The 56435-nt window shown below is 67.0% G+C and carries 51 protein-coding genes and 1 pseudogene (2 of these 52 cut by a window edge); 29 read left to right on the plus strand and 23 right to left on the minus strand.

The annotated features are described in order from the left end of the window. A protein-coding gene (locus tag GFK26_RS29670; RefSeq protein ID WP_153285110.1) for a histone deacetylase crosses the window boundary here: on the minus strand, positions 1–134 show its beginning. 793 nt of this gene lie to the left of the window's left edge; the window shows 134 of its 927 coding nt (coding positions 1–134); its start codon is at positions 132–134; the stop codon falls past the left edge of the window. 184 nt (positions 135–318) lie between these two features. On the opposite strand from GFK26_RS29670, the gene GFK26_RS29675 reads away from it, so the two are divergent. After that, positions 319–870, plus strand: a complete 552-nt coding sequence (locus GFK26_RS29675; RefSeq protein ID WP_095950673.1) for a phasin family protein — start codon at positions 319–321, stop codon at positions 868–870. Positions 871–999: 129 nt separating this feature from the next. Further along, the gene (locus GFK26_RS29680) at positions 1000–1758 is read left to right on the plus strand and encodes a 3-hydroxyacyl-CoA dehydrogenase (protein WP_153285111.1); all 759 of its coding nucleotides are present in this window, start codon (positions 1000–1002) and stop codon (positions 1756–1758) included. Here the strand turns inward: GFK26_RS29680 and GFK26_RS29685 are convergent. Beyond that, positions 1706–2653, minus strand: coding sequence for a YihY/virulence factor BrkB family protein (locus GFK26_RS29685; RefSeq protein WP_153285112.1), 948 nt, complete (start codon positions 2651–2653; stop codon positions 1706–1708). The two genes, GFK26_RS29680 and GFK26_RS29685, sit on opposite strands and share 53 nt — an antisense overlap. Before the next feature lie 74 nt (positions 2654–2727). Between GFK26_RS29685 and dnaG the strand changes: the two genes are divergently transcribed. The 4 genes from dnaG (at position 2728) to GFK26_RS29705 (ending at position 9901) form a co-directional block, all read left to right on the plus strand. After that, positions 2728–4755, plus strand: a complete 2028-nt coding sequence (dnaG, locus tag GFK26_RS29690) for a DNA primase (RefSeq protein ID WP_153285113.1) — start codon at positions 2728–2730, stop codon at positions 4753–4755. Between the two features lie 295 nt (positions 4756–5050). Then, on the plus strand, positions 5051–7414 hold the full coding sequence (gene rpoD / locus GFK26_RS29695) for an RNA polymerase sigma factor RpoD (protein WP_153285114.1): 2364 nt from the start codon (positions 5051–5053) through the stop codon (positions 7412–7414). Positions 7415–7521: 107 nt separating this feature from the next. After that, complete coding sequence (locus GFK26_RS29700) at positions 7522–8760, plus strand: multidrug effflux MFS transporter (RefSeq protein ID WP_153285115.1); 1239 nt, start codon at positions 7522–7524, stop codon at positions 8758–8760. A 13-nt stretch (positions 8761–8773) separates the two neighbouring features. Then, positions 8774–9901, plus strand: a complete 1128-nt coding sequence (locus GFK26_RS29705; protein ID WP_153285116.1) for an HPP family protein — start codon at positions 8774–8776, stop codon at positions 9899–9901. A gap of 277 nt (positions 9902–10178) precedes the next feature. Here the strand turns inward: GFK26_RS29705 and GFK26_RS29710 are convergent, their stop codons facing one another. The 3 genes from GFK26_RS29710 to GFK26_RS29720 are packed head-to-tail and all read right to left on the minus strand — an operon-like array spanning position 10179 to position 13342. Further along, on the minus strand, positions 10179–11165 hold the full coding sequence (locus GFK26_RS29710; RefSeq protein ID WP_153285117.1) for a tripartite tricarboxylate transporter substrate binding protein: 987 nt from the start codon (positions 11163–11165) through the stop codon (positions 10179–10181). Positions 11166–11198: 33 nt separating this feature from the next. Beyond that, positions 11199–12398 carry a CaiB/BaiF CoA transferase family protein gene (locus GFK26_RS29715; protein ID WP_153285118.1) on the minus strand — a complete coding sequence of 400 codons (1200 nt, stop codon included), beginning with the start codon at positions 12396–12398 and terminating at the stop codon, positions 11199–11201. After that, positions 12395–13342, minus strand: coding sequence for a hydroxymethylglutaryl-CoA lyase (locus GFK26_RS29720; RefSeq protein ID WP_153285119.1), 948 nt, complete (start codon positions 13340–13342; stop codon positions 12395–12397). The genes GFK26_RS29715 and GFK26_RS29720 overlap by 4 nt, the downstream gene beginning before the upstream one ends. A 99-nt stretch (positions 13343–13441) precedes the next feature. On the opposite strand from GFK26_RS29720, the gene GFK26_RS29725 reads away from it, so the two are divergent. From GFK26_RS29725 to GFK26_RS29735, 3 genes and pseudogenes are all read left to right on the plus strand, one after another. Then, positions 13442–14359, plus strand: a complete 918-nt coding sequence (locus GFK26_RS29725; RefSeq protein WP_153285120.1) for a LysR family transcriptional regulator — start codon at positions 13442–13444, stop codon at positions 14357–14359. 121 nt (positions 14360–14480) lie between these two features. Continuing rightward, positions 14481–15374: pseudogene (locus GFK26_RS29730) on the plus strand (MBL fold metallo-hydrolase); the annotation flags it as partial. After that, the gene (locus tag GFK26_RS29735) at positions 15368–16096 is read left to right on the plus strand and encodes a DsbA family protein (protein ID WP_153285122.1); all 729 of its coding nucleotides are present in this window, start codon (positions 15368–15370) and stop codon (positions 16094–16096) included. The pseudogene GFK26_RS29730 and the gene GFK26_RS29735, both read left to right, overlap by 7 nt. Here GFK26_RS29735 and GFK26_RS29740 read toward each other — a convergent pair. The 9 genes from GFK26_RS29740 to GFK26_RS29780 form a co-directional block, all read right to left on the minus strand. Beyond that, positions 16093–16392 carry a putative quinol monooxygenase gene (locus GFK26_RS29740; protein ID WP_153285123.1) on the minus strand — a complete coding sequence of 100 codons (300 nt, stop codon included), beginning with the start codon at positions 16390–16392 and terminating at the stop codon, positions 16093–16095. The genes GFK26_RS29735 and GFK26_RS29740 overlap by 4 nt on opposite strands. A 151-nt stretch (positions 16393–16543) precedes the next feature. Continuing rightward, on the minus strand, positions 16544–17251 hold the full coding sequence (locus GFK26_RS29745; RefSeq protein WP_153285124.1) for an ABC transporter ATP-binding protein: 708 nt from the start codon (positions 17249–17251) through the stop codon (positions 16544–16546). Next, positions 17244–18008, minus strand: a complete 765-nt coding sequence (locus GFK26_RS29750; RefSeq protein WP_153285125.1) for an ABC transporter ATP-binding protein — start codon at positions 18006–18008, stop codon at positions 17244–17246. The genes GFK26_RS29745 and GFK26_RS29750 overlap by 8 nt, the downstream gene beginning before the upstream one ends. Continuing rightward, positions 18005–18991 (minus strand): branched-chain amino acid ABC transporter permease, encoded by a 987-nt coding sequence (locus GFK26_RS29755; protein WP_153285126.1) that lies wholly within the window; start codon positions 18989–18991, stop codon positions 18005–18007. Before GFK26_RS29755 ends, GFK26_RS29750 begins: the two co-directional genes overlap by 4 nt. A gap of 1 nt (position 18992) precedes the next feature. After that, positions 18993–19865 carry a branched-chain amino acid ABC transporter permease gene (locus GFK26_RS29760; RefSeq protein ID WP_153285127.1) on the minus strand — a complete coding sequence of 291 codons (873 nt, stop codon included), beginning with the start codon at positions 19863–19865 and terminating at the stop codon, positions 18993–18995. A 337-nt stretch (positions 19866–20202) separates the two neighbouring features. Next, positions 20203–21387 (minus strand): ABC transporter substrate-binding protein, encoded by a 1185-nt coding sequence (locus GFK26_RS29765; protein ID WP_153285128.1) that lies wholly within the window; start codon positions 21385–21387, stop codon positions 20203–20205. A gap of 155 nt (positions 21388–21542) precedes the next feature. Next, positions 21543–22532 (minus strand): PDR/VanB family oxidoreductase, encoded by a 990-nt coding sequence (locus GFK26_RS29770; RefSeq protein WP_153285129.1) that lies wholly within the window; start codon positions 22530–22532, stop codon positions 21543–21545. A gap of 45 nt (positions 22533–22577) precedes the next feature. Further along, a complete protein-coding gene (locus tag GFK26_RS29775; RefSeq protein ID WP_153285130.1) occupies positions 22578–23351 on the minus strand; it encodes a GntR family transcriptional regulator in 774 nt (257 codons plus the stop codon). Further along, on the minus strand, positions 23351–24460 hold the full coding sequence (locus GFK26_RS29780; RefSeq protein ID WP_153285131.1) for an aromatic ring-hydroxylating dioxygenase subunit alpha: 1110 nt from the start codon (positions 24458–24460) through the stop codon (positions 23351–23353). Before GFK26_RS29780 ends, GFK26_RS29775 begins: the two co-directional genes overlap by 1 nt. A gap of 145 nt (positions 24461–24605) precedes the next feature. Between GFK26_RS29780 and GFK26_RS29785 the strand changes: the two genes are divergently transcribed. Genes GFK26_RS29785 through GFK26_RS29795 form a run of 3 tightly spaced genes read left to right on the plus strand, consistent with a single transcriptional unit; the run spans position 24606 to position 27829 of the window. Further along, positions 24606–25727 (plus strand): 5-methyltetrahydropteroyltriglutamate--homocysteine S-methyltransferase, encoded by a 1122-nt coding sequence (locus GFK26_RS29785; RefSeq protein ID WP_153285132.1) that lies wholly within the window; start codon positions 24606–24608, stop codon positions 25725–25727. Positions 25728–25754: 27 nt separating this feature from the next. After that, entirely contained in the window at positions 25755–26423 is a 669-nt protein-coding gene (locus GFK26_RS29790) for a glutathione S-transferase family protein (RefSeq protein ID WP_153285133.1), read from the plus strand. Between the two features lie 26 nt (positions 26424–26449). Then, on the plus strand, positions 26450–27829 hold the full coding sequence (locus GFK26_RS29795; RefSeq protein ID WP_153285134.1) for a phospholipase D-like domain-containing protein: 1380 nt from the start codon (positions 26450–26452) through the stop codon (positions 27827–27829). A gap of 35 nt (positions 27830–27864) precedes the next feature. Here the strand turns inward: GFK26_RS29795 and GFK26_RS29800 are convergent, their stop codons facing one another. Beyond that, positions 27865–28923, minus strand: coding sequence for an ROK family protein (locus GFK26_RS29800; protein ID WP_153285135.1), 1059 nt, complete (start codon positions 28921–28923; stop codon positions 27865–27867). Between the two features lie 110 nt (positions 28924–29033). On the opposite strand from GFK26_RS29800, the gene GFK26_RS29805 reads away from it, so the two are divergent. After that, positions 29034–30572, plus strand: coding sequence for a glycine betaine ABC transporter substrate-binding protein (locus GFK26_RS29805; RefSeq protein WP_153285136.1), 1539 nt, complete (start codon positions 29034–29036; stop codon positions 30570–30572). A gap of 315 nt (positions 30573–30887) precedes the next feature. Here the strand turns inward: GFK26_RS29805 and GFK26_RS29810 are convergent, their stop codons facing one another. From GFK26_RS29810 to GFK26_RS29845, 8 genes are all read right to left on the minus strand, one after another. Then, positions 30888–32324, minus strand: a complete 1437-nt coding sequence (locus GFK26_RS29810) for an aldehyde dehydrogenase family protein (protein WP_153285137.1) — start codon at positions 32322–32324, stop codon at positions 30888–30890. Between the two features lie 53 nt (positions 32325–32377). Continuing rightward, positions 32378–33475, minus strand: coding sequence for an SMP-30/gluconolactonase/LRE family protein (locus GFK26_RS29815; RefSeq protein WP_153285138.1), 1098 nt, complete (start codon positions 33473–33475; stop codon positions 32378–32380). A 51-nt stretch (positions 33476–33526) separates the two neighbouring features. After that, the gene (gene gudD, locus GFK26_RS29820) at positions 33527–34855 is read right to left on the minus strand and encodes a glucarate dehydratase (protein WP_416222523.1); all 1329 of its coding nucleotides are present in this window, start codon (positions 34853–34855) and stop codon (positions 33527–33529) included. Positions 34856–35017: 162 nt separating this feature from the next. After that, complete coding sequence (locus tag GFK26_RS29825; RefSeq protein WP_153285140.1) at positions 35018–36007, minus strand: Bug family tripartite tricarboxylate transporter substrate binding protein; 990 nt, start codon at positions 36005–36007, stop codon at positions 35018–35020. A 14-nt stretch (positions 36008–36021) separates the two neighbouring features. After that, the gene (locus GFK26_RS29830; RefSeq protein WP_153285141.1) at positions 36022–36483 is read right to left on the minus strand and encodes a nuclear transport factor 2 family protein; all 462 of its coding nucleotides are present in this window, start codon (positions 36481–36483) and stop codon (positions 36022–36024) included. Between the two features lie 54 nt (positions 36484–36537). Further along, positions 36538–37449, minus strand: a complete 912-nt coding sequence (gene kdgD / locus GFK26_RS29835; RefSeq protein ID WP_153285142.1) for a 5-dehydro-4-deoxyglucarate dehydratase — start codon at positions 37447–37449, stop codon at positions 36538–36540. A gap of 57 nt (positions 37450–37506) precedes the next feature. Beyond that, on the minus strand, positions 37507–38496 hold the full coding sequence (locus GFK26_RS29840; protein ID WP_153285143.1) for a Bug family tripartite tricarboxylate transporter substrate binding protein: 990 nt from the start codon (positions 38494–38496) through the stop codon (positions 37507–37509). 145 nt (positions 38497–38641) lie between these two features. Next, positions 38642–39502 (minus strand): FadR/GntR family transcriptional regulator, encoded by an 861-nt coding sequence (locus tag GFK26_RS29845; protein ID WP_153285144.1) that lies wholly within the window; start codon positions 39500–39502, stop codon positions 38642–38644. A gap of 110 nt (positions 39503–39612) precedes the next feature. Between GFK26_RS29845 and GFK26_RS29850 the strand changes: the two genes are divergently transcribed. The 16 genes from GFK26_RS29850 to GFK26_RS29925 form a co-directional block, all read left to right on the plus strand. Continuing rightward, the gene (locus tag GFK26_RS29850; protein ID WP_153285145.1) at positions 39613–40437 is read left to right on the plus strand and encodes an NAD-dependent epimerase/dehydratase family protein; all 825 of its coding nucleotides are present in this window, start codon (positions 39613–39615) and stop codon (positions 40435–40437) included. A gap of 14 nt (positions 40438–40451) precedes the next feature. Further along, a complete protein-coding gene (locus GFK26_RS29855) occupies positions 40452–41339 on the plus strand; it encodes an SMP-30/gluconolactonase/LRE family protein (protein ID WP_153285146.1) in 888 nt (295 codons plus the stop codon). Between the two features lie 44 nt (positions 41340–41383). Beyond that, positions 41384–42361: a TRAP transporter substrate-binding protein gene (locus GFK26_RS29860; protein WP_101492117.1), complete on the plus strand. Its 978-nt coding sequence runs from the start codon at positions 41384–41386 to the stop codon at positions 42359–42361. Positions 42362–42490: 129 nt separating this feature from the next. Next, a complete protein-coding gene (locus GFK26_RS29865) occupies positions 42491–42979 on the plus strand; it encodes a TRAP transporter small permease (protein ID WP_056582957.1) in 489 nt (162 codons plus the stop codon). A gap of 8 nt (positions 42980–42987) precedes the next feature. Further along, positions 42988–44283, plus strand: a complete 1296-nt coding sequence (locus GFK26_RS29870; protein WP_153285147.1) for a TRAP transporter large permease — start codon at positions 42988–42990, stop codon at positions 44281–44283. A gap of 22 nt (positions 44284–44305) precedes the next feature. Continuing rightward, positions 44306–45877, plus strand: a complete 1572-nt coding sequence (gene garD / locus GFK26_RS29875) for a galactarate dehydratase (protein WP_153285148.1) — start codon at positions 44306–44308, stop codon at positions 45875–45877. Between the two features lie 18 nt (positions 45878–45895). Further along, entirely contained in the window at positions 45896–46657 is a 762-nt protein-coding gene (locus tag GFK26_RS29880; protein WP_153285149.1) for an SDR family NAD(P)-dependent oxidoreductase, read from the plus strand. Positions 46658–46712: 55 nt separating this feature from the next. Beyond that, positions 46713–47693, plus strand: coding sequence for a tripartite tricarboxylate transporter substrate binding protein (locus GFK26_RS29885; protein WP_153285150.1), 981 nt, complete (start codon positions 46713–46715; stop codon positions 47691–47693). 26 nt (positions 47694–47719) lie between these two features. After that, positions 47720–48712, plus strand: a complete 993-nt coding sequence (locus GFK26_RS29890) for a Bug family tripartite tricarboxylate transporter substrate binding protein (protein ID WP_153285151.1) — start codon at positions 47720–47722, stop codon at positions 48710–48712. Positions 48713–49068: 356 nt separating this feature from the next. Beyond that, positions 49069–49914, plus strand: coding sequence for an archaetidylserine decarboxylase (gene asd / locus GFK26_RS29895; RefSeq protein ID WP_153285152.1), 846 nt, complete (start codon positions 49069–49071; stop codon positions 49912–49914). Positions 49915–50103: 189 nt separating this feature from the next. After that, complete coding sequence (locus GFK26_RS29900; RefSeq protein WP_153285153.1) at positions 50104–50532, plus strand: winged helix-turn-helix transcriptional regulator; 429 nt, start codon at positions 50104–50106, stop codon at positions 50530–50532. Between the two features lie 78 nt (positions 50533–50610). Then, positions 50611–50961, plus strand: a complete 351-nt coding sequence (locus tag GFK26_RS29905; RefSeq protein WP_056582943.1) for an FKBP-type peptidyl-prolyl cis-trans isomerase — start codon at positions 50611–50613, stop codon at positions 50959–50961. Positions 50962–51222: 261 nt separating this feature from the next. Further along, a complete protein-coding gene (grpE, locus tag GFK26_RS29910) occupies positions 51223–51759 on the plus strand; it encodes a nucleotide exchange factor GrpE (RefSeq protein ID WP_319360339.1) in 537 nt (178 codons plus the stop codon). 121 nt (positions 51760–51880) lie between these two features. Continuing rightward, positions 51881–53821 (plus strand): molecular chaperone DnaK, encoded by a 1941-nt coding sequence (gene dnaK / locus GFK26_RS29915; RefSeq protein ID WP_153285154.1) that lies wholly within the window; start codon positions 51881–51883, stop codon positions 53819–53821. A gap of 100 nt (positions 53822–53921) precedes the next feature. Continuing rightward, positions 53922–55061, plus strand: a complete 1140-nt coding sequence (gene dnaJ, locus GFK26_RS29920; protein ID WP_095744576.1) for a molecular chaperone DnaJ — start codon at positions 53922–53924, stop codon at positions 55059–55061. 654 nt (positions 55062–55715) lie between these two features. Further along, positions 55716–56435, plus strand: partial view of a PrkA family serine protein kinase gene (locus GFK26_RS29925; protein ID WP_153285155.1) — the start only. 1203 nt of this gene lie beyond the right edge of the window; the window shows 720 of its 1923 coding nt (coding positions 1–720); it begins with the start codon at positions 55716–55718; the stop codon falls past the right edge of the window.

Raw genomic sequence — 56435 nt, forward strand, 5'->3', positions numbered from 1 at the left:
CGCGGGGCCGGGTCCATCTCGACAGCCGGCAGCTGCTCCTGCAGGCGGTCGCGCAGCATCGCGTAGCGCGACATGGGAAAGCGGTGGCCCGGCGGCAAAGGCAGCACGAACTGCCCGGAATAGAAAGCACGCATGACCGCATTCTGGCCGTGCAGGCCGGATTTAGAAGGCCGCTTCTAAATTGCTGCACAGCAGCAAAAAGCACTTGATCGCTGCGTTCAGCTGCCTATACTTCAGGTCATGCTGCACCGCAACATGAACGACGAGGCGCAGCGCAACGTGAATCGACCACCCCATCATCCTTTCTGGAGATCTCAAATGGCCCTGACCGCTGACCAAATCCTCGCCGCTCAAAAAGCAAACCTCGAAACCCTGTTCGGCCTGACCACCAAGGCTTTCGAAGGCGTTGAAAAGCTGGTCGAACTGAACGTGACCGCCTCCAAGGCCGCCCTGACCGAAGCCCAGAGCACCGCTCAAGCTGCCCTGAACGTCAAGGACGCCCAAGAGCTGCTGACGCTGCAAGCCAGCCTGTTCCAGCCCCTGGCCGAAAAGACCGCTGCCTACAGCCGTCACCTGTACGACATCGCCCAAGGCACCAGCACCGAATTCTCGAAGGCTTTCGAAGCCAAGGCCGCTGAAGCCCAGCAAGCCTTCGTCGGCCTCGTCGACAGCGCTTCCAAGAACGCCCCCGCCGGTTCGGAAACCGCCGTCGCCGTGCTGAAGAGCGCCGTGGCTGCCGCCAACAACGCTTTCGAATCGGTCCAGAAGGCCGTCAAGCAAGCGTCGGACGTCGCCGAAGCCAACTTCAACGCCGTGTCGACCCAAGCCGTCGCCGCTGCCAAGACGGCCACCGCTTCGCGCAAGCGCTAAGCACCGACCACCACCAGTTGTCTCCTTGGGTCCTCACGGATCCAATTCAGGGCCTCGTCTCACGACGAGGCCTTTTTTTTCGTCCGGCGGCGTCTTCGATAATGCAGGTCTCATTTCTGGAGACTCTCAATGCAAATCGACGGCAAGGTTTTTATCGTGACCGGTGGCGCTTCGGGCCTCGGCGAAGGCACGGCGCGCATGCTGGCCGCCAACGGCGCCAAGGTGGTCATCGCCGACATGCAGGCTGACAAGGGCGAAGCCGTTGCGAAGGAAATCGGCGGCGTGTTCGTCAAGTGCGACGTGAGCCAGGAAGCCGACGGCCAGGCCGTGGTGGCTGCTGCCGTCAAGCTCGGCAAGCTGATGGGCCTCGTCAACTGCGCCGGCATCGCACCGGCCGAAAAGACCGTGGGCAAGAACGGCCCGCACGCGCTGGCCGTGTTCAGCAAGACCGTCACGGTCAACCTGATCGGCAGCTTCAACATGATCCGCCTGGCGGCCGACGCCATGGGCAAGAACGAGCCCGAGGCCACCGGCGAACGCGGCGTGCTGATTTCGACCGCCTCGGTCGCGGCCTACGACGGCCAGATCGGCCAGGCCGCCTACAGCGCCTCGAAGGGCGGCGTGGTCGGCATGACCCTGCCCATCGCCCGCGACCTCGCGCGCAGCGGCATCCGCAACATGACCATCGCCCCCGGCATCTTCGGCACGCCCATGCTGTTCGGCATGCCGCAAGAGGTGCAGGACGCGCTGGCCGCCAGCGTGCCCTTCCCGTCGCGCCTGGGCACGCCCGACGATTACGCCAAGCTGGCCAAGCACATCATCGAGAACGACATGCTCAACGGCGAGGTGATTCGTCTGGACGGAGCGATTCGATTGGCCCCTCGCTGACCTCGGACGCCGGCAGCTTCGTGCTGCCGGTGCGGTCCAGGCGCTCGTAGTTCGCGATCACCTGGGCCCCGAGCAGCACCAGCATGGCGGCGATTTCCAGGCTCAGCAGCACCACGATCGCCGTGGTGAGCGAGCCGTAAACGATGTTCACCTGCGACAGCGTCGAGAAATACCAGATCAGCACGCGCCGCGTGGCCTCCCACAAGAGCGCAGCGGTCACGCCGCCCAGCAGCGCATGCCGCAACGACATGCGCCCGGCCGGCATCACGAGGTACAGCGAGGTCAGCATGAAGATCTCGCCGCCCAGCCCCAGCAGGTACAGCAACACCCCCGAAATGCCCGACAGCGACCAGCTGCGCCCCAGCAGGTCGACGCTTTCCTGCCCCACGAGTTGCAGCGCGCCCGACACCAGCGTGACCAGCAACAGCCCCGCGCACAGGCTCAGGATGTAGAGGTACGGCATCGCCACCGACACGAGAAAGTGGCGCTTGTGATCGTCCTTGCGGTGATGAAAGATCACCGCCATCGCGCTTTCGAGCACGCTGAATGCCAGTGAGCTGAAGAAAATCATCGTCACCAGCAGCACGGGCCCAAGCACCGAGCGGTGGTCCAGGAAGCTCGACAGCTCGGCCACGATGGCTTTCGACTGGCCCGGCAGCAGCCATTCGAGGTAGCGCCCGATGGTGCGCAGCAGCTCGGCCTGGTCGATCACGTGCGACAGCGCCATCACGCTCACGATCAGCAGCGGCACGATGGACAGCAGCGCGTAGTAGGCGACCGCTCCCGCCAGCAGCAACCCCTGGTTGGCACGGAAGTCCTTGAGCGCGCCCCAGACGAAGCGCAGCGGATGGCGCAGCAGCGGCGCGGCGTGTTGCAAAGGCAGGGGCGTCTTCATGCGTGATGTGGATTTGCGGCGGGGTTCAGTATGCCGCCCGTCGGCTTGCGTATGATTTGCCGCTCCCCGCAGCCATGACCATCCCCGCTTCATTCATCCAGGAACTCATCGCGCGCGCCGATGTGGTCGAAATTGTCGGCCGCTACGTCCAGCTCAAGAAGGCCGGCGCCAATTTCATGGGGCTGTGCCCCTTCCACGGCGAGAAGTCGCCCTCGTTCTCGGTCAGCCCGACCAAGCAGTTCTATCACTGCTTCGGTTGCGGCGTGCACGGCAACGCCATCGGCTTCCTCATGGAACACGCGGGCATGGGCTTCGTCGAAGCCGTGCACGACCTGGCCGGCCAGTACGGCCTGGTCGTGCCCGAGGACGACGTCTCGCCCGCCGAGCGCGCCCGCGCCGCCACCCAGCGCCAGAAACAGGCCACGCTGACCGACGTGCTCGAAAAAGCCGGTGACGCCTATCGCAAGGCGTTGCGCCAGGCGCCCGGCGCCATCGACTACCTCAAGGGCCGCGGCGTCTCGGGCGAGGTCGCCAAGCAGTTCGGCATCGGCTATGCGCCGGCCGGCTGGCGCGCGCTGGCCAGCGTGTTCCCCGATTACGACGACCCGCTGCTCGCCGAGAGCGGGCTGGTGATCGTGAACAACGAGGAAGGCAAGCTCAGCGACGAGGAAGCCAAGCGCTACGACCGCTTCCGTGACCGCGTGATGTTCCCGATCCGCAACGTCAAGGGCGAGTGCATCGGCTTCGGCGGGCGCGTGCTCGGCGACGAAAAGCCCAAGTACCTGAACTCGCCCGAGACGCCCGTCTTCAGCAAGGGCCGCGAACTCTACGGCCTGTACGAGGCGCGCGCCGCCTTCCGCGACCGCGGCTACGCGCTCGTCACCGAGGGCTACATGGACGTGGTCGCGCTGGCCCAGCTCGGTTTTCCGAACGCGGTGGCCACGCTCGGCACGGCCTGCACCACCGAGCATGTGCAGAAGCTCTTCCGCTTCACCGAGTCGGTGGTGTTCAGCTTCGACGGCGACGCCGCTGGACGCCGCGCCGCACGCAAGGCGCTCGACGGCGCCCTGCCCTACGCGACCGACACGCGCAGCATCAAGTTCCTGTTCCTGCCGGCCGAGCACGACCCCGACAGCTACATCCGCGCCCATGGCGCCGAGGCCTTCGCCGGCTTCGTGGCCGAGGCCACGCCGCTGTCGCGCTTCATGCTCGAGGCCGCCCGCGAAGGCTGCGACCTGAGCTCCGCCGAAGGCCGCGCCCACATGACGAGCAACGTGCGCCCGCTTTGGAGCGCCATGCCCGACGGCGCGCTCAAGCGGCAGTTGCTCAGCGAGATCGCCACGCTGGTGCAACTCGACGCCGCGGCGCTGTCCGACCTGTGGGCCACCGCCGCGCCCGGCCCCCGCAAGGGTGCCGGTGCGCCGTCGCAGGCCCCGCAGCGCCACAGCGAACCCGACAGCTACGGAAACGACCCCGGCGACTACTACCCGGACATGCCGCCGACGCAGGACTACGAGCCGCCGCGCTACCAAAACGAGAGCAAGCCCAAGTTCCAGCCGCGCAAGTTCACCAAGGGCAAGCGCTGGGGCGGCAAGTTCGAGGAACCCATCGAGCCGCTGCGCGGACGCGGCAAGCCGCCGAGCCGGCCGGACGTGGCCGTGCGGCTGGTGCTGTCGAACATGGCGCAATGGGAGGCGCTGTCGCACGAGCTGCACGTGATGCTGTGCGACCTGCCCGGCGAGCACGGCGCCCTCTTCACCTGGCTGGACAGCCAGCTGCACGAGCACGGCGTGCAGCCCTGGGCGGCGTTGCGCGAAGGCCTGCGCGGGCTCGATTTCGCACCGCTGGCCGAACGCCTCATGAGCGTGTCGGAGGCCGGGCCGGTGCCCGAGGGCGAGGAAGAACAGCACTTGGCCGACGCCGCCAAGGAGCTGGCGAGCGTGCTCGACTTCATGCTCGACGACCGCCTGAAGGCCCAGCAGAGCGAGGCCATCGCTTCGGTCGGGAAAGACCCGAAAGCCCTGGAACGCTACAAGGCGCTGGAAGCCCGCCGGCTCGAATTGCGAGACCGCATTCGCGCGTCGGGGACAGATACTGCTTGAAATTTGCGCAACAGGCTATAATGTAGGGCTTCGCAACTGGCGAAATTAGGCAAGAGCGACAGCAGCACCTCCGGGCCGACCCCTAGCGCAACGCACTCCAACGGTAAATTCCGGCGGAAAGGGTCAATAACCGCAAGGACTGCATACCAAATGTTCGCCCGACATCTTGCCTGATGAGGACTTAGTCCTCATTTCCCAATTGTTCTGTCCGTGCCTGTGCACGGGCCTGGTGGTGCTGTCCGCGTGATGGCGCGCCTGTGATCCCGCTTGTCTTTTCTTGTCGTAACGAGGTCGTATGCCCAGTTCAAAGAAGCCTGCTCCTTCACTTGCAAAAAGCGTCAAAAGCGTCGCCACCAAGCCCGCAGCAGAGAAACCGTTGAAAGCCGGTGCCAAACCGGCAACCAAGACGGCTGCCGCCGCGTCCAAAACGGCAGCCGCAACGAAAGTGAAACCCGTGCCCACGAAATCGACCTCTCTCGACGATCCCAAGAAAGCCGCAGCCACTGCCACGGCTGCCCCCGCTGCCAAGAAAGTTGGCCGTCCGCCCAAGGCCGCCGGCGCTGCAGCTGCGCCCGCCACCGGCGCCAAGCGCGGGCGCAAGCCCAAGGCCGCCAAGGAAGCCGGCGAGAGCGACATCGACCTGTCGGACATCGAGGAAGACCTGGCCGGTGACGAGCCCGTGGCCGTCGCGACCACCGAAGAGAAGGTCAAGCCGCTGCGCATGAAGATCAGCAAGGCGAAGGAACGCGCCTTGATGAAGGAGTTCGGCCTCGACGAGACCGTGCTCTCCGAAGAAGACCTGGCCAAGCGCCGCTCGCGCCTGAAGACCCTGATCACGCTGGGCAAGACCCGCGGCTACCTCACGCACGGCGAAATCTCCGACCACCTGCCCGACAAGCTGGTCGACGCCGAGACCATGGAAGTCGTGGTCACCATGCTCAACGACATGGGCGTGGCGGTGTACGAGCAGACGCCCGACGCCGAAACCCTGCTGCTGAACAACACCGCGCCCACCGCCACCACGGTGGAAGAAGCCGAGGAAGAAGCCGAAGCGGCTCTGTCCACGGTGGACAGCGAATTCGGCCGCACGACCGACCCGGTTCGCATGTACATGCGCGAAATGGGCACGGTCGAGCTGCTGACGCGCGAAGGCGAAATCGAAATCGCCAAGCGCATCGAAGGCGGCCTGATGGCCATGATGGAAGCCATTTCGGCCTCCCCCGCCACCATCGCCGCGATCCTCGAGATGGCCGCGACCATCCGCGAAGGCAAGGTCGTCATCTCGACCATCGTCGACGGCTTCTCGAACCCGAACGAGGCCGACGACTACGTGGCCGAAGAAGACTTCGACGAATTCGACGAAGAAGACGACGACGACGGCAAGGGCGGCTCCAAGGCCCTGACCAAGAAGCTCGAAGAGCTCAAGAACGAAGCCCTCGCGCGCTTCGACCGCATTGCCGAGATGTTCGAGAAGATCCACAAGATCTACGAGAAGGAAGGCTACGGCACGCCGGCGTACACCAAGGCCCAGCAGGCCGTGTCCGACGAGCTCATGACCATCCGCTTCACGGCCAAGACCATCGAGAAGCTGTGCGACCTGGTGCGCACCCAGGTGGACGACGTGCGCAAGAAGGAACGCGAACTGCGCCGCATCATCGTGGACAAGTGCGGCTTCCCGCAGGACGAGTTCATCCGCGACTTCAGCGGCTTCGACAAGAACGGCAACCGCATCGCCTCGAACCTGCTCAACCTCAAGTGGGTCGAGAAGCAGGCCGCGGCCGGCAAGCCCTGGAGCGCCGTGCTCGCGCGCAACATCCCGCCGGTGCAGGAACTGCAGCAGAAACTCACCGACATCCAGTCGCGTGTGGTGGTGCCGCTGACCGAGCTCAAGGACATCAACAAGCGCATGAACGAGGGCGAATCGTCCTCGCGCGATGCCAAGAAGGAAATGATCGAGGCCAACCTGCGCCTTGTGATCTCCATCGCCAAGAAGTACACCAACCGCGGCCTGCAGTTCCTCGACCTGATCCAGGAAGGCAACATCGGCCTCATGAAGGCGGTCGACAAGTTCGAATACCGTCGCGGCTACAAGTTCTCGACGTACGCGACGTGGTGGATCCGCCAGGCCATCACCCGCTCGATCGCCGACCAGGCGCGCACCATCCGCATCCCGGTGCACATGATCGAGACGATCAACAAGATGAACCGCATCTCGCGCCAGCATTTGCAGGAGTTCGGCTTCGAGCCCGACGCCGGCATCCTGGCCGCCAAGATGGAGATCCCGGAAGACAAGATCCGCAAGATCATGAAGATCGCGAAAGAGCCGATCTCGATGGAAACCCCCATCGGCGACGACGACGATTCGCACCTGGGCGACTTCATCGAGGACAGCAGCAACACGGCCCCCATCGAGGCCGCGATGCAAGCCGGCCTGCGCGACGTGGTCAAGGACATCCTCGACTCGCTCACGCCGCGCGAAGCCAAGGTGCTGCGCATGCGTTTCGGCATCGAAATGTCCACCGACCACACGCTGGAAGAAGTCGGCAAGCAGTTCGACGTGACCCGCGAGCGCATCCGCCAGATCGAAGCCAAGGCGCTGCGCAAGCTGAAGCACCCGTCGCGCTCCGACAAGCTGCGCAGCTTCATCGACACCCTGTAATCCAGGTTCGCTGAAGCCCAAGCGCCCGCCTTGCCCCTCACCCGGGCGGCGGGCGTTCTCGTTTTTTCCACCGCCATACACAACAAGTACAACGGAGCCGTCTTTCCATGAATCCCGACGCAGACAAACTCTGGCAGGCCCCGCGCTGGGCGCTTGCCGTGCTGCTCGCCGTGCTGGGCATGCTCGGGCCCTTCTCCATCGACACCTACATCCCGGCGTTCTCGGGCATTGCGAAATCGATCGGCGCGACGCCGGCCGAGATGCAGCAGACGCTGTCGGCCTACCTGTTCGGCTTCGCGTTCATGAACCTGTTCCACGGTGCGCTGTCGGACAGCTTCGGGCGCCGGCCCGTGGTGCTGTGGGGGCTGGCGGTGTTCACGCTCGCCTCGCTGGGCTGCGCGCTGTCGCAGAACATCACGCAGCTCGTGTTGTTCCGCGGGCTGCAGGGCCTGTCGACCGGCGCCGGCATCGTGGTGTCCCGCGCCGTCATCCGCGACATGTTCCCGCCGGCCGAGGCGCAGCGCGTGATGAGCCAGGTGACGATCTACTTCGGCGTGGCGCCGGCCATTGCGCCCATCGTGGGCGGCTTCCTGTTCGTGCATGCGGGCTGGCACTCGATCTTCTGGTTCCTCGTGGCCGTGGGCGTCGTACTGTTCGTCGCCAACTACAAGTTGCTGCCCGAGACGCTGCACAAGAACCACCGCCAGCCGTTCCAGGTGCGCCACCTGATGCGCGGCTACCGCGACCTGTGCTCCGACCCGCGCTTTCTGCTGCTGGCCTTTGCGAGCGGCGTTCCCTTCAACGGCATGTTCCTCTACGTGCTGGCCGCGCCCGCGTTCCTGGGTGACCATCTGGCGCTGCAGCCGCAGCAGTTCTTCTGGTTCTTCCTGCTGACCATCGGCGGCATCATGCTCGGCGCGCGCGCCAGCGGCCGCATGGCGGGCAAGGTCGCGCCCAAGCGGCAGATCCGCGACGGCTTCCTGATCATGATGGTCACCTCGGTGGTCAACGTGGTGGCCAACATCTTCTTTGTGCCGCACGTGGCGTGGGCCGTGTGGCCGCTCGCGGTGTTCGCCTTCGGCTGGGCGCTGATGGTGCCGGTGGTCACGCTGCTGGTGCTCGACCTGCACCCCGAGCGCCGCGGCATGGCCTCGTCATTGCAGGCCGTGATCGGCTCCACCGCCAACGGCGTCGTGGCCGGTGCCATCGCGCCGCTGGTGATGCACTCCACGCTCGCGCTGGCGCTGACCTCGGCGCTGATGCTCGTCATCGGACTGGTCGCCTGGGTCTGGCTGCACGACCGCTGGCCCGAGATCGGGCGCCGGGTGGCGCACGAAGAAGCTTGAGGGGAGCGTGGGGATGCGATTCGCCGCACTGTGGACCTATCTTCGCGCCTGGCTCCCGGGCCCTTCCAACGTCAACGCGCGCGAGCGCCTGCGCGCCGTGGGCGGCGCAGGCATCGGGCTGCTGATCACCGGCCTGCTGTGCCGCTGGCTGGCCGTTCCGCTGGAGCACGCCGTGTGGCTGGTCGCGCCGATGGGCGCCACCGCCGTGCTCGTGTTTGCCGTGCCCGCCAGTCCGCTGGCGCAGCCCTGGTCGGTGATCGGCGGCAACACGCTGTCGACGCTGGTGGGGATCGCCTGCGCCAGCTGGATTCCCGACACCGCGGTGGCCGCTGCCGCGGCCGTGGCGCTGGCCATCGGCCTGATGTTCTTCACGCGCTGCCTGCACCCGCCCGGGGGCGCGGCGGCATTGCTGGCGGTGCTCACGCACACCACCGATTTCTCCGCGGCGCTGTTCCCGGTGCTCGTGAACTCGGTGCTGCTGGTGCTGGCCGGCGTGGCCTACAACACGCTCACGGGGCGGCGCTATCCGCATGTGCAGGTGGCACGCCCGCCCTCGCCCGATGCGCGCTTCAGCCAGAGCGACATCGACGCCGTGCTGGCGCGCTACAACCAGGTGCTCGACATCAGCCGCGACGACCTCGAGTCGCTCATCCAGCAGACCGAGCTCGAGTCGTACAAGCGCCGCCTGGGCACGCTGCACTGCGCCGACATCATGTCGGGCACGCCGATCTCGGTGGAGTTCGGCACGCCGCTGCAAGAGGCCTGGACGCTCATGCACCAGCACCGCATCAAGGCGCTGCCCGTCACCGACCGCACGCGCCGCGTGGTCGGCATCGTCACGCAGGCCGACTTCTTTCGCCAGCTCGACCTGCAGCACCACGACGGCATTGCCGGCCGGCTGCGCGATCTGATTCGTGCCACGCGCACGGTGATCTCGAACAAGCCTGAAGTGGTCGGCCAGATCATGACGCGCCAGGTGCGCGTGGCCAGCGCCGACCGGCCGGTGGTCGAGCTGGTGCCGCTGTTCTCCGAAGGCGGGCACCACCACATTCCGATCATCGATGCAGAGAAGCGGCTGACGGGGATGATCACGCAGTCGGATTTCGTGCGGGCGCTGTACCGCGCGGTGAGCCCGGCCTGATAGGCCTCGCGGGTGTGTTTCTCCCTTCCGGGGAGGGCCGGGTGGGGCACGACGGCTTCCACAACCACGCGTCGCCTCATCGAAGGCCGCTTGCCCCCATCCCAACCTTCCCCGGGAGGAAGGAGCAAGACCTCCGGACCTTCACTCGCCCGTGTTTCTCCCTCCCACTCTGGGGAGGGGCGGGTGGGGCACGACGGCTTCCACAACCACGCGTCGCCTCATCGAAGGCCGCTTGCCCCCATCCCAACCTTCCCCCGGGAGGGGAAGGAGCAAGACCTCACTCCAACACCACGTTCGCCTTCTTCACCAGCGCCGCGTAGCGCGCAGCCTCGCTGCGGAAGTAGCTCGCGGCCTCTTCGGGCGACGTGGGCTTGATGACGTTGCCCTGCTTGTCCATCGCCTCGCGCACCTCGGCGCTGGTGTAGGCGGCCGCCACCGCATCGTGCGCGCGCTTGATGTCGGCGGCCTGCATCTTCGGCGGACCGATCACCGCGAACCAGCCTTCGACGGCGTAGTTCGGCAGGCCTTGTTCTGCGATCGTGGGGATGTCCGGCGCGGCCGGCGAGCGTGCGGGTCCGCACACGCCGATGGCGCGCAGCGCGCCGCTCCTGATGTGCTGCTGCACGGCCGGCAGCGCGATCACGCCGATCTCGACCTGTCCCGCCATCATGTCGGTCACCATCGGGCCCGTGCCCTTGTACGGAATGTGCCGCGCCTTCACGCCGGCTTCGTCCATGAACATCTCGCCGGCCAGATGGATGATGGTGCCGTTGCCCGACGAGGCGTAGTTGTAGCCGTCGGGCTTCGCGCGCAGCAGCGCCACGAGCTCCTTCACGTTCTTCGCGGGCAGCTTGGGGTTGACCATCAGCACCAGCGGCGTGGCGCCGACCACGCTGATGGGCGTGATGTCGTTGATCGCATCGAACGGCATCTTCTTGAACACGCTCGGGTTGATCACATGGTTGTTCGACACCATGCCCAGCGTGAGCCCGTCGGGCGGCGCCTTCACGATGGCCGACGTGCCGGTGATGCCACCCGCGCCCGGCAGGTTCTCGATCACCACCGGCTGGCCGAAGGCCTTGCCCAACGCCACCGAGGCAGCGCGTGCGATGTTGTCCACACCCGAGCCCGCGCTGATCGGCAGGATGAAGCGGATCGGTTTGTCGGAGCCCTGCGCGAGCGCGGGGCATGCGGCAAGCGCCGCGGCGCTGGCGCCCAGGCCCAGCATCGCGCGGCGGTTCATCGGAAAAAAGTTCGGGGTCATGGTCTTGTCTCTCGTCTTGTTGTGATGAAGCAATCAGGCGATGGCCGCGTCGGCCTGCATCGCCGCGATCTGCGCGCCTTCGTAGCCCAGTTCGGCCAGCAGCTCGCGCGTGTGTTCGCCCAGCGTCGGCGGATGCAGCCGCACGCCCAGCCGCTCGCCGCCGAGCGTGATCGGGAACAGCGTGGTCTGCGCCATTTCGCCGGCGCGCTCGCCGTCGGGCAAGCGGATGTCCGCCAGGCCGCCGGTGGCGTTCAGGTGCGGATCGGCATACAGGTCTTCGGGCCGCGTGATCGGCGCGAACGGCAGGCCACGCGCCTCGAAGATCGCCGACAGCTCGGCGGCCGAACGGTCCACGAGCCGGGCGCGCAGGTCAGCCAGCAGCGTCGGACGCAGGCGCACGCGATCGTTGTTGGTCTGCAAGGTGGCGTCGGCCTTCAGGTCATCGAAGCCCAGCGCATCGCAGAAGGTCTTCCATTGCGCATCGCTCACAGCCGCCAGGAAGATCTGCTCGCCGTCCTTCACGGTGAACACGTCGTACAGCGCCCAGGCCGAGATGCGCTCGGGCATCGGCGCGGCCGCCTGCCCCGTGATCGCGTACTGCAGCATGTGCTGGCCGACGAGGAACACGTTGTTCTCGAACAGCGCCGACTGCACCTCCTGGCCCTGGCCGGTTTCGGCGCGCTGCATCAGCGCAGCGATGGCGCCGATGGCGCCGAACATGCCGCCCATGATGTCGTTCACGCTCGTGCCCGCACGCAGCGGATCGCCGGGGCGCCCTGTCATGTAGGCGAGCCCGCCCATCATCTGCACCACCTCGTCGAGCGCGGTGCGGTGCTCATACGGGCCGGGCAGAAAGCCCGTGTGGTTCACGTACACGAGTCGCGGATTGAGCTTGCCGAGCGCGGCGTAACCCAGGCCGTACTTGTCCATCGTGCCGGGCCGGAAGTTCTGCGCCACCACATCGGCCGTGGCGCACAGCCGCAGCGCGGCTTCGAGCCCCTGCGGATTTCGCAGGTCGAGCGCGATGCTCTTCTTGTTGCGGTTGAACATCGGGAAAAAGCCCGCGCCCGCGCCCAGCAGGTGGCGCGTGCGGTCGCCCTCGATCGGCTCGACCTTGATGACTTCCGCGCCCAGGTCCGCGAGCACCATGCCGCAGGTCGGCCCCATGACCATGTGCGTGAACTCGACCACGCGGATGCCCGCGAGCGGCAGGCGCTTTGCTTCGGTGCTCATGCCGCGACGCCTTCCGCCAGCGCGAAGGTCTTCGGAAAGCCCGCGCGCCAGACCGTGCCCTGCAGCGTCTCGCCATCGAGCCAACCGGCCACACGCTTCCTCAGATCGAGCAACTTCGGCAGATCGACACCCGTCTGTACGCCCATGCTCTCGAGCATGAAGACGAGGTCTTCGGTGTCGACATTGCCGCTCGCGCCGGGCGCATGCGGACAGCCGCCGATGCCGGCCAGGCACGCATCGAAGCGCGTGATGCCGACCTCCAATGCCGCATACGCATTCGCGAGCCCCAGCCCGCGCGTGTCGTGGAAATGGCCGCACCACAGGCGGTCGCCCGCGATGCGCAACGCGCGCTCGAACAGGCTGCGCACCATGGCCGGATCGGCGTAGCCCACCGTGTCGGCGAGGCTCACGCGGTCGGCGCCGGCATCGAGCAGCGCCTGCATCAATCGCAGCACTTCGTCGGGGTCGACATGGCCCTGGATCGTGCAACCGAACGCCGTGCCCACGCCGCCGTCGATCAGCGTCTTCGAACCCGCCGCATCGCGCGCCGCGCGCATGCGCCCGACCTCGGCCACCACTTCGTCGGGCGTCTTGCGCAGGTTGGCCAGGCTGTGCGCGTGGCTGGCCGACAGCGGCACCACCATCAGGTCGGCCTCGCCGGCGATGGCGCGTTCGGCGCCCTTGAGGTTGGGCACGAGCACCGAGGCGAACAGGCCCGGCAGCGTCTTCGCATACGCCAGCAACTCGGCCGTGTCGGCCAGCTGCGGCAGCAGGTGCGCCGGCACGAAGGAGCCGACCTCGATCTCGCGCTGGCCGGCCGCGTGCGCGTCGCGAATCCATTCGAGCTTGTGCGCCGTGGGCAGCACGCGGGCGATGCTTTGCAGCCCGTCGCGCAGGCCCACTTCGCGGACGACCGCGCGCGGCGGCAGGAAGGCGTGAATCAAGTTTTGTCTCCGTCGTGGGGGAATGGCGCCCATCGTAGAAGTTCCGATTCAGTCCTGAAGGTATATTTTGGAAGCCATTCGCTTCCTGATCGGAACTTCATGAGAGACCTCGACCTGACCACCCTGCGCCTGTTCGTCGCCGTCTGCGAAAGCCGCAGCATCGCGCGTGCGGGCGAGCAAGCGAACATCGTCGGCTCGGCGATCAGCAAGCGCCTCGCGCAGCTCGAAGACACGGTCGGCACGCCGCTGCTGCTGCGCAAGCGCCGCGGCGTGGTGCCGACGCCGGCCGGCGAAACGCTGCTCGAACACGCACGCGCCATGCTCGGCAGCGCCACCCGCATCGAGCGCGACATGGCCGCGTATGCGGGCGGCGCGCGCGGGCATGTGCGCATCCTGGCTTCGGCCTCGGTCATGGCCGAGTCGCTGGCCGAGGACGTGGCCGGCTTTCTGCAAGACCCGGCGCACCGCAACATCCGCGTCGACATGGAAGAACGCGTGAGCCCCGAGATCGTGCGCGGCATCCGCGACGGCGTGGCATCCATCGGCCTGTGCTGGGACGCGGCCGACCTCGACGGGCTGGAGCGGCGCGACTACCGCTCGGACCACCTCGCAATCGTCGCGCACCCGTCGCACCCTGTGGCGCGCCACGACGCGGTGCGCTTCGAGCAAGTGCTCGATCACGAATTCGTCGGCATGCCCGCGCTGAGCGCCGTGCAGCTGATGCTCGCGCGCGAAGCGGCCGTGGCCGGCAAGCCGCTCGTGTACCGCGTGCTGGTGTCCAACTTCGACGCGGCGCTGCGCGTGGTACGCGCGGGGTTGGCCATCAGCGTGGTGCCGGCGGAAGTCGCCCGGCCCTTCACCGAGGCCTTCGGGCTGCGGCTGATGCCGCTCACTGACGACTGGGCGCGCCGGCGTTTCGCGATCTGTTTTCGCGGCGAGGCCACGCTGTCGCCCTCGGCGCAGCTGCTGGTGGCGCACCTCGAACGGTGCGCCACGGACCGCGCGGAAGCCCCCTGATTCGTCCGATATCCGAAACGATCCATTCTCTTGGCGGTGGTTTTTGTTTCGTTTCCCGCAACCTAACATCCGGTCTGTTCACGCTGTCACCCATCCAACCCACCGACCGAAAGACACCGCCATGTTCCGCAGAACCCTCGTTGCCGCCGCCGCCCTGTCCGCCGCTTTTGCGCTCGCGCCCCTCGCCGCCCAGGCCGCGCAGCCGCTGAAGATCGACGTCTACAACCCCGGCACGAAGTCGATGTTCCCCGTGTCGTCGGTGCTGGTCGCCGGCGCCACCGACGCTGTGCTGGTCGACGCCCAGTTCCAGCGCAACGACGCGCAGGCGCTGGTGCAGAAGATCAAGGACAGCGGCAAGAAGCTGACCACGGTCTACATCAGCCACAGCGACCCCGACTACTACTTCGGCCTCGACGTGATCCGCGCCGCGTTCCCCGACGCGAAGATCGTCGCCACGCCGCAGACCGTGGCCGCCATCCAGGCCTCGAAGGACGGCAAGCTCGCGCACTGGGGCCCGATCCTCAAGGACAACGCGCCCCAGGCGCTGGTCGTGCCCGAGCCGCTGGCCGGCGACAGCCTCACGCTCGAAGGCAAGAAGATCCAGGTCGTCGGACTCGACAGCGCCACGCCCGCGCGCACCTTCGCGTGGATTCCCTCGCTGAAGGCGGTGGTCGGCGGCATTCCGGTGTCGGCCAACATCCACGTCTGGGTGGCCGACACGCAAACCGTGCAGTCGCGCCGCGACTGGCTCAAGACCCTCGACCGCATCGCCGCGCTGCATCCCAAGACCGTGGTGCCCGGCCACTACCTGCCGAACGCCGACGGCTCGTCGCCCTACACCGTGGCCTCGGTGAAGTTCACGCGCGACTACCTCAAGGCCTTCGAGACCGAAGCCACCAAGGCGAAGGACTCGGCCGCACTTATCGCCGCCATGAAGCAGCGCTACCCGAAGCTCGAAGACGCCTCGTCGCTCGAACTGGGCGCCAAGGTCATCAAGGGAGAAATGAAGTGGCCGCAGTGAACGCGAACAACAACGGCGGCACCGCCACCCTGCACTACATCTTCGATCCGCTGTGCGGCTGGTGCTACGCCGCCGCGCCGCTGGTCGAGGCGGCGCGCACCGTGCCGGGCCTGCGCGTCGCGTTCCACGGCGGCGGCATGATGACCGGCGCCAACCGCCGCCCCATCACGCCGCAGTGGCGCGACTACGTGATCCCGCACGACAAGCGCATCGCCGAACTCACGGGCCAGCCCTTCGGCGAGGCCTACTTCGAAGGCCTGCTGCGCGACAGCGGCGCGGTGATGGATTCCGCCCCGCCGATCACCGCCATCCTCGCCGCCGAATCGCTGCGCGAAGGCGGCGGGCTCGACATGGCGCACCGCGTGCAACAGGCGCACTACGTCGAAGGCCAACGCATCGCGGAAGCCGACGTGCTCGCCGCGCTGGCGGCCGAACTCGGCTTCGATGCCGAGGCTTTCGCCACGGCCTTCGCGCAGCACACGGGCGACGCCACCGCGCAGCACATCGCCGCAAGCCGCGACCTGCTGCAGCGCGCGGGCGGCCAGGGCTTTCCGACCTTCGTGCTGGCGCAGGCCGATGGCAGCACGGGCCGCATCGACATCGGGCCGTGGCTGGGGCGTGCGGACGACTGGAAGGCGCAACTCGCGACCTTCGTCGCGCCGACGCCTGCTGCAACTGCGTCCGAAGCCTGCGGCCCCGACGGCTGCGCGATCTAGGCGACCTTCTCCAGGAACACCAGCCGGATCGGCGCGTCCAGCAGTTCGTCGAAACGCTTCTCGAAAGCCTGGAAGTACGGCGTGGCGAAGTGCGCGTCGAGCGCGGCCTGGTCCTGGAACGACTCGCGCATGTAGAAGCTGCCGGGCTCGTCGCGCAGCTCGAACAAGGTGTAGTCGAGGCAGCCGGGCTCTTGCCGCGTGGGCGCCACCAGCGCGCTCAAGGCGTCGCGCAACGCCTCGCGCTGGCCGGTCCTGGCTTTCAATACGGCGATGCTGATGAGGGGCGTGGTGCTCATGGGTCGGTGCGCTGCATGCGGCATGGAGTTCGGATGCCTGCAGTCTGCGGTGATGTCCGCACATGAAAAAGCCCACGTGCCCGGAAACTCTTTCAATCGCTCCTTGAAGATCACTGCTCACAGGGTGCGGCCATCGCACCATGGCCCGCTGCTACCTGGCCACGCCCAGCAGCCGATCCAGCACTTCCGGCTGCGCGCGCAGCGCCGCGGCCGTGTCGGTGTGCACGATGGTCCCGTGGTCGAGCACCACGGCCTGGTCGGAAATCGCGAGGATCGCCTGCGGGTGCTGCTCCACGATGATCGCGGCCAGGCCTTCGTCCTGCGTGATGCGGCGAATGGCGCGCAGCAGCTCTTCCACGATGATCGGCGCGAGACCTTCGAGCGGCTCGTCGAGCAGCAGCAGCTTGGGGTTGAGCACCAGCGCGCGGCCCACGGCCAGCATCTGCTGCTCGCCGCCCGAGAGCTGCGTGCCCAGGTTGGTCTTGCGCTCGGCCAGGCGCGGGAACATCTCGTAGACGCGCTGCGGGTTCCACTTGCCCGGCCGCTCCACCGCCGTGAGGTTCTCGTGCACGGTGAGCGACTTGAAGATGTTGCGCTCCTGCGGCACCCAGCCGATGCCCGCCGCCGCGCGCTGGTGCGGCTGCAGCTTGTGCAGCGCCGACTGCCCGCCGAGCGCGATGGTGCCGCCGTGCTGGCGCGTGGCGCCGGCCAGCGTGTTGATGAGCGTGGTCTTGCCCGTGCCGTTGCGGCCCAGCAGCGCGAGCGTCTGGCCCTCGCCGAGCGTGAAGGCCACGTCGTGCAGCACCACGGCCTCGCCGTAGCCGGCGCTCAGGTTTTCGATGCGCAAGAGTTCAGACATGGGCGTGTTCTCCGTGGCCCAGGTAGACCTCTTTGACCTTCGGGTCGTTGGCGATGGTTTCCGGGTCGCCCTCGGTCAGCAGCGCGCCGTTGACCAGCACCGTCATGCGGTCGGCAAAGCTGAACACCAGGTCCATGTCGTGCTCGATGAGCAGCACCGACACATCGGACGGCAGCGCGGCCACGGTCTGCAGCAGCTCCTCGCGCTCGCCGGCGGGCACGCCGGCCACGGGCTCGTCGAGCAGCAGCACGCGCGGCTCGCAGGCCAGCGCAATCGCAATCTCCAGCAGGCGGCGCTTGCCGTAGGCCATGAATTTCGTCTGCTGCTGCGCCACGTCGGCGAGATGGAACTGCTCCAGCAATTGCCCTGCCCGCTCGGCGATGCGCTTGTCCGCGCCCAGCGGTCGCCACCATTGCGCGGCGATGCCCTTCTGCTGCGACACCACGAGCGCCAGCGTTTCCAGCGGCGTCATCGAGTCGAAGAGCTGGTTGATCTGGAAGGTGCGCACCAGCCCGCGCGCCACGCGCTTGTGCGGCGCGAGCGTGGTGATGTCTTCGCCGAGCAGCGAGATGCGGCCTTCGGTGGGCGTGAGCACGCCGGTCAGCAGGTTGATCAGCGTGGTCTTGCCGGCGCCGTTCGGGCCGATGAGCGCGTGGCGTGCGCCACGTTTCAATTCCATCGTGACGTTGTTCGTGGCCGTGATGCCACCGAAGCGCATCACGAGGCCCTGGGTCGAGAGCACGGTGTCGGTCGTCATGCCGCACCGCCCTTCTTCTTGCCGGCGCCGAACCATGTCCATGGTTTCAGCAGCCGGTCGCGCCCCACGAGCACCAGCAGCACGAGGATCAGGCCGATCCAGAACATCCAGTACTGCGGCGTGACCGACGACAGCCAGTTCTGCAGCAGCTTGAAGACGATGGCGCCGGTGACGCCGCCATAAAGCCAGCCCACGCCGCCGATGACCAGCATCAGCAGCACGTCGGCCGAGCGGTCGAAGGCCAGCACGTCGAGCGAAGCGAAGCCGGTGGTCTGCGCCAGCAGCGCGCCCGCCGCGCCCGCGATGCCGGCGGCGACGGTGTAGACCACGGCGAGCCGCGACACCACCGGGATGCCGATGGCCATGGCGCGCAGCCGGTTGTCGCGGATGGCCTTCAACGTGGCGCCGAACGGCGAGTGCACGATGCGGCGCATGACGAGGAACAGCACGAGCATCACGGCCAGCGAGTACCAGGCGGCCGTGCGGCCGTAGAGGTCGAACTCGAAGAGGCCGAGCACCGGCCCCATGACCACGCCCTGCAGGCCGTCGGCGCCGCCGGTGAGCCAGTCGAGCTTGTTGGCCAGTTCGAGCAGCAGCAGCGCGGTGCCGAGCGTGACCATCAACCGCGTGAGGTCGCTGCCGCGCAAGATGGTTACGCTGGCCACGAGGCCCAGCACGGCCGACAGCACGGTGGCGAACACGAGGCCCACGGTCGGATCGGGCATGACGAGCTTGGCGAACAGCGCGGCGGCATACGCACCGAAGCCGAAGAAGGCCGCATGGCCGAGCGACACGATGCCGGTGTAGCCAAGGATGAGATCGAGCGACATCGCGAACAGCGCGACGATGGCAATCTCGTTGACCAGCAGCGAATGCGAGGGCATGGCCAGCGGCAACGCGAAGGCCACGGCCCAGATCACGAACTCCCAGGGCCGCCAGCGCGCGGTGCGCAGCAGGGCCGATTCATAGGCAGGCGCGCTCATGTCAGCGGCCTCCCTTGCGCGTGAACAGGCCCTGGGGCCGCCACATGAGGATCAGGATCATGAGCAGGTAGACGGTGAACGCGCCCATCTTCGGAATGAAGTACTTGCCCGCCACGTCGGCAATGCCGAGCAGCAGTGCGGCGGCGAGCGGCCCGGTGATCGACGAGGTGCCGCCGACCGAGACCACGATGAGGAAATAGATCATGTACTTGAGCGGGAAGGTCGGGTCGAGCCCGAGGATTTCCGCGCCCAGTGCGCCGCCCAGCCCGGCCAGGCCCGAGCCCACGGCGAAGGTCATGAGGAACACGATGTTGACGTTGATGCCCAGCCCGGCCGCCACGCGCGGATCGTCGACGGCGGCGCGCAGGCGGCTGCCGAAGCGGGTCTTCGAGAGAATGAGCTGCAGCACCACGGTGAGCACGGCGCACACGGCGATGATGAAGATGCGGTAGTGGCCCATGCCCAGCAGGAACGCACCGTCGCCGAATTCGCTGCGCCCGCGCAGCCACTCGGGCAGCTGCAGGTTCTGCTGCGACGAGCCGACGAAGTAGTCGACGGCCGCAACAGCCATGAACGCCAGTCCGATGGAAAACAGCACCTGGTCCAGGTGCGGCTTGCCGTACATCGGGCGGTAGAGCGTGCGTTCCAGCACCGCCCCGGCCAGGCCGACGACGATGAACGCGAGCGGCAGGCAGGCCAGGAACGGCAAGCCCAGCTTCTGCATCGCGAACACGGTGAGGTAGCCGCCGGCCATGGCGAAGGCGCCGTGCGCGAGGTTGATGAAGTTCATCAGCCCGAGCGTCACGGCCAGCCCCACGGCGAGGACGAAGAGCAGCATGCCGTAGGCGATGCCGTCGAAAAGAATGGTCAGCATGTCGGTTGTCTGGGTGCGTTCGTTCTGGATGCTGCTGTTCGGGGTGATGCTGTTCAGGGCGCGTGCCCAGGCCACCGGGTACTTCCCTCCGCGAATGTCCCCCGCTTCGCTCCTCCTTGATTTCGCTGCGGGAAGCACCCAGTGCCCTGAGCACAAGGCACGCTGTCGGTTCACAGCCGATCAACCAGTGCTCTGAACACGCTCACGTCGATGGGGTGCCTTGCGCAGCGAAATCAAGGAGGAGGGGCGCAGCCCCGGGGGACATTCGCGGAGCAAGGTTCCCCGTCGGCGGGAGCGTCGCCCTGAACGGCAGCGCTCCCACACGACGAAGCAAAAATTACTTCGCCTTGCCCGGGTCTTTCACACCCTTGATCACGTCGAACTCGACGTTGTAGAGCTGCCCGTCCTTCTTTTCAACCTTGCGCAGGTACACGTCCTGCACGATGTCGCGCGTCTGCGCATCGATCAGTACCTGGCCGCGCGGGCTCTCGAAGACCTGGCCCTTCATGGCGGCCAGCAGTGCTTCGCCGCCGCCCTGGCCCTTGGTGGTCTTGAGGGCTTCGTAGATCACGCGCATGCCGTCATAGCCGCCCACGGCCATGAAGTTGGGGCGCATCTTGGGGTTGGCTTTCTGGAAGGCCTCGACGAACTTCTTGTTGAGCGCCGAGGGGTGGGCAGCCGAGTAGTGGTGCGAGGTGACCACGCCCAGCGCGCCGTCGCCCATGTCGTTCAGCTGATCGTCGTCCGTCACGTCGCCGGTGGCGATCATCTTGATGCCGGCCTTGTCCATGCCGCGTTCGAGGAACTGCTTCATCACGGCCGCGCCCGCGCCCGAGGGCACGAAGACGAACAGCGCGTCGGGCTTGGCGTCGCGCACCTTCTGCAGGAACGGCGCGAAGTCGGGGTTGCGCAGCGGCACGCGCAGCTTCTCGAGCACCTTGCCGCCGTTGAGCTGGAAGCGCTCGCTGAAGAACTTCTCGGCGTCGTTGCCGGGGCCGTAGTCGGTGACCAGCGTCACGACCGACTTCACGCCGTTCTTCGGCGCCCAGTCGCCCATCACCACCGACACCTGCGGCAGCGTGAAGCTGCTGCGCACGATGTAGGGCGAGGCCTCGGTGATGCTCGAGGTGGCGGCGGCCATCACGACCTGCGGCGTCTTCGACTGCGTGGCCAGCGGCGCGGCGGCCAGTGCGGCCGGCGTGATGCCGAAGCCGGCGATCACGTTGACCTTCTCGTTGACGATGAGCTCCTGCGCCAGGCGCTTGGTCACGTCGGGCAGGCCGGTGTCGTCCTTCACGATCAGCTCGACCTTCTTGCCGGCCACGGTGTCGCCGTTCTGCGCCATGTACAGGCGCGCGGCAGCTTCGATCTGGCGGCCGGTGGAGGCCGACTGGCCCGTCATCGGCAGGATCAGGCCGATCTTGAACTTGTTGTCCTGGGCGCTGGCCGCAGGCAGCGACAGCGCGGTGGCGAGCGCAATCGCCGAAAGGCCGGCGGTCTGGATGAGATGGCGTCTTTGCATGGAGTTTTTCCTTTGAGGGACGGAACGCGAAACCGGGCGTATTTTGAACAATTCGCAACAACTGGCGGAGAAGGCAACCACCTACCCACCCGCCGCACGGGACTTTGTTGCGCGATCAATCGAATGGTTGCGCGATGATCGCGCAACCGATGTTTTCAGCAGTCGGGGCGGTACGCGGAATCGAGCGTGAGCGTACCCACGGCGCGTGACACGCAGGCGCAGATGCGCGTGGTCGCCTGCTTCTCGTGCGGGCTCAGGAACACGTCGCGGTGATCGACTTCGCCGTCCACGGCCAGCACGTCCATGGCGCACAGGCCGCACTCGCCGCGCTTGCAGTCCGACAGCGTCTGCACGCCCGCTGCATCGAGCGCGTCGAGCAAGGTGCAGTCGGCCGGCACGGTGATCGACAGGTCGTGGCGCGGAATGCGCACGGTGAAGGCCTGCGTCGCAAGCCGCCCGCTGCTGCCGAAGGTTTCGAAGCGCAGGTCGGCGAGCGGCCGGCCGGCCGCGGCCCAGGCGCGCTTGACGGCTTCGAGCATCGGCACCGGGCCGCAGGTGTAGAGCTGGCCACCCGGCGGCAGCGCGGCGATGGCGGCGTCGAAGTCGATGGGCGCTGCGCCTTCGTGCGCCTGCACGGCGGCTTCGCCCAATGCGTCGCGCAGGGTGTCGAGGTAGCCGAACTCGCCCGCATGGCGCGCGCCGTACAGCATCGACACCGGCACGCCGCGGCGTTGGGCCAGCGCGCCGAGGCGCTGCGCCATCAGCACCAGCGGCGTGATGCCGATGCCGCCCGCCACCAGCAGGTAGCCGGGCGCCGCCAGGTCGAGCGGAAAGTGGTTCTGCGGTGCGCTCACCTGCAGCCGGTCGCCCACGGCCAGCCGCCACATCGCGCGCGAGCCGCCACGACCGTCGTCCAGCCGCTTGACGGCGATGCGCCAGCAACTGCCGTCGCCCTCGCCCACCAGCGAGTAGGAGCGCGTCTGCACGCGGCCCTGCTCGGTCATCACCTGCACCTGCAGGTGGGCGCCGGGCTCATGTGCGGCGACGAAGTCGGCGTCGGGGCGCAGCGTGAATTCGCGCACGGTGGGCGTGACGTCGCGCAGCGCCACGATTTGCGCCTGCATCCATTGGAGATCGCTTTTCATCGGGGGAACACCAGCAGGAAAAGAAGGAAAGAAGAAGGTCGTCGATCAGCCGCGACGGCGGATCAGTTGCACGCCCGGCAGCGGGCGCTGCTCGGCGCTCGGCGTGCCGTGCAGCGCCTCGCGCAGGTTGCGCCGTGCGATGCGGCTGTGCTCGCGCATCAGCGCCTCGGCGCGCGAACCCTCGCCGGATTCGATGGCGTCGAGCACCTGCAGGTGCTGGTCCTGCGCAATCACGAGCATGTCGCGTGCGGCCGGCGAATTGGCCTGCACGATGACGAAGCCCGAGGGCGAGGCGAACGGCAGGTTGACCACGCGTTCGAGCTGCTGCGCGATGACGGGGCTGCCCGCCATCTCGCACAGCAGCGCGTGGAATTTTTCGTTGTGCGTCACGTAGCGCGAGAAGGCCGCGTCGTCGAGCGCGGGCTCACGCAGCAGCTCGTCGATGCGCGTGAGGCAGGCGCGTGCCTCGCGCAGCACCACGGGCGCCGCGCCGCGTTCGGCCGCGAGCCGCGCCACCAGGCCTTCGAGCGTGCCGCGCAACTCGATGGCGTCGGCCACGTCGCGTTCGGAAAAGGTGCGCACCGCATAGCCGCCGTTGGGCAAGGCTTCGAGCAGCCCTTCTTGTTCCAGCCGCATGAGTGCGCTGCGCACCGGCGTGCGCGACACGCCGAGCTGCTCGGAGATGGCGACCTCGGCAATGCGTGCGCCACCGGGCAGTTCGCCCGCCAGAATCATTTCGCGCAACCGCAGCTGCGCCTTCACGGCCTGCGAGCTGCCGCTGTCGCCGGGCTCGGCGGAAGTCAGAGGAGCGACCTTCATCACGCGGCCTGCTTCTCTTCGACGGGGTGGATCGGAATCGCGGCGCGTGCGGGCCGCTCCTTCTCGATCATGCGGTCGATGAGGCGGCGCGCCCACATCGAACCGGCGTCGATGTTGAGGTTGTAGAACTGGTGGTCGGGGTGCTCGTCGATGGCTTTCTGCTGCGCCTCGAGCACGATCTCGTCCTCGCGGAAGATGCCCGACACGCCCTCGCGCAGCTCGTGCGTGAGGCGCTGTTCGCCCAGGCAGTAGTTGCGCACGAAGGCCCAGAAGTACAGGCAGGTCTTGTCAGTCTCGGGCGTGATGGTGTTGAGCACATAGCCGTTGACGCCCTTGCTGCGGTCGCCGGGGTTGCTGCCCGACGGCACGGCGCCGCTGCCCGCCTCGGCCACGCCGACGTCGATGTTCACTGTGCACGGGCCTTCGAAACGGATGATCTGCCAGCGGTCGACCTTGCCCGTGTAGCCGCGCGCATGGCGGATCTGGTTGCCCCAGAACGGCGGCGCGTCGATGTTCTCCATCCAGCGCGTGACGGTGGCCGAGCGGTCGCCGTGCGTGGCCACGAAGGGCGCTTCGGCCACCTCGCGGTTGCCGATCGACGAGCCGTGCACGAAGGTCTCGTGCGTGAGGTCCATGAGGTTGTCGACCACGAGTCGGTAGTCGCAGTTGACGCGGATCATCTTGCCGTCGCCGGCCCAGGCCGCGTCGTCGTTCCAGTGCATGTCGGGCACGAGCGCGGGGTCGGCCTTGGCCGGATCGCCGGGCCAGATCCACACGAAGCGATGCTTCTCGACCACCGGAAAGCTGCGCACGCAGGCCGAGGGGTTGAGCGTTTCCTGGCTCGGCATGTGGGTGCAGCGGCCCTGGCTGTTGTAGACCAGGCCGTGGTAGCCGCAGACCAGCTCGTCGCCTTCGAGGCGGCCCAGCGACAGCGGCATCAGCCGGTGCCAGCAGGCGTCTTCGAGCGCGGCCACCTGGCCGTCGGTGCGGCGGAACATCACCAGCTTCTGGTTGCAGATCGTGCGCGGCAGCAGCGCGTGGCGCACTTCGACGTCGTAGGCGGCGGCATACCAGGCGTTGAGCGGAAAGGCGGTCGTGGGCGTCTTCATGAATACGCAATGTATACAGAACGACGAGAAATTCCAGCGTGCAACCCCTTATTCGAGGGTAAATACCGAGTTCAACGTATACAAACAAGCTTCGCGCGAAGGCGCTAGGATTCCGCTCGTTCACAGTCACGACGGAGTTCATTCCATGTCCCAGCATGCCGCCCTGCCCGCCCGCTACGACCACGTGGGCAGCTTCCTGCGCCCCCAGTACCTGCTCGAAGCACGCGAGCAAAAAGCCAAGGGCCAGATCACGCCCGAGCAACTGCGCGAGGTCGAAGACAAGGCCATCACCGAGATCGTCCGCTTCCAGGAAGACATCGGCCTGAAGAGCATCACCGACGGCGAGTTCCGCCGCACCTACTTCCACATCGACTTTCTCGACCAGCTCGGCGGCGTGAAGACCGACATTCCGGTCACCATCCGCCGCCCCGACGGCACCGAGGAACTGGCGCCGCCCGCGATGCGCGTGCTCGACAAGGTGCGCCACGTGAAGGACATCCAGCTCGCCGACTTCCAGTACCTCAAGAGCCAGGTCTCGGCCGGCCGCACGCCGAAGGTGACGATCCCGTCGCCGACGATGCTGCACTTCCGCGGTGGCCGCGCCGGCATCAGCAAGGACGCGTACCCCGAGCTCGACCCGACCTTCTACGACGACGTGGCCAAGGCCTACGGCGACGAGCTGCGCTCGCTGGCCGCCGCCGGCTGCACCTACGTGCAGATGGACGACACCAACCTCGCCTACCTGTGCGACGAGCACATGCGCGAAGCCGCACGCAAGCGCGGCGACGACCCGAACGAACTGCCGCACCGCTATGCAGCATTCATCAACAAGGTGGTGGCGCAGAAGCCGCCGGGCATGCTGCTGGCCATGCACCTGTGCCGCGGCAACTTCAAGAGCACGCACGCCGCGGCGGGCAACTACGAGCCCGTGGCCGAGGCGCTGCTGAAGGAGATGGACCTCGACGCCTACTTCATGGAATACGACGACGCGCGCTCGGGCGACTTCAAGCCGCTGCGCTACCTGCCCAAGGGCAAGACCGTGGTGCTCGGCCTCGTGACCACCAAGTTCGGCGAGATGGAAGACAAGGACGAGCTCAAGCGCCGCATCGAGGACGCCGCCAAGTACGCGCCGCTCGAACAGCTCGCGCTGTCGCCGCAGTGCGGCTTCTCCAGCACGGTGCATGGCAACAACATCGCCGTCGAAGCGCAGCGCAACAAGCTGCGCCTCGTGGTCGAAACCGCGCAGGAAGTCTGGGGCTCGACCTGACGCGCGCTTTCTGTTGAAGTCGGGGGCATGACGACGACGCAGATTTACTCCGGCCCCCTCAGCATGTTCGGCGCGAAGGTGCAGATCGCCGCGTACGAAAAAGGCATCAACTTCGAACTCATCATGGTGCCGTTCACCACCGACGACGCCTACGAGCCCAAGCACCCCGAGGTGCTGCGCGTGAACCCGGTGAAGCAGCAGGTGCCGGTGCTGGTCGACAACGACGTGGCGCTGTTCGATTCGACGCAGATCTTCGAGTACCTCGAAGACCGTTATCCGCAGCCCGCGCTGTGGCCCGAGGGCATTGCCGACCGGGCCCGCGCGCGGCAGCTGGAGCAGACCTCGGACGAGGTGTTCTTTCCGAACGTCGTCAAGCTCTTCGGCCTGCAGGACGCGATGCAGAGCGCGCCCGCGGTCGCGGCCTGCGCCGCCTGCGCGCGCTTCTACGAAGAGATGGAAGGGCTGCTCGCCACGCGCGAGTACCTGGCCGGGCCGTACGGCTTCGCCGACATCGCCTTCTACATGGCCCACGTGTTCGCCGACCGCAAGGGCGCCGGCATGACCGATGCCACGCCGCGCCTCGTGGCCTGGCGCGACCGCGTGGGCGCGCGGCCCTCGGTACGCGCGGTGGTCGATCCGATGATGCGGTTCCTGGCGTCGCAAGGGCGCGGCGTGCCGGCCTTCCTTCAGCGCTGAGCGGGCACCGAGGCATCACCCGCCCCATGCCGGACACCGCCTTCGACTGGCTGCCCTCGCCTTCGCAGCATTTTCTTGCCGTCACTTTCGCGTTGCTGGTCTATGTGCTGACCACGCGCACGCGCCGCGAGCAGCGCGCCCCCACCACCGCCATCGCATGGGTCATGGGGCTGGTGCTGATGCCGTATGTGATCCTGCCGATGTACCTGCTGTTCGGCCAGCGCAAGCTGCGCCCGGCGGGTGCGCCGCGGCCGCCGCGTTCGCTGCCGCCGGGTCACTGGGCGGCCGACCTCATCGAGAGCTTCGGCCTGGCGCCGCCCGGTCGCTGCGCGATCCGCATGCACGCCGACGGCGAGGCCGCGCGCGAAGCGCTGTTCGAGGTGATCGACGGCGCGCGCGAGCGCATCGACGTGTGCACCTTCATCATTGGCGACGACGCGCTGGGCCACGCCGTGCTGGCGCGGCTCGCGCAGCGCGCACGCGACGGCCTCAAGGTGCGCGTGCTGCTAGACGGCTTCGGCGCGCTCTCGCTGCCGCGCCATCACTTCGACCGGCTGCGCGCGGCCGGCGGCGAGGTGGCGGTGTTCCGTCCCTTCTTCAGCCTGCGCCGCATCGGGCCGCGCAACCTGCGCAACCACCGCAAGCTCACCATCGCCGACGACCGCTGGCTGTGGTCGGGCGGGCGCAACCTCGCGGGCGAATACTTCACCGGCAACGACACGCACCCCGAGGCCTGGCACGACCTGTCGTTCGACCTGCGCGGCAGCGTGGCCGCCGCCGCCGCGCGCCAGTTCGACCACGACTGGAGCTCGGTGCGCGGGCGCAAGGCACGCGCCATCACTGCCGACGACGTGCCCGCGGGCCCGGGCTGCGCGATGGCCCAGTTCCTGCCGAGCGGCCCCGACCAGACCGAAGACACGGCGCACGCGCTGCTCATCGACGCCTGCTTTCGCGCCGAGCACCGCCTGCTCGCGATCACGCCCTACTTCGTGCCCGGCGACGGCCTGCGCGACGCGCTGCGCCTCGCCGCCCGGCGCGGCGTGCAGGTGACCATTGCGATGCCCGCGCAATCGAACCACCGCCTCGCCGACTTCGTGCGCGCACGCGCCATGCGCGACCTCGCGCGCGCGGGCGTGAGCTTTCGCATGCTGCCCTTCATGGCGCACGCCAAGGCCGTGGTGGTCGACGACGAACTGGCGATGTGCGGCTCGATCAACCTCGACCTGCGCAGCCTGCTGCTGAACCACGAAGCGGCCGTGGTGTTCTACGGGCGCGGCGACATCGAATGGCTCGCCGAGTGGATCGAGACCACCGCCTCGGCCGGCGAGCCCTACCGCGCGCGGCGCCCCGGGCTGCTGCGCGACGTGGCCGAAGGGCTGCTGCTGACGGTCGCGTTCCAGCTGTAGGTACCGAGAGACGGCGGCGCATCGCGCGCGTGGGCTCAGCGCCGGTTCGTGAAGCTGGCGTTGCCCAGCCCAGTGCCGATGGTCAGCACGCCCCAGTGCCGCACGTCGCGCATGAAAGGCAACTCGCTCAGGCCCTGCACCACCGCGTCGTTGTGCATGCGCACCAGCGTCGGGCCCGAGCCGATGATCGGCATGCGCTGCCACAGCGCGGCCGGCAGATGGAAAGACGGGCTCTCCCAGTCCCCCGGCAGGTTCTGTGCGCCCCGCGCGATCGAGCCGCTGGGCCGGATCAGGCCCGGGCACGCGATGCCCACGAAGGGCGCGAGCCGGATGTCGTGGCGGTCGGCATGGACGACCATCTCCTGGAGCATCTCGGCGATGCGATCCACCATGTGGCTGCGGTTCGGGCCGTCGTCGGCGTGGCGCCACTTCTCGCGCCGGACCACCTTGGCGCGCGAGAAATCGGGCGCCTTGCGATGGCGCGTCTTCACGATGCCGCAGCGCACGTTGGTGCCGCCGATGTCCACCGCAAGAATCGCGTCGTGCCCTCTTAACAGCGCGCGCGGCGTCAGGTGCACCCAGCCGATCAGCCCGCCGTCGTCGACGTTGTGCGACAGCCGGCCCAACTGCACATGCACGCCCAGGTCTTCGAGCATCGCGCCCGCTTCCAGGATCGCGCGCTCGCCCACGTCGCTCTCGGGAAAGCCGCCGCCGACCACGATGCGCTCCACCTTGCGCCATGAAGGCTGGCGCATGAAGCGCTGAATCACGAAGGCCAGTTCTTCCGCGAATTCCTCGATGGCACCGTGCATCACATCGGCGGCGGCCGTGGCCTTTTTTTCCTGCAGCGCGCGGTCGAGGTCCTTCTTGCTCAGGTCGCGCGAATGGGTCTTGCCCAGCGGGTCGCGGCCCGCCTTGCGGCGGCGCTTGCGCCAGCGCTCGAGCAGCTCGCGAAACGCCGTCTGGCTGGCCTGGTCGCCGACAAAGCCGTCCTTGTCGCGCAGCTGCAGGCTGTAGCCGTCCACACGCAGTCCGGGCAACTCGCGCAGGCCGTGGATGTCGGGACCGGGGAGCGCGTGCTTGGTTTTTTTCATGACGGCCACTATGGGCTGTTGCACGCCCGTGGCGCATCGGCCCCGCGCACCACGGCGTGTAGGAGACGGACGGGTACGGCTGGCGCGGCGATGCCGATACACTGACCCGGATGCACCTGCTTCGCAGCTTCTGGCGCGCCGCCCTGTGGCTTTCCGCGATGCTCTGGCTGGCCGCTGCGCCCTCGGCGCAGGCCGCCGACGAGACCTTGCGCGTCGGCTCCAAGCGCTTCACCGAGTCGTACATCCTGGCCGAAGTGCTGGCGCAGACCGCCGCGCCGCACACCGCGTCGCCGCCCGTCATACGCCAGGGCCTGGGCAACACGGCCATCGTGTACGAGGCGCTGCGCTCGGGCGCCATCGACCTCTACGCCGAATACACCGGCACCATCGCACTCGAAATTCTCAAGGGCTCGCCCGCCGACACGCGAGAGGCGATGAACGCCGCGCTCGCACCGCTCGGCCTCGGCGTGGCGATTCCACTGGGCTTCAACGACGGCTACGCGCTGGCCGTGCGCGCCGCCGATGCCGACAAGCTCGGGCTGCGCACGCTGAGCGACCTGGCGAAGCACCCCGAGTTGCGCATCGGGCTGTCGAACGAATTCATCGGCCGCGCCGACGGATGGAAAGGGCTGGCCGCGCGCTACAACTTCACGCAGACACCGACCGGGCTCGACCACGGCCTGGCCTACGACGCGATGACCGCCAGGCAGATCGACGCCATCGACATCTACACCACCGACGCCAAGATCGACCACCTGGGCCTGCGCGTGCTGGAAGACGACAAGAAGTACTTCCCGCGCTACGACGCCGTGGTGCTCTACCGCCTCGACCTGCCCGCGCGGCTGCCGAAAGCCTGGGCTGCGTTGCAGGCGCTCGAAGGCACCATCGACGAGCACGCCATGATCGCGATGAACGCGCGCGCCGAGCTGCAGGGCGTGCGCTTCGACACCATCGCGCGCGACTTCCTCACCGGCGCCACCAAGGACGGCAAGACGCCCCCCAGCGCCGCGCGTGGCTTCACAGCCAAGCTCTTCGGGCCCGACCTCTGGCCGCTCGCGCGCCAGCATCTGCTGCTGGTGGCAGTGTCGGTCGGCGTCGCCATCCTCATCGGCGTGCCGCTCGCGATCCTCGTGTTTCCGCACCTGCGGCTGCGCGCCGTGGTGCTGGGCTTCGCGAGCGTGATGCAGACCGTGCCGTCGCTGGCGCTGCTCGCGGTGCTGATCTCGCTGCTCGGCGCCATCGGCGCCCTGCCCGCGCTCATCGCACTCACGCTGTACTCGCTGTTGCCGATCATGCGCAACACCGTGACCGGGCTGACCGAAGTGCCCCACGGCCTGCGACTGGCCGGCACCGCGCTGGGCATGACACCGCCACAGAGCCTTCAGCTGGTGCTGCTGCCTCTTGCATTGCCCACGTTGCTGGCGGGCGTGCGGACTGCCACTGCGATCGCCATCGGCACGGCGACCATCGCGGCCTTCATCGGCGCGGGCGGTTTCGGCGAGCGCATCGTGACGGGGCTGGCGCTCAATGATCGCGAGCTGTTGATGGCGGGTGCACTGCCGGCTGCGGCGATGGCGTTGATCAGCGAAGGCATCTTCGAATTGATCGAGTTCCTGATGCGCCGCAGTCGCAGGGCGCCATTGGCCTGAGCTGTTCAGGGCGACGCTCCCGCCGACGGGGAGCCTTGCTCCGCGAATGTCCCCCGGCCTGCGGCCTCCTCCTTGATTTCGCTGCGCAAGGCACCCCATCGACGTGAGCGTGTTCAGAGCCGTTGCTGATCAGCCAGCACAAACACGGCGCCCAGCGGGCGCAGGACACTGGGTGCTTCCCGCAGCGAAATCAAGGAGGAGCGAAGCGGTGGACATTCGCGGAGGGAAGTACCCGGTGGCCTGTGCCCGCGCCCTGAACACGGCAGACGTAAAAAAGCCCCCAATCGGGGGCTTCCAACGAGACAAGAAGAAGCGTCAGGCCAACGTGTAAGCCGTCTTCACCGTAGTGAAGAACTCCTGCGCGTACTTGCCCTGCTCACGCGGCCCGTAGCTCGAACCCTTGCGGCCACCGAACGGCACGTGATAGTCCACCCCCGCCGTCGGCAGGTTCACCATCACCATGCCCGCCTGGCTGTGGCGCTTGAAGTGCGTCGCGTACTTCAGCGAAGTCGTGGCGATGCCGGCCGACAGACCGAACTCGGTGTCGTTGGCCGTGGCGAGCGCTTCTTCGTAGTTCTTCACGCGGATCACGCTCGCCACCGGGCCGAACACTTCCTCGCGGTTGATGCGCATGTGGGCGGCCGATTCGCTGAACAGCGCAGGCGACATGTAGTAGCCGTCGGTCTCCAGCTTCAGCAGCTCGCCGCCGGCCGCCAGCGTGGCGCCTTCGCCCTTGCCGATGGCGATGTATTCCATGTCCTGGTCGAGCTGCGACTTCGACGAAACCGGACCCACGTCGGTGCCTTGCGCGAGCGCGTCGCCGACCTTGATCTTCGCCATGCGCGTCTTCATCGCTTCGATGAACTTCGGGTAGATGCCTTCGGTCACGATGAGGCGGCTCGACGCCGTGCAGCGCTGGCCGGTCGAGTAGAACGCGCTCTGCACGCTGAGCTCCACGGCCTGCGCGAGGTCGGCGTCGTCGAGCACCACCTGCGGGTTCTTGCCGCCCATTTCGAGCTGCACCTTCTTGTGCTTGGTGACGCATTGCACCGCGATGTTGCGGCCCACGCCCACCGAGCCCGTGAAGCTGATCGCATGGATGCCGGGGTGGTTGACCAGCGCATCGCCGATCACGCTGCCGCGGCCCATCACGAGGTTGAACACGCCGGCCGGAATGCCCGAGCGGCTGATGATCTCGGCCAGTGCCCAGGCGCAGCCCGGCACGAGGTCGGCGGGCTTGAGCACCACGCAGTTGCCGAAGGCCAGTGCGGGCGCGATCTTCCAGGCGGGAATGGCGATCGGGAAGTTCCACGGCGTGATGAGCCCGACCACGCCGACCGGCTCGCGCGTGATCTCGACGCCGATGTTCGGACGCACCGACGGCAGCAGCTCGCCCGACAGGCGCAGGCACTCGCCCGCGAAGAACTTGAAGATCTGCCCCGCGCGCGTGGCCTCGCCGATGCCTTCGGCCTTGGTCTTGCCTTCTTCGCGTGCGAGCAGCGTGCCGAGCTCTTCCTTGCGCGCGAGGATCTCGGTGCCGATCTTGTCGAGCGCGTCGGAGCGCGCCTGGATGCTGCCCGTCGCCCATGCGGGGAAGGCGGCGGTGGCAGCGGCCACGGCCGCATCGACGTGGCCCTTGTCACCCTGCGTGTACTGGCCCAGCACGTCGGCCAGGTTGCTGGGGTTGATGTTGGGGCTGTAGCTCTGGCCGGCCAGCCATTCGCCATTGATGAGGTTGTTGAATTCAGTCATCGTCGATGTCCTTGTGTGCGTGTTGCGGTGAGGAGATTGGAAAAGTCTAAAGGCTAGGTGGCGCCTTCGGACTCCACGTAGAGGGCGTACAGCGAGTGGCTGGCTGCCATGTAGAGGCGGTTGTTCTTGGGGCCGCCGAAGGCGAGGTTGGCACAGCGTTCGGGCAAGCGGATGAAACCGATGGGCTTGCCTTGCGCGTTGAAGATCTTGACGCCATCGAGGTCTTCGGACTTCGCCTGCGGCTGATAGACCTTCATGCCGTTGCCGGCATCGACGGGTTCGGGCGCGAGCGCGCCGTTCCAGCCCCAGCCCATCCAGAGGTTGCCGTCGCGGTCGACGCGAAAACCGTCGAGCGCCGCAGCGCCCGCGCCATCGATCAGCTTCACCTTGTTCGACACGCTGCCGTCGGCCGCCACGTCATAGCTCCAGAGGCTGCGGTTCGGCGTGCCCTTCCATTCGACGACGTAGAGCTTTTTCTCGTCCGGCGAAAAGGCCAGGCCGTTCGGGTTCACGAGGTCGGTGATCACCGCCGACAGCTGCCCGTCGGGCGTGAGGCGGTACACGTTGGTCGTCGCCTGCTCGGATGCGGCCTTCTCGCCCTCCCACGTGCCCGAGATGCCGAAGAGCGGATCGGTGAACCACACGGTGTCGTCCGACTTCACGACCACATCGTTCGGCGCGTTCAGCCGCTTGCCCTGGTAGCGGTCGGCCAGCACGGTCATGCGTCCGTCGGGCTCGGTGCGCACCACGCGCCGCGTCACCGAGTGCTCGCAGCTGATGAGGCGGCCCTGCCGGTCGCGCGTGTTGCCGTTGCAGTAGCCGGCGTTCGCCTTGTGGACCTTGAACTCGCCGGTCTTTTCCTCGTAGCGCATGAGCCGGTTGTTCGGGATGTCGCTGCACACGAGGTAGCCCTCGCGCGGCAGGTACACCGGGCCCTCGGCCCAGCGCATGCCGGTGCCGACCTGCTCGAGCGTGCTGCTGTAGATGCGGTACTTCGCAAAGCTGGGGTCGAGGATCAGCACCGACGGGTCGGGGTAGCGCTGCTGCGGCTTGTACGGAAACGACTGGGCGCCCGCGGCCGCAGCCACCGCGCCGAGTGCCGAGCCGGCAGCCGCTTGCAGCAGGCGACGGCGATCCATGTGCTTGTTCATTCGGTCTCCTTGAAGGTCGGGACGGTCGGCGCGCAGCGTGCGCCGGAGGGCTCAGCGAACCATGCAGGGCCGCTTGTTGTCGAAGGTCCAGTTCGGAATGAGGAACTGCATCGCCTGCGCATCGTTGCGCGCACCGAGGCCGTGCTTCAGGTACAGCTGGTGTGCCTTCTCGACCTCGGCCATGTCGAGCTCGATGCCCAGGCCGCCGCGCGTGGGCACCTGCACGAAGCCGCCCTCGATCTGCAGCGGCGCCTTCGTGAGTCGCTGGCCGTCCTGCCAGATCCAGTGCGTGTCGATGGCCGTGACCTTGCCCGGTGCGGCCGCGGCAACGTGCGTGAACATCGCGAGCGACACGTCGAAATGGTTGTTCGAATGCGAGCCCCAGGTCAGGCCCCAGGCCTGGCACAGCTGCGCCACGCGCACCGAGCCCTGCATCGTCCAGAAGTGCGGATCGGCCAGCGGAATGTCGACCGACTGCAGCGAAAGGCTGTGCACCATCTCGCGCCAGTCGGTGGCGACCATGTTGGTGGCGGTGGGCAGGCCGGTGGCGCGGCGAAATTCAGCCATCACCTCGCGGCCCGAGAACACGCCTTCGGCGCCGCAGGGGTCTTCGGCATAGGCCATCACGCCGTGCAGGTCGCGGCACAGGCGGATGGCGTCGGCCAGCAGCCAGCCGCCGTTCGGGTCGAGCGTGACGCGCGCCTGCGGAAAGCGCTCGTGCAGCGCGCGGATCGCCTCGACCTCTTCCTCGCCGCGCAGCACGCCGCCCTTGAGCTTGAAGTCGGTGAAGCCGTAGCGCGCATGCGTGGCCTCGGCCAGCCGCACGATGGCCTCGGGCGTCATGGCTTCTTCGTGGCGCAGGCGGAACCAGTCGTTGTCGGCGTTCGGGTCGGTCTCGTACGCCAGGTCGGTCTTCGTGCGGTCGCCGACGTAGAAGAGGTAGCCGAGCATCTGCACCGCATCGCGCTGCTGGCCTTCGCCGAGCAGCGCGGCCACGGGCACGCCCAGGTGCTGGCCCAGCAGGTCGAGCAGCGCGGCTTCGGCGGCGGTGACGGCGTGGATGGTCACGCGCAGGTCGAAGGTTTGCAGGCCGCGCCCGCCGCTGTCGCGCGCGGCAAACGCGCTGCGCATGCGGTTCAACACAGCGTTGTGGTTGCCGATGGGCTGGCCCACGATGAGGTCGCGCGCGTCTTCGAGCGTTTGGCGGATCTTCTCTCCGCCCGGCACTTCGCCCACGCCGGTGTGGCCGGCGCTGTCGGTGAGGATCAGCAGGTTGCGCGTGAAGAACGGGCCGTGCGCGCCGCTGAGGTTCATCAGCATGCTGTCGTGGCCCGCAACGGGCACGACGCGCATGGCGGTGACGACGGGTGCGCCCGACATCGGAGGGGTGGAATTTGAAAGTGTCATTTCGAATCAATCCAAGGCCGTGCCGTCCCCTTCGTGGAACACCGCGGAACCGGCTTTGCCGGGCCGCTGGTGTTGCCCCCGGCGAGGGGGTTGGCGTAGCGACACGAAGTGCGCGAAGGCTGGGGGAGAGCCAATTTAGTCTGCAGTGATGTGACGGGTGTCGATGAGCGTCTTCCATCGCGCCCATTCGCGCAACTGGAAAGCTGTGAAGTCTTCTGGGGTGCTGGCGACGATTTCCAGGCCCTGGTCGAGCATGCGTTTCTTCGTCTCGGGGTCTTGCATGGCGGCGATGACCGCGTCGCTCAGCTTCTTCTTGGTGGCGGGCGGCAGGCCCTTGGGCGCGGCCATGCCTTGCCACGAATAGACCTCAGCGCCCTTCACGCCGGCTTCGGCGAGCGTGGGCACGTCGGGCAGCACGGGCGAGCGCTTGTCGCCGGTGACGGCAATCGCGCGCAGCTTGCCGGCGCGGATGTGCGGCAGCACGGCGTTCACGTTCTGGAATGAGAAGTCGACCTGGTTGCCCAACAGGTCGTTCACGGCCGGCGCGCCGCCCTTGTAGGGCACGTGCACGCCTTCGGTCTTCGATTGCTGCCAGAAAAGTTCGGCCGACAGGTGGTCGGACGAGCCGTTGCCCGAGCTCGCGAACGAGACCTTGCCGGGCGTCTTGCGCAACAGCGCGAGCACGTCGGCCACGGTGTGTTCGGGCCGCGCGACATTGGCCACGAGCACGTTGGGCGCCTGCACGGGCACGCTGATGTAGTCGAAGTCTTTGGTGGCGTCGTAGGGCACGCTCTTTTGCAGGTGCGGCGTGACGACGAAGGCACCGAGCGACGACACGAGCAGCGTGTAGCCGTCGGGCAGTGCGCGCCGCACGAAGCCGGTGCCGATGGTGCCGGTGGCACCGGGGCGGTTGTCGACCACGAAGCTGCCGCCGAGCTTGCCCTGCAGCTGCTGCGCCAGCGCGCGCGCCACCATGTCGGTGGAGCCGCCGGCCGGGAACGGCACGATGATCGTCACGGGCTTCTGCTGCGGCCATGTGTCGGCCGCCTGCGCCGAAGCCTGCAGCGGCAGCAGCGCGGTGGCGGCGAGCGCGAGGCCCGCAGCCAGGAGGTGTTGTCTCTTCATCGATCGCGCCTCCGTCAGGTCGTGAGGCGAACGGCCTGGCGCGCGAGCAGTTTCCACTCGCCGCCCTGCTTCTGCCAGATGCCGAGGATCTTCAGCGCGACCTTGCCGGGCTTGCCCGAGTCGTTGGTGTCGGCCGTGAGCGTGTGACGCACGATGGCGGTGTTTCCGTCGACCACCTTGATGGTCTGGTCGGTGATCGCGATGGTCACGAAGTCGGACTTGCGATCGAGCAGGTCGGCGATGAAGCTGGCCTGCGTGTCGACCTTGCCGCCCGAATGGCCGTAGCTCAGGTCGTCGGCCACCAGCGCGCGCAGCGCGGCCGGTGTCGGGTCGACCATGGCAACGCGCAGCCGCTCGGCGGCCACGGCCACGGCCGGTTCGGCCGATGCGCTGTTGCTGCTGCCGCCACCGCTGGCAGCGCAGCCTGCGAACACGGCGGTCGCTGCGGCGGCGAGGAAGAATTTTCTGATGAGCATGTCGTTGTCTCCTGTTGTTCTGTGGTGCGGTCGACTACTGCGATCAGTGCCGGCTTACTGCGGGCCGAGCGTGTCGATGAGCGCCTTCAGCGCGTCCATCTCGTCGGGCTTGAGGTCGGTCAGCGGCGCGCGCACGGGGCCGGCGTCGTGGCCGACGAGCTTGGCGCCCGCCTTCACGATGCTCACGGCGTAGCCGGGCACGCGGTTGCGCAGTTCCAGGTAAGGCATGAAGAAGTTCTTCAGCAGGTGGTGCTGCGTGGCCATGTCGTCGTTGGCGACCGCGTGATAGAAGTCCATCGCCGTCTTCGGAATGAAGTTGAAGACCGCCGACGAGTACACGGGCGTGCCCATCGCCTTGTAGGCCGCGGCATACACCTCTGCGGTCGGCAGGCCGCCCAGGTAGGCGAAGCGGTCGCCCATCTTCTGGAAGATCGCGACCATCGCTTCGATGTCGCCCACGCCGTCCTTGAAGCCGACGAGGTTCGGGTTGCGCTCGGCCAGGCGGGCCAGCGTGTCGGGCTTGAGGCGGCTCGAGGCGCGGTTGTAGACGATCACGCCGAACTTCACGCTCTTGCACACCGCCTCGACGTGCGCGGCCAGGCCTTCCTGGCCGGCTTCGGTGAGGTAGTGCGGCAGCAGCAGGATGCCGTGCGCGCCGGCCTTCTCTGCGGCTTGTGCGCATTGAATGGCAAAGCGCGTCGGGCCGCCGGCGCCGGCAATGATCGGCACCACGCCGCGGCAGGTGTCGACCGCGGTCTGGATGATCTCGGGGTACTCCTCACCCGTCAGCGAGAAGAACTCGCCCGTGCCGCCCGCGGCGAACAGCGCGCTCGCGCCGTAGGGCGCCAGCCATTCGAGGCGCTCGACGTAGCCCCTCTTGTGGAAGTCGCCGTTGCTGTCGAAGTCGGTCAGCGGGAACGAGAGCAGGCCGGAGCCCATGATGGTCTTGAGTTCTTGCGGGTTCATCGGAAGTCGTCCAGTGAAAAAGAGAAATGAGAAAAAGAAGAAAGAAGAAGGGGCCGCTCAATCGAGCTTCAGGTTGGCTTGCTGGATGACCTGCGCCCAGCGCGCGCGCTCCTTGGCGAAGAACTGGTCCTGCTCGGGCGCGGTCATGGTCACGACCTCGGCGCCCTGTCCCGCCAGGCGCGCCCGGATGTCGGGCGTGCGGATGATGCGGACCAGTTCCTTGTTGAGCCGGGCGATCACCGCGTCAGGGGTGCCGCGCGCTGCGACCACGCCCTGCCATGTGCCCGACTCGTAGCCGGGAACGCCCTGCTCCGCGATGGTCGGCACGTTGCCGATCAGCGGCATGCGCGTCGACTTCGACACGGCGATGAGCTTGAGCTTGCCGCTCTGCACATGCGGGTACGTGGCGAGCATGCCGTTCATGAGCACCTGCGTCTGGCCCGCGACGGTGTCGAGCACGGCCTGAACGCCGCCCTTGTAGGGCACGTACTCCCACTTGGCGCCGCTCTTGCGCTGCAGCTCGACGCCGGCCAGGTGCGCGGTGCTGCCGCTGGCGGTGACGGCGAAGTTGAGGTCGCTCTTCTTCGACAGCTCGACCAGTTCCTTCAGCGTGCTGGCCTGCACCGACGGGTGCACCACCAACAGGTGCGGCGAGTAGGCCAGCATGGTCACGCCGCGCAGGTCCTTCGACGGGTCGAACGGCAGCTTGGGGTACAGCGACGGGCTGATGGCCAGCGCGCCGAGGTCGCACAGCATGAGCGTGTGGCCGTCGCCCGGCGCCTTGGCCAGCAGGTCGGCGCCGAGGTTGCCGTTGGCGCCCGCGCGGTTCTCGATGACCACGGGCTGGCCCAGCGCTTCGGACAGCGGCTGGCCGATGGCGCGCGCAATGATGTCCGACGAGCCGCCCGGCGGGTACGGCACGATCAGACGGATGGGCTTGGAAGGCCAGGTGCCGCCCGCCCCTTGCGCGAAAGCGGGCAAGGGCAGGTTGGCGGCCAGTGTGGTGGCGAGGGCGGCGCCGAGCGCGCCGCGTCGGTTGATGGTCATGGGTGCTGTCTCCTGAAGTTCGATGCGGGACATGCGTGGCCGCGATGGTGTCGCATGTTATCAGTCATCGTACAACTAGAAAATCAGCTTGTCCAGACTTGAGCCCGGAAATTCAGCGCGCGCTGAACCCGAACTCAGCGCGAACTCAGCGCGAAGGGGTGTGGTCGGACGAGGCGGCGCCGTTGCCGGCCGCCTCCGCCTTGGCTTTTTGCTGTTGCGCAGCTTCCTGCGCCATGCGCAGCCGCTCGCGGCTGTTGGTCAGGTGGATGCGCATCGCGGCGCGTGCCGACTCGGGGTCGCGACGCGCAATGGCCGCATAGATTTCTTCGTGCTCGCGGTTCACGCGGCTCAGGTAGGTGCCGTCCTGCACGCGGATCGCGCTGATGCGCGTGCGCGGAATGATCGTCGTGCCCAGGTGCCGCATGATGTCGGCGAAATAGGGGTTGCCGGTCGACTGCGCAATCTCCAGGTGGAAAGCGAAATCGGGCGCGACGGTGTCGCCGCCCACCTTGACGTTCTGCTCGAACGCATCGAGCGCCTGGCGCATCGCGACCAGCTGCTCGTCAGTGCGCCGGCTCGCGGCCAGCCCGGCGGATTCGGTCTCCAGGCTGATGCGCAGCTCGAGCACGGCGAGCACGTCGACCGAGGTCGCGATCTCGCCGGGATCGAGGCGAAACACCCCGCCCATGCCGCCCGGGCGCGGCTGCAGCACGAAGGTGCCCACGCCGTGCAGCGTCTCGACCAGCCCGCCCGCCTGCAGCTTCGACAGCGCCTCGCGCACCACGGTGCGGCTCACGCCATAGGCTTGCATGATGGCCGACTCGGTGGGCAGCTTGTCGCCCGGCCGCAGCGACTGGCTGCGGATCTTCTCGCCCAGGTCTTCCACCAGCCCGTGCGCCAGGCCGCGCGCACGTTGGCGCGGCCGCCCGACGAAGGCGGCGCTTCCCGCCGGATGGTCGGCGGTCGTTTTCTGAACCTCGGGATTACCCGCAGTCGTTTGGGCCATGGCGACGATCATAATCCCCTCACAGTTGTACGACAACAGATAACTTATCACCTAAAAAAGGTGACACCGTTGTCCATTTCACACCCGCTTCCCTCACACATCCCGAAGACATGTCGACGCCTGAAGCCCCCTCCTCCCCACTCGGCCGCTTGCTGCTGACCGGCGCCGCCGGCGGCCTGGGCCGCGTGCTGCGCGAGCGGCTCGCACCGTTTGCGAACGTGATCCGCCTTTCTGACATCGCCGACATCGCGCCGGCCACGGGCGCACATGAAGAAGTCGTGCCCTGCGACCTGTCCGACAAGGCCGCGGTCGACGCGCTGGTGGCCGGCTGCGACGCCATTGCCCATTTCGGCGGCGTGTCGGTCGAGCGCCCTTTCGAAGAAGTGCTCGACGCCAACATCAAGGGCGTGTTCAACCTGTACGAGGCCGCGCGCCGCCACGGCGTGAAGCGCGTGGTGTTCGCCAGCTCGAACCACGTGATCGGCTTCTACAAACAGGACGAGCACATCGACGCCCACGCCGCGCGCCGTCCCGACGGCTACTACGGCCTGTCGAAATCGTTCGGCGAAGACATGGCGCAGTTCTACTTCGACCGCTGGGCCATCGAAACGGTGAGCATCCGCATCGGCTCGTCGTTCCCCGAGCCGCTCAACCGCCGCATGATGAGCACCTGGCTCAGCTACCGCGACCTGACGACGCTGATCGAAAAGTCGCTCTTCACGCCCGACGTGAAGCACACGGTGGTCTACGGCATGTCGGCCAACCGCGACCTGTGGTGGGACAACGCCGCCGCCGCGCACCTGGGCTTCCTGCCGCAAGACAGCTCCGAAGTGTTCCGCGACAAGGTCGAGGCGCAGCCGAAGGTGGCACCCACCGACCCGAACGCCATCTACCAGGGCGGCGCGTTCACCGCACAAGGCCCGTTCGGCGACTGAACGCGCGGCACCCGATGCAAGCCGAACTCGTTCTCGACGCGCGCAACGGCACGGGCGAAAGCCCCGTGTGGCTGGCCACGGAGCAGGCGCTCTACTGGGTCGACATTCCCGCGCGCACGCTCAACCGCTGGCACGCTGGCGAAGGCCATGCGAAGTGGCAGGCCGATGAAATGATCGCCTGCATCGCACCGCGTGCCGGCCAGCCCGGCGAGTGGATCGCAGGCATGGAAAGCGGCCTCTTCTCGCTGCGCCCGCGCACCGACGGCACGCTCGCAGCCACGCCGCTCGCCGCGGTGGCGCACGCCGCGCCGGGCATGCGCTTCAACGACGGTCGCTGCGACCGGCAGGGCCGCTTCTGGGCCGGCACGATGCTGCTCGACATGGCCGCCGGCGCACGCGTCGGCCGCCTGTACAGCTACGGTGCGGGCAACGACAGCGCGACGCTGCAACTCGACGACCTGATCGTGCCCAACGGCCTGGCCTTCAGCCCCGACGGCCGCACGATGTACCTGTCGGACTCGCACCCGAGCGTGCAAGCCATCTGGGCCTTCGACTACGACACCGACACCGGCACGCCGCACAACCGCCGCGTGTTCGTCGACATGCAGCCCCTGCCCGGCCGCCCCGACGGCGCGGCGATGGACGTCGACGGCTGCTACTGGATCTGCGGCAACGACGCCGGCCTGGTGCACCGCTTCACGCCCGACGGCCGGCTCGACCGCTCGCTCGCCGTGCCGGTGAAGAAGCCCGCCATGTGCGCCTTCGGCGGCCCAAACCTCGACACGCTGTTCGTCACCTCGATCCGCCCCGGCGGCATCGACCTGTCGGACCAGCCGCTGGCCGGCGGCGTGTTCGCGCTGCGCCCCGGCGTGGCCGGCGTGCCCGAGCCGGCGTTCGGCTGACCCCTTTCTTTCTGTTTACGACAACCACCAAGAGGACGAGACAAATGAAGCTCTACAAGACACTCATCGCACTTGCTGCCGGCGCTGCAGCCGCGTTGACCACCCTGGCTGCAGGCGCCACCGAGTTCCGCTCGGCCGACATCCACCCCGACGACTACCCCACCGTGACCGCCGTGAAGTTCATGAGCGAACGGCTCAAGGCGTTGTCCGGGGGCAAGCACAGCATCAAGGTCTTCAACAACAGCGCGCTCGGCAACGAGAAGGACACGATCGAGCAGACCAAGATCGGCGCGCTGCAGATGGTGCGCGTGAACATCGCGCCCATGAACAACATCTGCCCCGAGACGCAGGTGCCGACCATGCCCTTCCTGTTCCGCTCGGTCGACCACCTGCACAAGGTGCTCGACGGCCCGGTCGGTGAAGAAATTCTGAAGTCGTGCGAGAAGCAGGGCTTCGTGGGCCTGGCCTACTACGACAGCGGCGCGCGCTCGATGTTCACGGCCAAGAAGGCCGTGCGCAACTTCGCCGACATGAAGGGCCTGAAGGTCCGCGTGCAGCAGTCCGACCTGTGGGTGTCGATGCTCGAAGCCATGGGCGCCAACGCCACGCCGATGCCCATGGGCGAGGTGTACACGGGCCTGAAGACCGGCCTCATCGACGCCGCGGAAAACAACTACCCCACCTACGAAAGCGCGCGCGCCTTCGAGGTCGCCAAGTACTACAGCAAGACCGAGCACTCGATGGCCCCCGAGATGCTGCTGTTCTCCAAGCGCGTGTGGGACAAGCTCTCCACCGAAGAGCAAGGCTGGCTGCGCCAGGCCGCCAAGGAATCGGTGCCCTACATGCGCAAGCAGTGGCAGGAGCGTGAAGTGAAGTCACTGGCCACGGTGAAGGCCGGCGGCGCCGAGATCATCGACGTCGACAAGGCCCCGTTCCAGGCCGCGATGAAGCCGGTGTACGACAAGTTCATCACGGACGCGAAGCTCAAAGACCTGGTCAAGCGCGTCCAGGACACGAAGTAAGCCCCTCGCCGTATTGGCTCCTTCCCCGCTGGGGAAGGCCGGGATGGGGCACGACGGCGCTCATGCATGCGCCGCGCGCCCACCCCAACCCTCCCCAGAGGGGAGGGAGGAAGACACAGAAGAACCTTCATGTACACCAAACTTTGCCGCACGCTCGCCCGTGCCTGCATGTGGATGGGCATCCTCGGTCTCGTCGCGGTGATCTGCGCCGTGAGCTGGCAGGTGTTCGGCCGCTACGTGCTCAACAACACCCCCACCTGGGCCGAAAGCCTCGCGCTGCTGCTGGTGCTCTACGTGACCATGCTGGGCGTGGCCGTGGGCGTGCGCGACGCGGGCCACATCGGGCTTGAATCCTTCCTCGTGCTCGCACCCGACTGGCTGCGCCTGAAGATGGAATACCTCATCCACGCGCTGATCCTGCTGTTCGGCCTGGCCATGGCCTGGAACTGCGCCTCGCTCGCCGAATCGGTGTGGGACTACCGCCTCCCCACGCTGTGGATTTCCGAAGGCTGGAAGTACGTGCCCGCCGCCGTGTCGGGCGTCCTCATCGTGATGTTCTCGATCGAACACATCATCGCGCTCGCTCAAGGCCGCGAAGTCGAACCCGCCTGGGGCTGAACCTCATCATGACGACCCCTCTTCTCATTCTTTGCCTCTCGTTCACGCTGTTCCTGCTGCTCGGCGTGCCGGTGGCGTTCTCGATCGGCCTGTCGGCCCTGGCCACGCTGCTGTACGAAGGCCTGCCACTCGCGGTGGGCTTCCAGCAGATGACCTCGGGCATGGGCATCTTCTCGTTCCTGGCCATTCCGTTCTTCATCTTCGCCGGCGAGCTCATGCTCTACGGCGGCATCGCGGACCGCATCGTCAACTTTGCGCGCAACCTCGTGGGCCACGTGCGCGGCGGCCTCGGCATGTCGAACGTGGTGGCCTGCACCTTGTTCGGCGGCGTCTCGGGCTCGCCCGTGGCGGACGTCTCGGCCATGGGCGCCGTGATGATCCCGATGATGAAGAAGGAGGGCTACCACGCCGACTACGCGGTCAACGTGACGACGCACGCGGCCCTAGTCGGCGCGCTGATGCCGACGAGCCACAACCTCATCATTTACTCGCTCGCAGCGGGCGGCAAGGTGTCGATTGCGGCGCTGATCCTGGCGGCGCTGCTGCCGGCGGCCGTGCTCACCATCAGCAACCTCGCGGCGGCCTACCTCGTGGCCGTGAAGCGCGGCTACCCGGCCGGCAAGTTCCCGGGCTGGGAGATCGTGGCGCGTTCGTTCGCGGCGGCATTGCCGGGCCTGTTCATCGTGGTACTGATCCTCGGCGGCATTCTGTCGGGCATCTTCACGGCGACCGAATCGGCGGCGGTGGCGGTGCTCTATGCGCTGGCGCTGACGATCTTCGTGTACCGCACGCTGAAGTGGGAGCACTTCATCAAGGCGGCCGCGAAGGCGGTGCGCACCACGGGCGTGATCCTGCTGCTCATCGGCATCTCGAGCACCTTCGGCTACCTCATCAGCCTGTACGGCGTGGCCCAGCTCACGGGCGAGCTGCTGTCGCAGATCACGACCACGCCGTGGATGATCTTCCTGCTCATCAACGTCATCCTGTTCGTGCTGGGCACCTTCCTGGACATGGCCGCGACGATCCTGCTGTGCACGCCGATCTTCTTGCCGATTGCGCAGCACTACGGCATGACCTCGGTGCAATTCGGGGTGGTGATGCTCATCAACTGCGCGCTCGGCCTGAACACGCCGCCCGTGGGCACCACCCAGTTCGTGGGCTGTGCCATCGGCGGGGTGTCGGTGGGCACGGTGATGCGAACGATCTGGCCCTTCTACGGCGCATTGATCTTTGCGCTCGGGGTCGTTACCTTTGTTCCCGCGTTTTCCACCTGGCTCCCGGGCCTGTTCATGGTGGTGAAGTAAAGACAGAAGAAAGGGCCTCCCGATGGCCGATGCGAACACCCGACCGCCGCTGTACATCCGCATCCACGCGGCCGACAACGTCGCCATCGTCGCGAACGACGGCGGCCTCAAGGCCGGCACGGCCTTCAACGACGGCCTCGTGCTGGTCGACACCGTGCCCCAGGGCCACAAGGTTGCGCTGACCGACCTGGCCGAAGGCGCGGCCATCGTGCGCTACAACGTCGTGATCGGCTATGCGCTCAAGGCGCTGCCGCGCGGCAGCTGGGTGCATGAGCGCGTGATGCGCATGCCGGTCGCACCCGAACTCGACGGCTTGCCCATCGCGACCGTCAAGCCCCCTGCCCTGCCGCCGCTCGAGGGCTACACCTTCGAGGGCTACCGTAACGCCGACGGCTCGGTGGGCACGCGCAACATCCTGGCCATCACACAGACCGTGCAGTGCGTGGCCGGCGTGACCGAGTTCGCCGTGCAACGCATCAAGGCCGAGCTGCTGCCGAAGTACCCGAACGTCGATGACGTGGTGGCGCTGGAGCACACCTACGGCTGCGGCGTCGCCATCGACGCGCCTGACGCCATCGTGCCGATCCGCACGCTGCGCAACATCAGCCTCAACCCGAACTTCGGCGGCGAGGTGATGGTCGTGAGCCTGGGCTGCGAGAAGCTGCAGCCTGAGCGGCTGCTGCCGCCCGGCACCATTCCCATCACCGACCAGCGCGGCGCGCCTGCTGAAGATCTCGACGTGGTCTGCCTGCAGGACGATACGCACGTCGGCTTCATGTCGATGATCGATTCGGTGATGCGCCAGGCCGATGTGCACCTCGCGCGCCTCAACAAACGCCGGCGCGAGACAGTGCCTGCGAGCGAACTCGTCGTGGGCGTGCAGTGCGGCGGCAGCGACGCTTTTTCGGGCGTCACCGCCAACCCGGCCGTTGGCTTCTGCACCGACCTGCTGGTGCGCGCGGGCGCCACCGTGATGTTCTCGGAAGTGACCGAGGTGCGCGACGGCATCGACCAGCTCACCTCGCGCGCGTCCACGCCCGAAGTGGCCGACGCCATGATCCGCGAGATGGCCTGGTACGACGCCTACCTGCACCAAGGCCGCGTCGACCGCAGCGCCAACACCACGCCCGGCAACAAGAAGGGCGGGCTGTCGAACATCGTCGAGAAGGCGATGGGCTCGATCGTGAAGTCGGGCTCGGCGCCGATCACCGGTGTGCTCGCGCCCGGCGAGAAGGTGAAGCAGAAGGGCCTGATCTACGCCGCCACGCCCGCCAGCGATTTCATCTGCGGCACGCTGCAACTCGCAGCGGGCATGAACCTGCATGTGTTCACCACCGGCCGCGGCACGCCCTACGGGCTGGCCGAAGTACCGGTGATCAAGGTCGCCACGCGCAGCGACCTCGCACGCCGCTGGCACGACCTGATGGACGTGAACGCAGGCCGCATCGCCGACGGCGAAGCCAGCATCGAGGACATCGGCTGGGAGATGTTCCGCCTGATGCTCGACGTGGCCAGCGGGCGCAAGAAGACCTGGGCCGAGCACTGGAAGCTGCACAACGCGCTGGTGCTGTTCAACCCGGCACCGGTCACCTGACATCGAAAGGAAGCATCCATGGAAGACCTCAAGGACAAGACAGCCCTCGTCACCGGTGCCAGCACCGGCATCGGCGCGGCGGTGGCCATCGCCTTTGCCGCGCGCGGCATGCGCGTGGCGGTGCACTACAACAGCTCGGCCGATGCGGCCAACGGCGTGGTCGACACCATCCGCGCGGCCGGCGGCACGGCCTTCGCGCTGCAGGCCGACGTGCGCGACACGGCCGCGATCCGCGCCTGCGTGCAGGAAACGACGGCGCAGTTCGGCCGCATCGACGTGCTCGTGAACAACGCCGGCAGCCTGGTCAAGCGCATGCCCATCGCCGAATTCGACGATGCGCTGTTCGACGAAGTGATGCACATCAACGCGCGCTCGGTGCTGGCTTTCTGCCGCGAGACGGTGCCGCAGATGCGCAAGCAAGGCAGCGGCGCCATCATCAACGTGACCTCGGTGGCCGCGCGCACCGGCGGCGGTCCTGGTGCCTACCTGTACGCGGGCGCCAAGGGCTTCGTGAGCACCGCGACGCACGGCCTGGCCCGGGAACTGGTGGGCGACCGCATCCGCGTGAACGCGGTGGCGCCCGGCGTGATCCAGACGCCGTTCCAGGACCGCTTCTCGACGCCCGCGATGCTCGAAACCTTCAGGACCGGCATCCCGATGGGGCGCCTGGGCACGGCCGACGAATGCGTGGGCGCCTTCCTGTACCTCGCGTCCGAACAGCTCTCGGGCTACGTGACAGGCCAGGTGCTCGAGGTGAACGGCGGGCAGTACATGCCCTGACGCCTGCGCCCTCCCCTGCGCCACACCACAGATCAACAACGGAGACAGAGACACCATGCAAAGAAGCCAGTTCGTCCGCGGCATTGCCGCCCTTTCGGCCACCGCCGCCCTCTCGCTCGGCCTGGCCGCGCCCGCCGCAGCGCAAGCCAACGACTTCCCGAACCGCACCATCGAGCTGCTCGTGCCCTACCAGCCCGGCGGCGGCACCGACGGGCTGGCGCGCGCGTTTTCCGAAGCCAGTCGCAAGCACATCTCGCAGAGCATCGTGATCGTCAACCGCCCCGGCGCAGGCGGCGCCATCGGCTGGACCGAGGTGATCAACGCCAAGCCCGACGGCTACAAGCTCGCGGTGCTCACGGTGGAGCTGCTCACGCTGCCGCACCTGGGCCTGGCCAAGTTCAACTACGACGACTTCCAGCCCATTGCGCAGCTCAACGCCGACCCGGCCGCGATCACCGTGAAGGCCGATGCGCCGTGGAACACGATCGAAGAGTTCCTGGCCGCGGCGAAGAAGTCGCCCGAGGGCATTCGCGTGGGCAACTCGGGCAACGGCTCGATCTGGCACCTGGCCGCCGCCGCGCTCGAAGACAAGACCGGCACCAAGTTCGGCCACATCCCCTACCAGGGCGCGGCGCCCGCCGTGCTGGCGCTGCTGGGCGGCCACATCGAAGCCGTGGCCGTGAGCCCCGCCGAAGTCACGACGCATGTGCAGGGCGGCAAGCTCAAGGTGCTGATGGTGATGGCCGACAAGCGCGTGAAGGGCTTCGACAAAGTCCCGACCGCGAAGGAGCGCGGCATCGACCTGTCGATCGGCACGTGGCGCGGCCTGGGCGCGCCGAAGAACACGCCGCCCGAAGTGATGGCCAAGCTGCGCGAGATCACCGCCAAGACCGCCGCCGAGCCGCTGATGCACGAGGTGATGGACAAGCAGAACCTGGGCTACGTCTACACCGACGGCGCCGTGTTCAAGGAAACGCTCGCCAAGGACAACGCCTACTTCAAGGCGCTGATCACCAAGCTCAACATCAAGCCGTGAACGCCCCACGACAAGGAGACACTGCCATGCAACGCCGCACACTCATCCAGTCCGCCCTCGCCGTTTCGCTCGCCGCGGCCCTGCCCGCCTTCGCGCAGGGCGGCAGTACCTGGCCCACGGGCAAGGCCATCACCTACCTCGTGCCCTTCCCCGCGGGCGGCACCACCGACGTGCTGGGCCGCCTCATCGGGCAGAGGCTCGGCACCGCGCTCGGCACGAGCGTGATCATCGACAACAAGGGCGGCGCCGGCGGCAGCGTGGGCTCCGAGATCGGCGCGCGCGCCGCGCCCGACGGCTTCACGCTGGTGGGCGGCACGATCAGCTCGCACGCCATCAACGTGAGCCTGTACCCCAAGCTGGGCTACGACCCGCAGAAGTCGTTCGCGCCCGTGACGCTCATCGGCACCAACCCGGTCGTGCTGGTGGTGAACCAGGCCAGCCCCTACAAGACGCTGAAGGACGTGATCGCCGCGAGCAAGGCCAAGACCGGCGGCCTCTCGTCGGCTTCGGCGGGCACGGGCACCTCGCAGCACCTGGCGCTGGAGCTGCTGGGCTTCAAGTCGGGCGTGAAGTTCACGCACATCCCCTACAAGGGCAGCGGCCCGGCGATCCAGGACGTGATCGGCGGACAGGTCGACATGATGTTCGACACCACCGTGGTGGCCGGCCCGCACATCCAGAGCGGCAAGCTGCGCGCCATTGCCGTCACCTCGGCCAAGCGCCTGGCCTCGATGCCCGACGTGCCCACGGTCGCCGAGTCGGGCGTGCCCGGCCTGCAGGACTTCGAGGTGGTGTCGTGGCAGGCGATCTTCCTGCCCGCCGGCGCGCCCGCCCCCGTGGTCGAGCGCCTGCACACCGAGATCCGCAAGATCCTCGCGACGCCCGAGATGCAGGACAAGCTCAAGGGCTTCGGCATGGAGCCCGCCGACCTGACGACCGCGCAGATCGCAGCCTTCCAGAAGGCCGAAGTGGAGAAGTGGGCGCAGGTGATCAAGGCCGCAGGCATCAAGGCCGACTGACCCGCCCCCTCAGCTGCGGCGCCCGACAACATCCACACCCCCACAAGCGCCCGGTGGGCGGTGTGGTGCGGGCGGCCCCTCTGTGCCGCCGAGGCGCGCAGCGTTTCGCGGATCAGGGCTCGCAGCTGTCTGAGCGGAACGAAGTGGAGCGAGTTCTGCGAGCCCCCGCGAAACGCGAGCACCGCAGGGCAGCCGCGCAGCGGCCGGCACAGTGGGGCCGCCCGCACCGCACCGCCCACCGGGCGCGTGCCCCGCAAAGAGCGGACCCTCGCGAACCAAGGGAAGCTTCCTACGCTCCCCGAGGGAAGCGCTTTATAGAATGCCCGTCCGATTCCGCATTCCAGGCCCTTCACAACGTGTCCGATCGCTCCGCAGTTCTGCCCCAATACCTGTTCCCCAAGCAGGCCCTGACCAATTTCGCCGGCTGGGTCGCAGGCAAGGAACGAGGCGCGGTCACCACCTGGATCATTCGCCGCTTCGTTGCCAAGTACGGCGTCGACATGGGCGAAGCGCTCGAGTCCGACATCCATCACTACAAGAGCTTCAACCAGTTCTTCACGCGCGCCCTCAAGCCCGGCATGCGCCCGCTCGCGCAGGCCGACCTCGTCTGCCCCGTGGACGGCGCCATCAGCCAGTTCGGCGCCATCGAGGGCGACCAGATCTTCCAGGCCAAGGGCCACAACTACACGACCACCGCGCTGGTCGGCGGCGACGCGGCGCTGGCCGCCAAGTTCGCGCACGGCAGCTTTGCCACGCTGTACCTGAGCCCCAAGGACTACCACCGCATCCACATGCCCTGCGACGGGCGCCTGGTGCGCATGATCCATGTGCCCGGCGACCTGTTCTCGGTCAACCCGACCACCGCGCGCGGCGTGCCCGGCCTGTTCGCGCGCAACGAACGCGTGGTGTGCGTCTTCGAATCGGCCAACGGCCCCTTCGTGCTCGTGCTCGTGGGCGCCACCATCGTGGGCAGCATGGCCACCGTGTGGCACGGCGTGGTCAACCCGCCGCGCGTGGGCGAGCTGCGCGAGTGGCACTACAACGACCAGCAGATCGACATCAAGAAGGGCGACGAGATGGGCCGGTTCTTGCTCGGCTCCACCGTCGTCATGCTGTTCCCGGCGCCCGCGCTGGCCTTCAACCCGGACTGGTCGCCCACCCGCGCGATCCGCCTGGGCGAAGCCATGGCCAACTACGCCTGATTTGTGAGGCTTTGTCTCGAAACCCGCATGCTGCATGCCTGCACAGCTATAAAACCAGTAGCATCCTGATCCTTCGCGCTATAGTCGTCGGCCAGTCAGACGGTCCATGACGACCAATCACAAACAAGAGTGCGCCGCCCCGGCCCGCCCCCGGCCGACGGTCCGCCCAGCTTCGAGGAGATGATGTCGATGAGTACCAAGGAAAACGCAGCCATCAGCCAGTTGCTCGCCCTGCTCGAAGCCCGCTACGCACTGCGTGTGCTCTGGGCCCTGCGCGACGGCCACGCCCAAACCTTCCGGCTGCTGCAGGACAGCGTCGGCGGCATCACTCCCAACACCCTCAACACCCGCATCAAAGAGTTGCGCGAAGCCGGCGTCGTGAGCCACGGCAGCGACGGCTACTGCCTCACGCTGAGCGGGCAGGACCTGCTCAAGCGCCTGTCCGACCTGCAGGCCTTCGCCGCCAAATGGCAGTTGGGGCAGAACAAGAAGGCCGCGGGGCCGGCCGCCGCTCAGCCGGCCTCTGCCGAGGCGCCCGCACCTGTGACGCCCGCGCCTTCCGCACCCGACGCAGCACCTCCCGCCACGACGCCGTCCGGCTCCGGCAGCCAGGGCTGACGCGGGGGCCGTTCGAGCCTCGGTAAACTCCGCGGCTCCGATTCCTCTCCCCTTTCATCGACGCAAGGAGCGTTTCCCATGCCCACCACCCCCTCCGGCCTGCAATACGAAGACACCGAAGTCGGCACCGGCGCTGAAGCCAAGGCCGGCCAGCACGTGCATGTGCACTACACCGGCTGGCTCTTCAACGACGGCGTGCAAGGCGCCAAGTTCGACTCCAGCCGCGACCGCAACGACCCCTTCGCGTTCTCGCTGGGCGCCGGCCAGGTCATCAAGGGCTGGGACGAAGGCGTCGCCGGCATGAAGATCGGCGGCAAGCGCACGCTGATCATCCCCGCTGCGCTGGGCTACGGTGCCCGCGGCGCCGGCGGCGTGATCCCCCCGAACGCCACCCTGAAGTTCGACGTCGAACTCCTCGACGCACATTGATTTAGCTCGCCCCCAGGCTGCGCGGCACTTCGTGTCCGCTGCGCCAACCCCCTACCGGGGGCGACACCAGCGGCCCGGCAAAGCCGGTTCCGCGGTGTCTCTCGCGAAAGTCACTTCGCCCCCTCTTGCGGCCGTTTTGGCCGCATTTTTACGCTTGAAAAGCCCTAGACCAGCCCCAAGTGGCTGGCTGTGTTTGTTTTCCGGCGCACGCCGGTTCTTTGAAAAATGTCTGACCCGCAACAATCCGCACAGAATTCTCAAATGCTGCAAGGCGAGCCCAGTCCCGAAGAACTGGAGGCCGCGCACGCCGCCAACGAAGCCGAGGCGCTCGACGCCCTGGCCGTGGCACAAGGCGAGCTGGCTGCCCTGCAGGCCAAGAACGTCGAACTGGCCGACCAGTACCTGCGCGCCCAAGCCGACGTGCAGAACGCCCGCCGCCGCGCCGACGACGAGATCACCAAGGCCCGCAAGTTCGCGGTCGAAGCCTTTGCCGAGAGCCTGCTGCCGGTGACCGACAGCCTCGAAGCGGGCCTGGCCATCAAGGACGCCACACCCGAGCAGATCCGCGAAGGCGCCGAAGCCACGCTGCGCCAGCTCAAGAGCGCGCTCGAACGCAACAAGGTGATCGAAGTGGCCCCCGCCGCCGGCGACAAGTTCGACCCGCACCTGCACCAGGCCATCTCGATGGTGCCCGCCGATCAGGAAGCCAACACCGTGGTCGGCCTGCTGCAGAAGGGCTACACCATCAACGAGCGCGTGCTGCGCCCGGCGCTGGTCACCGTGGCCGCGCCCAAGTAAAAGCAAAAGCGGCATCGGCCCACAAGATTCCCACAGGAAATCCCCGCGTCATCCCTTGAATCACGCCGGGTTATCCACAAGTTCATAACAACATATTTTTCCGAATTTCAGGAGTAAGAACATGGCAAAGATCATCGGCATCGACCTCGGCACCACCAACTCGTGCGTGTCGATCATGGAAGGCAACACCACGCGTGTGATCGAGAACTCGGAAGGTGCCCGCACCACGCCGTCGATCGTCGCGTACCAGGAAGACGGTGAAGTCTTGGTCGGTGCCTCGGCCAAGCGCCAGGCCGTCACCAACCCCAAGAACACGCTGTACGCGATCAAGCGCCTGATCGGCCGCAAGTTCGAGGAAAAGGAAGTCCAGAAGGACATCGACCTGATGCCCTACACCATCGCCAAGGCCGACAACGGCGACGCATGGGTGGAAGTGCGCGGCAAGAAGATGGCCCCGCAGCAGGTCAGCGCCGACATCCTGCGCAAGATGAAGAAGACCGCCGAAGACTACCTCGGCGAAACCATCACCGAAGCCGTGATCACGGTGCCGGCGTACTTCAACGACGCACAGCGCCAGGCCACCAAGGACGCCGGCCGCATCGCGGGCCTGGACGTCAAGCGCATCATCAACGAACCCACCGCTGCGGCCCTGGCCTTCGGCCTGGACAAGCAGGACAAGGCCGACCGCAAGATCGCCGTGTATGACCTGGGCGGCGGCACCTTCGACGTGTCGATCATCGAAATCGCGGACGTCGACGGCGAAAAGCAGTTCGAAGTGCTGTCGACCAACGGCGACACCTTCCTGGGCGGCGAAGACTTCGACCAGCGCATCATCGACTACATCATCGGCGAGTTCAAAAAGGAACAAGGCGTTGACCTGGGCAAGGACGTGCTCGCCCTGCAACGCCTGAAGGAAGCCGCTGAAAAGGCCAAGATCGAGCTGTCGAACAGCGCGCAGACCGACATCAACCTGCCGTACATCACGGCCGATGCATCGGGTCCGAAGCACCTGAACATCAAGCTCACCCGCGCCAAGCTCGAGAGCCTGGTCGACGAGCTGGTCGAGCGCACCATCGCGCCTTGCCGCCTGGCCATCAAGGATGCCGGCATCAGCGTGAACGACATCAACGACGTGATCCTGGTCGGCGGCATGACCCGCATGCCCAAGGTGCAGGAAAAGGTGAAGGCCTTCTTCGGCAAGGAGCCGCGCAAGGACGTGAACCCCGACGAAGCCGTGGCTGTCGGCGCCGCCATTCAAGGGCAAGTGCTCTCAGGTGACCGCAAGGACGTGCTGCTGCTCGACGTGACCCCGCTGTCGCTGGGCATCGAGACCATGGGTGGCGTGATGACCAAGATGATCACGAAGAACACCACGATCCCGACGAAGTTCGCGCAGACCTTCTCGACCGCCGAAGACAACCAGCCGGCCGTGACGATCAAGGTGTTCCAGGGCGAGCGTGAAATCGCTTCGGGCAACAAGGCCCTGGGCGAGTTCAACCTCGAGGGCATTCCGCCGGCATCGCGCGGCACGCCGCAGATCGAGGTGAGCTTCGACATCGACGCCAACGGCATCCTGCACGTCGGCGCCAAGGACAAGGGCACCGGCAAGGAAAACAAGATCACCATCAAGGCGAACTCGGGCTTGAGCGAAGACGAGATCCAGAAGATGGTGAAGGACGCCGAGCTCAACGCCGACGAAGACAAGAAGAAGCTCGAACTCGTGCAGGCCCGCAACCAGGGCGAAGCCATGGTGCACAGCGTGAAGAAGTCGCTCGGCGAGCACGGGGCCAGCCTCGAAGCCGCCGAGAAGGACGCGATCGAAGCCGCGATCAAGGACGTCGAAGAAGCCCTCAAGGGTGAAGACAAGGCCGTGATCGAGGAAAAGACCAACACGCTGATGACCGCGAGCCAGAAGCTCGGCGAGAAGATGTATGCCGAATCGCAGGCCGCCGCGGCCAGCGCTTCGGCAGCCAGTGGCCCGGCAGGTTCCGAAGCCTCCGCCAGCGCGCAGGCCGACGACAACGTGGTCGACGCCGAAGTCAAGGAAGTCAAGAAGGGCTGATCTTCAGTCCCTTGCACAAGGCTGGAACACCTGAACAGGTGCTCCAGCCTTTCTCGCTTCCAGTTCCCCGAGTTCCTGCCGCCCGACCGAATCTGCTGACATGGCCACCAAACGCGACTACTACGAAACCCTCGGCGTTCCCAAGAACGCCAACGAGGACGAAATCAAGAAGGCTTATCGCAAGCTCGCGATGAAGCACCACCCCGACCGCAACCACGGCGACACCAGCAAGGACGCCGAGGCCAAGTTCAAGGAGGTCAAGGAAGCGTACGAAATGCTGTCGGACGGCCAGAAGCGCGCCGCCTACGACCAGTACGGCCATGCCGGCGTCGACCCCAACATGCGCGGCGGCCCGGGCGCGGAAGGCTTCGGCGGTTTCGCGGAAGCCTTCGGCGACATCTTCGGCGACGTGTTCGGCGGTGGCGGCCGCGGCCGCACCAGCAGCGGACGCCAGGTGTTCCGCGGCAGCGACCTGAGCTATGCGATGGAAGTCACGCTCGAGGAAGCCGCCGAGGGCAAGGACGCCCAGATCCGCATTCCGAGCTGGGACGACTGCGGCACCTGCCACGGCTCGGGCGCCAAGCCCGGCACCAAGCCCATCACCTGCACCACCTGCCACGGCGCGGGCGCGGTGCAGATGCGCCAGGGCTTCTTCAGCGTGCAGCAGACCTGCCCGACCTGCCACGGCAGCGGCAAGATCGTTCCCGACCCCTGCACCGTGTGCCACGGCCAGGGCAAGATCAAGAACAACAAGACGCTCGAAGTGAAGATTCCGGCCGGCATCGACGACGGCATGCGCATCCGCAGCACCGGCAACGGCGAGCCCGGCACCAACGGCGGGCCGCCCGGCGACCTGTACATCGAGATCCGCCTCAAGAAGCACGACCTGTTCGAGCGCGACGGCGACGACCTGCACTGCGTGGTGCCCGTGAGCGTCACCACGGCGGCGCTCGGCGGCGAGATCAACGTGCCCACGCTCAAGGGCGCGGCCGCCATCGACATTCCCGACGGCACGCAGAGCGGCAAGCAGTTCCGCCTGCGCGGCAAGGGCATCAAGGGCGTGCGTTCGAGCTACCCGGGCGACCTGTACTGCCACGTGCGCGTGGAAACGCCGGTGAAGCTCACCGAGCACCAGCGCAAGCTGCTCAAGGAACTCGACGAATCGCTCAAGAAGGGGGGCGAGAAACACAGCCCGACCGACAAGGGCTGGTTCGACAAGGCCAAGGAATTCTTCAGCTGATATTGCTGCTGACGCGCTGACGGCCTTCGTCAGCGCCGGGCCGACGCCCTGTCGGCCCGCAGCGTGCCCTCTTTCGGCCGCCGCCGCCTTCCGGTGGCGCGCCAGGCACGCGAACGGTGCTCCCCGCACCGTTGCGGAACGCGCCGACCGGCGCCCGCGCTTTCTTCCCACGTTTGCATGCGCCAGCCACCCGCTGTGGAAGTGGCGCGGGGATTGCTTTAATCTTTTTTTGGATATGCAATAAACCAAACGACAGGTCGTGCGTTATTGATGAAAGGCATCGGCTTTATTGAACCCGGGTTCAATTAGGAAACCTGTTCGCCGGAGAATTGCAATGAGGACGATAGCCATTCGGCATAGTCATTTCATCCGGGGACAATTACGCGAGCGCGAGCTTTTCAATTTAGCAGAAACGCCAAAAGCAGTTGCGCATTTTTCGAGGAACTTTACTTGCGAGAGGGGTTCAGAATAAATAAAACATTTGCCTGGTTCTTTCTTTGCTTTATGCTGATTGAACCGATTCAGTAGACAGTGTGTAAGGGAGTTTTCCACGGCATACGGCCATGGGCGGGGCCCCTCTTCCAAGAGGAGCGACGCAGTCTCTGGCTGTAGGCATCGGGGTCAAAAGCCCCGCCGACCTAAGGAGGCGCGACCATGGACGTGATCAGCAACTTTGCAGCCCGCTACGAACGCACCCGCGAGGAAGTTCTCTCGCTGCAGGAATATCTGGATATCTGCAAACGCGATCCGACGGCATATGCAACGGCCTCCGAACGAATGCTTCAGGCCATTGGCGAACCGGAACTGGTAGATACCCGCAATGACCCCCGTCTTTCGCGGATCTTCGCGAACAAAGTCATCAAGATCTATCCGGCGTTCAAGGAGTTCTATGGCATGGAAGATGCCATCGAGCAGGTGGTGTCCTATTTCCGCCACGCCGCGCAGGGCCTGGAAGAAAAGAAGCAAATCCTTTACCTGCTGGGCCCCGTCGGCGGCGGCAAGAGCTCGATCGCCGAGCGCCTGAAGCAGCTCATGGAGCACGTGCCCTTCTATGCGATCCACGGCTCCCCGGTGAACGAATCGCCCCTGGGACTGTTCGACACCCTCGAGGACGGTGAGATCCTCGAGAAGGAGTTCGGCATCCCCGTGCGCTACCTGAACCGCATCCTGTCGCCCTGGGCCGTGAAGCGGCTCGAGGAGTACGGCGGCGACATCCGCCAGTTCAAGGTGGTCAAGCGCTACCCCTCGGTGCTGCGCCAGATCGCGGTCGCCAAGACCGAGCCGGGCGACGAGAACAACCAGGACATCTCCTCGCTGGTCGGCAAGGTCGACATCCGCAAGCTCGAAACCTACGCCCAGGACGACCCCGACGCC

The organism is Variovorax paradoxus (genome assembly GCF_009498455.1).
Lineage (GTDB): Bacteria > Pseudomonadota > Gammaproteobacteria > Burkholderiales > Burkholderiaceae_C > Variovorax > Variovorax paradoxus_H.

What these genes read in the sequence shown, in the direction of transcription:
- GFK26_RS29840 (WP_153285143.1), bottom strand. Translation starts at nt 38,496, where the DNA reads ATGACCATCAACCGACGCGGCGCGCTCGGCGCCGCCCTCGCCACCACA.
- GFK26_RS29675 (WP_095950673.1), top strand. Translation starts at nt 319, where the DNA reads ATGGCCCTGACCGCTGACCAAATCCTCGCCGCTCAAAAAGCAAACCTC.
- GFK26_RS29710 (WP_153285117.1), bottom strand. Translation starts at nt 11,165, where the DNA reads ATGACCCCGAACTTTTTTCCGATGAACCGCCGCGCGATGCTGGGCCTG.
- GFK26_RS29805 (WP_153285136.1), top strand. Translation starts at nt 29,034, where the DNA reads ATGCACCTGCTTCGCAGCTTCTGGCGCGCCGCCCTGTGGCTTTCCGCG.
- GFK26_RS29745 (WP_153285124.1), bottom strand. Translation starts at nt 17,251, where the DNA reads ATGTCTGAACTCTTGCGCATCGAAAACCTGAGCGCCGGCTACGGCGAG.
- GFK26_RS29785 (WP_153285132.1), top strand. Translation starts at nt 24,606, where the DNA reads ATGTCCCAGCATGCCGCCCTGCCCGCCCGCTACGACCACGTGGGCAGC.
- GFK26_RS29885 (WP_153285150.1), top strand. Translation starts at nt 46,713, where the DNA reads ATGCAAAGAAGCCAGTTCGTCCGCGGCATTGCCGCCCTTTCGGCCACC.
- GFK26_RS29870 (WP_153285147.1), top strand. Translation starts at nt 42,988, where the DNA reads ATGACGACCCCTCTTCTCATTCTTTGCCTCTCGTTCACGCTGTTCCTG.
- GFK26_RS29765 (WP_153285128.1), bottom strand. Translation starts at nt 21,387, where the DNA reads ATGCAAAGACGCCATCTCATCCAGACCGCCGGCCTTTCGGCGATTGCG.
- GFK26_RS29815 (WP_153285138.1), bottom strand. Translation starts at nt 33,475, where the DNA reads ATGAACAAGCACATGGATCGCCGTCGCCTGCTGCAAGCGGCTGCCGGC.
- GFK26_RS29750 (WP_153285125.1), bottom strand. Translation starts at nt 18,008, where the DNA reads ATGACGACCGACACCGTGCTCTCGACCCAGGGCCTCGTGATGCGCTTC.
- GFK26_RS29845 (WP_153285144.1), bottom strand. Translation starts at nt 39,502, where the DNA reads ATGGCCCAAACGACTGCGGGTAATCCCGAGGTTCAGAAAACGACCGCC.
- GFK26_RS29700 (WP_153285115.1), top strand. Translation starts at nt 7,522, where the DNA reads ATGAATCCCGACGCAGACAAACTCTGGCAGGCCCCGCGCTGGGCGCTT.
- GFK26_RS29775 (WP_153285130.1), bottom strand. Translation starts at nt 23,351, where the DNA reads ATGAAGGTCGCTCCTCTGACTTCCGCCGAGCCCGGCGACAGCGGCAGC.
- GFK26_RS29855 (WP_153285146.1), top strand. Translation starts at nt 40,452, where the DNA reads ATGCAAGCCGAACTCGTTCTCGACGCGCGCAACGGCACGGGCGAAAGC.
- GFK26_RS29770 (WP_153285129.1), bottom strand. Translation starts at nt 22,532, where the DNA reads ATGAAAAGCGATCTCCAATGGATGCAGGCGCAAATCGTGGCGCTGCGC.
- dnaK (WP_153285154.1), top strand. Translation starts at nt 51,881, where the DNA reads ATGGCAAAGATCATCGGCATCGACCTCGGCACCACCAACTCGTGCGTG.
- GFK26_RS29790 (WP_153285133.1), top strand. Translation starts at nt 25,755, where the DNA reads ATGACGACGACGCAGATTTACTCCGGCCCCCTCAGCATGTTCGGCGCG.
- GFK26_RS29685 (WP_153285112.1), bottom strand. Translation starts at nt 2,653, where the DNA reads ATGAAGACGCCCCTGCCTTTGCAACACGCCGCGCCGCTGCTGCGCCAT.
- rpoD (WP_153285114.1), top strand. Translation starts at nt 5,051, where the DNA reads ATGCCCAGTTCAAAGAAGCCTGCTCCTTCACTTGCAAAAAGCGTCAAA.
- GFK26_RS29705 (WP_153285116.1), top strand. Translation starts at nt 8,774, where the DNA reads ATGCGATTCGCCGCACTGTGGACCTATCTTCGCGCCTGGCTCCCGGGC.
- GFK26_RS29740 (WP_153285123.1), bottom strand. Translation starts at nt 16,392, where the DNA reads ATGAGCACCACGCCCCTCATCAGCATCGCCGTATTGAAAGCCAGGACC.
- GFK26_RS29830 (WP_153285141.1), bottom strand. Translation starts at nt 36,483, where the DNA reads ATGCTCATCAGAAAATTCTTCCTCGCCGCCGCAGCGACCGCCGTGTTC.
- GFK26_RS29760 (WP_153285127.1), bottom strand. Translation starts at nt 19,865, where the DNA reads ATGCTGACCATTCTTTTCGACGGCATCGCCTACGGCATGCTGCTCTTC.
- grpE (WP_319360339.1), top strand. Translation starts at nt 51,223, where the DNA reads ATGCTGCAAGGCGAGCCCAGTCCCGAAGAACTGGAGGCCGCGCACGCC.
- GFK26_RS29715 (WP_153285118.1), bottom strand. Translation starts at nt 12,398, where the DNA reads ATGAGCACCGAAGCAAAGCGCCTGCCGCTCGCGGGCATCCGCGTGGTC.
- GFK26_RS29865 (WP_056582957.1), top strand. Translation starts at nt 42,491, where the DNA reads ATGTACACCAAACTTTGCCGCACGCTCGCCCGTGCCTGCATGTGGATG.
- GFK26_RS29880 (WP_153285149.1), top strand. Translation starts at nt 45,896, where the DNA reads ATGGAAGACCTCAAGGACAAGACAGCCCTCGTCACCGGTGCCAGCACC.
- GFK26_RS29800 (WP_153285135.1), bottom strand. Translation starts at nt 28,923, where the DNA reads ATGAAAAAAACCAAGCACGCGCTCCCCGGTCCCGACATCCACGGCCTG.
- GFK26_RS29680 (WP_153285111.1), top strand. Translation starts at nt 1,000, where the DNA reads ATGCAAATCGACGGCAAGGTTTTTATCGTGACCGGTGGCGCTTCGGGC.
- dnaG (WP_153285113.1), top strand. Translation starts at nt 2,728, where the DNA reads ATGACCATCCCCGCTTCATTCATCCAGGAACTCATCGCGCGCGCCGAT.
- GFK26_RS29890 (WP_153285151.1), top strand. Translation starts at nt 47,720, where the DNA reads ATGCAACGCCGCACACTCATCCAGTCCGCCCTCGCCGTTTCGCTCGCC.
- GFK26_RS29825 (WP_153285140.1), bottom strand. Translation starts at nt 36,007, where the DNA reads ATGAAGAGACAACACCTCCTGGCTGCGGGCCTCGCGCTCGCCGCCACC.
- GFK26_RS29795 (WP_153285134.1), top strand. Translation starts at nt 26,450, where the DNA reads ATGCCGGACACCGCCTTCGACTGGCTGCCCTCGCCTTCGCAGCATTTT.
- GFK26_RS29755 (WP_153285126.1), bottom strand. Translation starts at nt 18,991, where the DNA reads ATGAGCGCGCCTGCCTATGAATCGGCCCTGCTGCGCACCGCGCGCTGG.
- GFK26_RS29850 (WP_153285145.1), top strand. Translation starts at nt 39,613, where the DNA reads ATGTCGACGCCTGAAGCCCCCTCCTCCCCACTCGGCCGCTTGCTGCTG.
- dnaJ (WP_095744576.1), top strand. Translation starts at nt 53,922, where the DNA reads ATGGCCACCAAACGCGACTACTACGAAACCCTCGGCGTTCCCAAGAAC.
- kdgD (WP_153285142.1), bottom strand. Translation starts at nt 37,449, where the DNA reads ATGAACCCGCAAGAACTCAAGACCATCATGGGCTCCGGCCTGCTCTCG.
- GFK26_RS29905 (WP_056582943.1), top strand. Translation starts at nt 50,611, where the DNA reads ATGCCCACCACCCCCTCCGGCCTGCAATACGAAGACACCGAAGTCGGC.
- GFK26_RS29860 (WP_101492117.1), top strand. Translation starts at nt 41,384, where the DNA reads ATGAAGCTCTACAAGACACTCATCGCACTTGCTGCCGGCGCTGCAGCC.
- garD (WP_153285148.1), top strand. Translation starts at nt 44,306, where the DNA reads ATGGCCGATGCGAACACCCGACCGCCGCTGTACATCCGCATCCACGCG.
- GFK26_RS29725 (WP_153285120.1), top strand. Translation starts at nt 13,442, where the DNA reads ATGAGAGACCTCGACCTGACCACCCTGCGCCTGTTCGTCGCCGTCTGC.
- GFK26_RS29900 (WP_153285153.1), top strand. Translation starts at nt 50,104, where the DNA reads ATGAGTACCAAGGAAAACGCAGCCATCAGCCAGTTGCTCGCCCTGCTC.
- gudD (WP_416222523.1), bottom strand. Translation starts at nt 34,855, where the DNA reads ATGTCGGGCGCACCCGTCGTCACCGCCATGCGCGTCGTGCCCGTTGCG.
- GFK26_RS29780 (WP_153285131.1), bottom strand. Translation starts at nt 24,460, where the DNA reads ATGAAGACGCCCACGACCGCCTTTCCGCTCAACGCCTGGTATGCCGCC.
- GFK26_RS29810 (WP_153285137.1), bottom strand. Translation starts at nt 32,324, where the DNA reads ATGACTGAATTCAACAACCTCATCAATGGCGAATGGCTGGCCGGCCAG.